Consider the following 57,671-nt stretch of genomic DNA (forward strand, 5'->3'; position numbering starts at 1 on the left):
ATTTATGATTGGTACCGAAAGGCTGTTGCCAAAGGTTTGATCCCTCATCATCAGAAGACTCTCCAGAAACTACATCTACTCCAAGGGTCAATGGAAGACCTAATGCTTTTGAAGTAATATCAAATGCAGCTAAATAACCTAAACCTTTATTTCCTTCTCTAGTCTGGACGTATGCAGAAGCATTCAGAGTGAATGATGCAGATTTAAAAGTTGGTAAAATACCAATAGTGGTTTCATTAGAATACTCTATTTCCGATGGGAATCTTGTTGGTGCAGGTCCACCTTGACCGCCTATATAACCACCTAAAGTTCTGTTAGAGATCATTGCATCAAGAGTTAAATCTCCTGCTGGCAGTGTTAACCAAGCATACTGCAAACTTTTGTACCCTGTTCTGATTCCAGCAATGTTTATCGAATCTAATTTATTGGTATGTCTAGTTTGAGCTAAGGCTACACCCACATCTAATTTAACATCTCCAAAAGAGAACTTATTAACAAAAGCATCATGTGCTCTTCCTGAAGCCGCCCAGCCTAGTGCACCAAACCATCTTTGATCTTTATAACTGATTGCTTGACGTCCTACTTTTAAAGAGTACATATCTCCAGCCTTGTATTCAGCATAAGCCTCGTAAACTCCAAAAGTTGGCTCAGGAGCTCCTGGTGCACCATCCCCTAATAAGTCATATGCTTGAGGCATTTGACCCCAAAAATGAATCAACTGAGGAGTAAAGACGATTTTCAGATCTTCGCTCTTATAACTAAAGTATAGTCTTGATCTCTGCTGAGTAGCTAAACCTATTCTAGTTCCTGGTACATCCAACTTCTCTGACAAGCCTGTGTTTGCACCATTGTACAATTCGGTACGTGGTCTTATCTCTCCAGTGATAGACATCTGTGCGAATGAAGCTACCGATGCACACAAAAGAACTAATGTTAATAAGTGTTTTTTCATGATGATAGTTTTATCTGTTTAGTAATAACTACGTAATCGAATAACTTGATACGTATTTGTTTCAGTATTTATACTTACAAATGTAGAAGCGACTTGCCAAGCATGGTATGACTAACATCATAAATCAATATTTTTTTACACCATGTATAAAACTGCTTTTTAACATATAAAATTATTAAACTATTGAATTTCTGATACTTAACAAAATCAATAGAACTACGTAGAAAATAAAAAATTACGTAATAAACCAAATAAATACTTACTATCCGTTGCTAATAAGCAAAATACGTAGAAATTAAATTGAAAGATAAAAAGGCTTATTTAGGATAAAAAACAGTAAACAAACACATTAAGCAACCTCAGAATCAATAGACGACCTAATTAAGTACAATCAAAATAAATACGTACTTTTACTTTAATTACTTAGAACAGCATACGTAATTAATCAAAACAAAACATCATGAAATCAACACATCTCTTTTTAAACATGTTTGTTTTATTTCTAACCATATCTAAAGTTTCCTTTGCACAAGATGGCATAGGTATTGGAACCTCGTCAGTGGAAAAAACAGCAGTACTAGATATAGTCTCTCAAACAAAGAACAAGGGAGTTCTATTACCTCGGTTGAGTCATAAACAAATGTGGTCAATAATATCTCCTGCTGAAGGGCTACTAATATATAATACAGATGAAAAAGCCGTTTGCAGTTATCAAAACGGTAGATGGTCATCTTTAGGAAGTCCAACTGGAACAATAATCATGTGGTCTGGAACTAACATACCTGCCGGATGGGCTCTATGTGATGGAAGATGGTATAATCCAAAAGATCATTCAGATATCGGAAACTCAAAAAATGGAGATAGAAACATCCTACCCCCCAATTTAAAAGGTAAATTTATAGTTGGATATTCTTCTAATGATGTTGATTACAACAATCCAGGCAATCTTAGTTCTCGTACAACTGCAAAAATTACTGGTAAATCTGGTGGAGAAAAATCACACATTTTAACTACTAATGAAATGCCGTCACATAAACACAGCATCAATAGTGTAAGTCATCAGCATTCAATTAACTTATCTGGTGGCAGCCATAGCCATTCCGTAAAACAAAGTCATGGAGCTAGATTTACAAGTGACGGAAGCGGAACTATTTCCGGATCTCTTCCAGACGGAGTTAATGGACCTGGATTGGTCTATTCACAAGGAATAGACACATCAATAGATTACGAAGAAGGTTATAACTATTCAACTCGAACTTTAAACAATCAAGTTAACTCAAGTACTCACTCACATTCAGGAACAACAAATAATAATACGCACACTCACTCAATAGGCAATTCTGGTAATGGATCTGCTCATGAAAACAGACCCCCATATTACACTCTTGCTTATTTAATGAAGTTATAAATTTTGAATAGTTCACAAACTATTATGCAGCATACTATAATGTTAGTAGTAATTCCTTTGTTCATTCATTGGCCAACCCCATCACATTGAACCCCATATCAAGTTTGATTCTTTTTCCATCTTTAAACTCAATGGAATAATACTCTTCTTCTGCACTTTTATCATAGCTCACTCTTCCAAAGTTTTCCAAACCTCCATTATCTGCTACGTACATCATCAAATCCATCGGTAGATAGTCATAGCTATTCATATAGTAACGTGTGTAAGACCAATCTCCGTCCTTTGAATAAACTACTTTTCCTTTTTGATAATCCACATAGTCTGTCTTAAAAACAACTTGAAACTGATAATGCCCTGGTTCATCTGCTGCTTTTCCTTCATAGACATACCAATTTTCAAGTCTTGAATCAATATCCTTCATGATCTTATCTGTCATTATACCCTCGATATGCATTGCACCATAGTCCATCCGTTTAAAATCTTGAGTCAAACAAAACAACTCTCCTGACTTAAGAGTCACTTTATAATATGGATCGGAGTATGAGGTAACCATGTACTCTAAATTCCTGAAGTTTTTCTCAAAATCAATCCCCAATAAAGAACTCCTTAGTTCATCAGTTAAAGAGGAGCTGCCCCGCACTTGTTGACGCATATCGACCCAAGAACCTGTAGAATCATAATCTATCCTCACTTTTGACCTTATACCAGGAATCAACTCTCCCTTACCATAAGCCCAATAAAAATTCCATGGCTTGTAATCAATCTTACTCATCTCAAAAGACGGTAGCCTTTTTTCTATATCAGTTTTAATTTTATCAACCTCTGCTTGATCTTGTGCGATAACAGCAGGAGCCGACCCAACGTAAAATATTAATACCAATCCAAAATAAAACAGTTGTACAGGGCGAGTAACTCGCCAGATATTAGTCTTTATCATCATCCATTACTTTAATAATCAATTAATCAATAACTGAATAATACATAATCTAATAGGGTGGAGAACAGAAAGGAAAAGGAGATAAGAAGGGAAAATTGATAATCACATATATTTCAACAATTTACCTATAACAATATACAGGTTTTGAAGCATAATTCTAGAAAATAGAAACCTAAAAATCAGAATCTATAACAAAAGCATAAAGTCGTAATTTCTACGTTTTTGGCTTTTGCTTGTCTTACTACAAGGTAAACTGACATCAATCCAATTTCAATTCTAAAACTCTTAATAGCTATTCAGTTATACTTCGGAGTAAAACAATTAACACCTATTGGTTTAAAAAGAAAAACCTCGCAAACTTTTCTTCAGCCTGCGAGGTTTAACAAAATATAATTCCAATGTTTTTAGCTATCCAAGAAGAAATTGTGTTCTGAAATTTCTTTTTTAAGAAGATCTAAATCTACAATTCCCAACTTTTTACCTTGTGCTCTAAGCAGGTTTTCTTTTTTCAAACTAGATATTACTCGTATCACCTGTTCTTCAGTTGTACCTGCAAATCCGGCTATGTCCTTTCTAGACAATTGAATATCAAAAAAGTCTCCTGGTTGACCGAATTTCCTACGTATATATAGAAATGCGTCTATTACCTTCTCTCGAACAGTCATCTGAGCAAATTTCTTAACCTTAGTCTCAGATTTATTTAACTCTTCTGCATAGAACATCATCATATCATAAGTAACATCCGGCACATGATGCATCATATCGTTGAGTACATCATTAGTGAAGTTACATAAAACAGTATCTTCAAGTGCCACCGCACTAATAGGTGAGAATTTACCAGTACCAAAACCTCTATGACCAATAATCTCTCCATCATGACCAAACCTTACGATCTGTTCTCGTCCATGAAGGCCTGTCTTGGAAACCTTAACCTTTCCTTTATAAACAAAGTACAAACCATGCACTGGCGCACCTTCAATAATGAACTGTTGCCCTTTTTTACAAAAGATAGTGTGTTTTTGCTCTACGAACGGCATTGCAGCAGTTGCATTGGCATTTTTCTTGATCAGGCAGCTGTCGTTGGTACATGTAAGACAATCCGCTTTTTGCATAATTTTTCCTGTTAGATATCAGTAATATTCAAATCCTTTAACGCCGCAAATTATGGTGCGATAGCAGGTACAATAACAAATCTAAGGTAGTAGTTGGTGATTTTCTTTAAAAAAAGAAATAAATAAAAGCTGTTATAGACTTCATCTAAGTCCAGCCAACAAATTGATTAGTTGCAAATTACAAACTTAAACCCTTTAACAAAGTCAAAATCGCTCATTTGCCTCTTTAAACCTATGAATATCCTTGATCAGAAATTCACTTTTGATTTAAGCAGCAATGGTAATTGAATGTGTCATGAAATATTAACACCTTTTGTCATTATTAAATATGCATTATTACACAAAAGCTATCCAGATGATTTAAATCATGTTTTTAGTTAATTTTTTCTAAATAAATATTAGAAAGAGAGGTGATTTCTAGCACATTTGTCGCACAATTATAATTTCTCAGTTCCCGAATTTTGAATTCCGTATCTAAAAAAGCCCTACAAAATTTTAGAGTAGCCACTTATGACCGCTGACTCACATACATGGTCTGGAATAATACCCGTAGTAGCTATTCTCATTTGATAGTTCTCCATTAAAGTATTACCGGTCAAAACTAAAGCAGTGTCAATTCCAAACTTGTTACCTCCCAATATGTCGGTATTCAACGTATCTCCCACCATTAAAATTCTCTGCTTTCCTAGCTCTTGTGCCTTCGCCGTATGTTGGTATGCGAATATGAACATATTTGTATCTGGCTTACCAAATTTGATAAACTTCTTACCCGTGATTTTTTCAATCATCTCTGCTATACTCCCAATGGCTATAGAGACCTCTTTAGCGTTTACAGGATAGGATCTATCAGTATTTGCTATTATCACAGGGATATTTCTTAGTCGAACAAGATTCAGTAGTTTATTTATATCCTTGAACCAATCAAAACCTTCATCATCCAAAAACACAAGCGCATTGATATCATCAATATGATTAATATCTACATCTGCTATAGAAACCGCATGTAAGCCGGTTTCTTCAAGATAATGAGCTGACTCTTTAGTTCCAAGATAAGCTACCTTACCTCCTTTTACTTTAGTTTTCAGATAATCCCTTGCCATCATTCCTGACGAAATAATTTTATCTTCGGTAACTAGGGGCAAGCCTTTAACCAAATAAGATTCAGCCAATTTAGCAGGGCCTTTTGAAGCATCGTTGGTAAGAATATAAAACTCAATATCATTTGCGACCAGATAATCGAACGTTTTTTCTATATCTGGAATCAAACCGCTTGAGTTTTTAAGTACTCCAAATGCATCAAAAAACACTACATCATACTGATCTACTACTTCTCTAAAATCCTTAATCATTTTTTATAAATCTAAAGCCTTCAACAACTTCTCTCCATCAAAGTTATCAATTTGAGGAAAGTATATTTCGTAAGCTTCTTTTTGCAGTTTAGTCGCATATATCTCGTGAAAAAAATATCGACCATCTTTAATGACATAATTGAGAATAAAAAACCTGTAAGCCTCCTTAATGAATAGTATTTCATTTCTAGTTAATGGAAATATCTTATGATATTCTTTCAAAAAAAGAATAAATCGATCCTCATTTACTGGGTCTATTAAATAACTAAACTCTTTCTTATCTCCTATTGTAGAACAAACTCGGCTAAAAAAATAGAAGTCTAATATTCTTGAGCTCATTCTGAACCAATCGTAATCCCAACGACTGAAAAAATTACCTGACTTATCAATTGAAAAATTCCCTATATTCCAATCTACAAATACAGGGATGGCTGTCCATGGCTCTGCACCAAGCTCGTCATAGTTCCTGTAGAAGATCTCAATTTGATTTTTTATTGTATCAATATTACCTCGGTGTTCATACTGCCCTACATCAGAGCTACATATCTCGATTAAATGGTCTAGGTCTTTTCTTAATGTCTTAGACCAAGTGGGCAAAATATTTACCATGCGAGTACAAGCTTTATGAAACTTGGCTACTTCTTGACCAAGCTTGATTATCTGATCTTCACTCAAAATTGGAGGCAACATTTGTCCAATTTTGATTGGATTGTAAAACACTACCCAGGCATCCAACACATCATCTTGATATCTATGTGTGAACAGTTCGTTCCCTTTAGTGAGAGACCTTGAAATAAAAGAATCATAGGGAGAAGGAAGGTTAATCGCTAGGCCATTTACTAGAGCATGATCCTCTAGGAAATTTTCATAAAACCCAAAGTAACTTAGCTTGCCTATCACTACTGTATCTGTATCTAATACAAGTTTATAAACATGATTAGTAGACACTCGTGCACTGATATCATTGATAGAGACAACTTTACGCGTGCTATCATAGCTTTCCCAAGCCTCGAGCACAATTTCATTGAAATTTAATTGCTTTGACATAAACTAAATTTAACCGAAAAAAGATGCCAATAAACCAATCTTCGATCATGTTTTTCATCAGCAAATCAATTCTTCTACATAGCGTTGAGTTTTTATATTTGCGATCTAAATAAAGATTAGAAATGGGAAGAGCATTTGAATTTCGTAAAGCAAGAAAGCTAAAAAGATGGGGTGCTATGTCTAAGACATTCACTCGAATAGGAAAAGAGATAGTAATAGCGGTAAAAGAAGGAGGTCCAAACCCAGACAGCAACTCTCGTCTTAGAGCAGTAATTCAAAACGCTAAGGCTGCTAACATGCCTAAAGACAATGTCGAGCGTGCCATCAAAAAAGCTTCTGATAAAAATCAAGGAGATTTCAAAGAGACTCTATTCGAAGGCTACGCTCCTCATGGAATTGCAATATTGGTAGAGACCGCTACTGATAATAACAATCGGACTGTCGCTAATATTAGAAGCTACTTCAATAAGTGCAATGGAAACTTAGGTACTTCTGGTTCAGTGGAGTTTATGTTTGACCACACCTGTAATTTCAGACTAAATAAAGAAGGTCTTGATCCTGAAGAGTTGGAATTAGAACTAATCGATTTTGGCGCTGAAGAGGTTTTCGATGATGAAGATGGTATTATGGTCTATGGAGGTTTTGCTGATTTTGGATCTCTTCAGAAGTATTTTGAAGAAAATAATATTGAAATCCTGTCATCAGGATTTGATAGAATACCTCAGTCAACCACAGAGCTTTCTGAAGAGCAGCAGGAGGATGTTAACAAGCTTCTTGAAAAAATAGAGGACGATGACGATGTGCAAAATGTATTCCATAACATGGCCTAATTTGTCGCTATGACTTTCAAAAAGCCTCTTTCGGGTGACCGGAAGAGGCTTTTTTGTAAGATCAAAAAACATTAAATTAAACATCCACCAATAACCAGGTACATTTTGTTTTTACGTCTTTGCTTAGGCTTATTTTCATACTTGCTTTTCAATATAAGTACCTCGATAGGTAAAGGTATTGTCATTGACTCTGATGAAAAGCAGAATATTGGCCATTCTGTATTGACTACTGTGGATACACATGGAAATTACAAGGTAGAAGATGTGATTCAAATGTACAGAAGGAATAAATTCCAAGAATCAAACCATCCAGTCTTTAACTTTAGCGCTCAGGACTCTGTCATTTGGATAGGGATTGAATTAGAAAGCAAAACTTTTGATCATACTTATTTAAGTTTTGGTGACTACTCCAACGTATGGAAAGCTTCAGGTTATATTATTGACTCTTTGGATAATTTTCATCAATTTCTTGAGTTTGATCACCTAAAATCAAGACCTACTATCGGGAAGACGTTGCCATATCAAACTCTTGCAGTGAGAATAGATTCTTTATCAACCTCTCCACTTATACTACTACGAATTAGTTCTCAATCTTCAAGAAACTACCAATATATAATAGCAGGACTTGCCAACATGATAGATTTTCTTCACACAAGAGAATTACTACCAGTAGGATTTATTGTATTGATGCTCTGCATGTTTGTTTACAATAGTTTCTTACTCATATCTACACGCGACATCATTTACATACCTTATTTAATTTATGTTCTATATATAGGTTTTGCCCTTCCTTTTCACAGTGGATTCGTACTATTTCAAAATAAATGGATGTGGGACTACATCATGGCTTGGAGCAGTATTGGTTATTGGTCTGCCACAGCATTCGCATTTCTTTATTTGGAAATGAAAAAAACTGCTAAATGGTTTTATAGACTAATCACTACACTCACCTTAATTATTGGACTATTTTATCCATTTCTTTTATTGACAGGCTTGTCTGCTCCTTCAGCTCTTAGTGACTCGCTATACACACTATCTTTTCTTTACAATCTCATTCTATTGTTGGCGGCTATATATGTGTGGACTAAAGGCTATTTCAATGCTAGATTCTACGTACTTGGATGGTTCTTCGTCGTGTCTAGTATGTTTGTCTACATCTTTTGGACGAATGGCCTACTTACTCATCAACTATCTGAGTTTGCGGTATATGGTGGATTTTCCTTTGAAGCCATGTTGTTTGCTTTCGCTTTAGGAAATAGAATGAACCGCCTGAAAAAAGAAAAAATAGCCATTCAACAAGAGAATACTAACCTAGTGATCGCCCAAAACAAAACTCTAGCTAAACAAGCTTTCATGAATTCTCATTTGCTAAGAGCTCCTTTGACAAGGCTTTTGGGTCTTATCAACCTTTTAAAAAAAGAAGGAATCCACTACGAAGAAGTAAATAAAATCACTGATCTTTTAGATAAATCCGCAATCGAAATGGACAATATCACTAAAGACATTAGTTCTTTACTTGAAGAACAAGGATACTTTGATCAATATCAGTCTGAATTCAATCAAATACGTCAAGAAATCGAAAAGAATAGCGAAACCTCTAACTCTAAATAAACAAAGCGCACTGACTAAATTCTTAATTTCAAAAACTACAATAAATAGTTTTAGCTAATTTTTTTAGTATTTTTGAATACTAAAAAGAACTGGCATGCTATACCAAAAGGGACGAGGGGCACAAATCAACACTTCGAATCATTTTCTAAATACAGCATTCGAAAAGGATATAGAATACGACGAATACTTGAGAAGTCAAGGTAAAAAACATAAAAAAATCACTACTAAAGTTATTCGTACTTATCCTAAAACAATTGTGAATCGTGTTCCTAGTGAGGACCTAAATTTTGACTACTCTATCAACCCTTACCAAGGCTGCGAGCATGGTTGCGTATATTGTTACGCACGAAACTCACATGAGTACTGGGGATACAGTGCTGGAACAGACTTTGAGTCTAAAATTCTTATCAAAGCAAATGCTGTTTCTCTGCTGGAAAGAAAGCTTGAATCGAGAAACTGGAAACCAGCCCCCATCATGCTCTCTGGAAACACTGACTGCTACCAACCACTAGAACGGAAATGGGAACTTACTAGAAACTTACTTAAGGTTTTTCTCCAAACTCGAAACCCAGTAGGCATTATCACTAAAAATGCTATGATTTTAAGAGATTTAGATATTCTTAAACCTCTAGCTGAACGTAACTTGATTAGAGTTATTATTTCGCTTACTAGTCTTAGTGAAAAAACTCGTTCTACACTTGAGCCTAGAACATCTGCCGTTCCTGCTCGTCTGAATGCGATAAGAAAACTGTCTGAAGAAGGAATTCCTACAGGTATCATGATGGCTCCCATTATTCCTTCCATTAACAGCCATGAAATCAATGCAATAGCAAAAAAAGCTCAAGACAATGGAGCTCTTTCAATGTATTACACTGTACTAAGGCTTAATGGAGTTCTACCGGAAATCTTCACGAATTGGCTAGACCATCACTATCCAGACCGAAAAAACAAAGTATTGAATCAAGTCAAGGAATTGCATGACGGAAACCTAAATGACAGCAGAATAGGCACTCGAATGACTGGAGATGGCGAGCTATCTCAGCAAATCAAAAAACTAATAAACTCAGCCAGAAAGAAGCACAACCTAAATCAGCTTTTCCCAGAATGGAACCTCAATGACTTTAGAAAACCAAGCGTAAGGCAATTGGGATTGTTTTAAGATCAAATAACTATTCACCATCCGAAATTTTGTTCTTTAGATGGTAAAATCTTCTATATACGTATAACTCTTGCTACTTTTTTACCAATCTATACTATTCAACCAGTATCTTCCAAAACCGAGTAGTTCCTGAATTACGTATTTTTAACACATAAACACCTTTATTCTTAGGTTTCTCAATCCTAATACTTTTTAAAAAGCTATTTCCCGAAGAAAATATCTTACCAGAAATAGATCTAATCTGATAACTAAATGTAGACGAGTTACTATTTTTAAAAATCCAATACCCTCCTATTTCATCTAATGCAAGAAAATCATTTTCTCCTTTTATTCTGGCTACTATATTAGAATTTTGTTCCTCTGGAGGTATAAGTTCATCAACGGGAATTTCAATAGTGAAACATTCTGTAGTTTCTTGACATTCATTCTGAGACAAAATTGCTGCATAATCTCCCGAAACCTGTGGTTTAAATATCGTACCCTTAACTCCTAAAATATTACTTGTTGAGCAATCTATCCACTGAATGTCAGTTGATAAGGCTGATATTATTTCAATACTATTATTACTGAAAGAAGTAGTGTAACTTATCTCTTCAATGGTAAGATCTAAATTCACTAAACTATCACAACCATCCACATCTTCAAACAATTCAGAATATTGACCTGACTCCGTCAACTCTTGACTTCCCATTATGAATGACTCCCCTTTACATATTGTATATGAAACTTCTTCTTCAATCTTAGAGTCTGTTGTCCCTACTTTAAAAGTTATTGGCGCAATAGATTCACATCCTGTTTGTTTACTTAAAACCTCCACGGTATATATACCTTCTAAATCTGGATAGAATGGATTTCCTGCATAACCTTCCTCCTCTTCCACTTCAGTACCCCTGTACCAAGAATATTCATATTCCGTAGAATTAGGATCGTCAATTTCCAACATAACTTCTCCAGGTCGACCACAAGACTTAACATCTTTGATTTCAGCAATGTTTATCTCTGGAAGGGTAATTGCTGTTAATATTGATCCCATTCTAAAGTCTTCACAACCTGAAATTTTATCAACCATCGTAACATTATATAGTCCTTGATCTAAGTGACTTTGCATAAAATCATTCCCGATTGGGACAACTTGAGTGGAACCAAAGTACCACTCTGGATCAAACCTATCAGGGTTATCTTTTGAATTAATCAACTCTCCTTCCCATTCAATATAGGCTATCGCATTCAATGCACCATTTGAAACAGTACAATGTGTCAAATCAGAAATCTTCTCTATAGCGATTTCAATATTCACTTCAGTTCGTTCAATCACCAATTCAAAGACTGAAGATATGCAACCCGACTCTTTTTCTATCAATTGATATTGATATACTCCAGAAGGAACTTCCTTATGTAATAATCCTTCAAAAAGAAGGTTATCCAAGTTATTTTCGCTAAAAAAACGAGAGGTATACCCTTTTAAGTCATTAGTCTCAACTCCATCCACTATAATGGACTGAATATGTATTTCTCCATTTGCAGAAACATCATCGAAACATCGACGATCATTCTTTAAATTCAATTTCCCTATTGATATGGTGGGACATGAATCTGCGTAAAGATTTGAACTATACATCCCAATACAGATACATAGGACAGGAATTAGATATTTCATAAATAATTATCAAATTAAACTCGAGTACAAAAATAAAACAATGATAGAACCTAAAACTTTATAGGTGCATAGAAGACTAATCTAAGAGTAAGAATATTATCATTTTTACTATCCTTTCCCCACTGGCTGATATTATCCAAATAGTCTGTTGTCGTATTCAGCCAACCTATTTGTGCTCCAATAGAGTATTGCGTCGTTGTCACATATCTAACTCCGAAATGTGTCGGCAACATGAAAGATATGTTTCCATATTCTTCATTGAGAGCTCTTGTTTCTGTTTGATCAGATAAATTTTCTCCTGATTCATCCTTTGGTTGAAATCTTGCAAAACCAATTCCCTGAGAAAAGTAGACTTTCAATCTTTCCCAATCAACTAAGTAATATTGTAAGTCATAGTTGAAAGCAAGCAAACTGGAAGTAAATGAAGAGTTAGGAGTAGAATTAGGATCATCTTGAAAGACATAATCTAGCTCGTGACCACTAACAGAACCTAATGTAAGAGTCAAGTTGCCATGAAGCCTTTTATCTCGATTGAGTTTAAGCCCTATTGACCCCATAAGAGAACTTGCTCCATAACCACTTCCTAAATCTCCTTTGTACTTGGCTCCCCCTAAACCTATCATTAATTCCTTCTTCTTAGGTTGACGAACATAAGCGGAGTCTTGTGCCACCAAAGACACTGATACCAAAAGTAAAATGATTAAAATACTATACTTCATGACAAAAAAATAGCCATTCTATCAGATAGAATGGCTACTAATATAAATATTGTCCTTGCTATTATAGGTCACTCATATCAAATGATTCCATAAATGCTGTCGTAAACTGACCAGATTTAAAAATCTCATCTTCCATTAATTTGATATGAAATGGAATTGTCGTTTTCACTCCTTCAATTACGAACTCTTCCAATGCTCTTTTCATTCTAATCAATGCTTCTTCTCTTGTCTGAGCAGAAACAATCAGTTTAGCAATCATTGAGTCATAATTAGGAGGAATAGTATAACCTGCATATACATGACTATCTACTCTTACACCATGACCACCAGGAAGGTGAAGGTTTGTAATCTTCCCTGGAGAAGGTCTAAAATCTTTTGCTACATCCTCAGCATTGATTCTACACTCTATGGCATGAAGCTTTGGGAAATAGTTTTTACCAGATATCTCAATACCAGCAGCCACCTTTATTTGCTCCTTGATCAGATCAAAATCTGTTACTTCTTCCGTGATAGGATGCTCTACCTGAATACGAGTATTCATTTCCATAAAGTAGAAATCACCATGCTTATCTAGTAAGAATTCAACTGTACCTGCGCCTTCATAACCGATAGCTTCCGCACCTTTAATCGCAGCTACACCCATTCTCTCACGAAGTTCCTGAGTCATAACTGAAGCTGGACATGGAGTTTCTTCAGTCAATTTTTGGTGCCTTCTCTGTACAGAACAATCTCTTTCAGAAAGATGACAAGCTCTACCTCTACTATCTCCTACTATCTGTATTTCTACGTGTCTTGGCTCTTCCACGAATTTCTCAAGGTACATACCATCGTTGCCAAAGGCTGCTTTGGACTCAATTCGAGCGTCATTCCATGCTTTCTCAAATTCTTCCTCCTTTTCGATTTTTCGCATACCGCGTCCACCACCACCAGCAGTCGCTTTGATAATGACTGGGTATCCAACTTCCTTAGCCAATGCAATACCTTCTTGTAATGAATCTAACAATCCATCAGAACCAGGAATAGTAGGAACACCAGCTTTCTTCATAGTATCCTTAGCTGTAGCCTTATCCCCCATTTTGTTAATCATCTCTGCACTAGCACCGATGAATTTGATATCGTACTCCTCACATACTTTAGAGAATTCGGCATTCTCAGAAAGAAATCCATATCCTGGATGAATAGCGTCTGCATTAGTAATTTCTGCTGCTGAAACTATTTTCTTGATATCTAAGTAAGATTGAGAACTCGGAGCGGGGCCAATACATACAGCCTCATCAGCAAACCTCACATGTAAACTGTCAGCATCGGCTGTAGAATAAACCGCTACAGTTTTGATGCCCATTTCCTTACAAGTTCTGATTACTCTAAGAGCAATCTCTCCCCTGTTGGCAATTAATATCTTTTTAAACACTACGCTTTGAGTTTATGTATTAAGAAGGATCTACTAGGAATAATGGCTGATCATACTCAACAGGCGCAGCATTTTCTGCCAAAATCTTCACTATAGTACCTGAAACTTCAGATTCAATTTCATTGAAAAGTTTCATAGCTTCTATAATACATACTGTGTCCCCAGCGCTAATTTTATCTCCTACATTCACAAAGTTTGGTGACTCTGGATTAGCTGCTTTGTAGAAAGTACCGATCATTGGAGACTTTACTTCGATATAGTTATTTCCAGCTGGAGCAGGAGATTCTACTGCTGCTGGAGCAGGTGCTGGTGCTGCAGCTGGCACTGGAGCTGCTACGGGTGCAGGTGCTGCGACCACAGGAGCTGCAACTGTCTCTACTATTTGAGCTTCGTTACTTCTCTTCACCTTAATCTTGAACTCTTCAGTTTCGATATTCACCTCTTCTAGTCCTGAATCTGCTAGGAAATCAATTAGGTCTCTGATTTCTTTTACTTTCATGAGATATGATATTTATTGTAATTCTTAACTATTGATTGGGATAAATGGACGGCAAATGTAAAGCTTTAAGCCTAATAACATTCTTATCTCTCCCTCAGTTTATTTCTTGACTCTTTCTACGTAAGCCCCTGTTTTACTCTCAATCTTCAATGTATCACCTTCATTGACGAAAAGTGGAACTTGAATCTCAGCACCAGTCTCTACAGTAGCAGGCTTGGATGCATTAGTCGCTGTATCGCCTTTTAACCCTGGTTCAGTGTAAGTGACATCAAGGATTACATGAATAGGAAGCTCTACCCCTAATATTACTTCTTCCTCAGCGTGAAAGATCACCTCAACATTCTGTCCTTCTTTCAAAAATTTAGGCGCATCAATCAAAGTTTCCTCTACCCCTATTTGCTCATAAGTCTCATTATGCATGAAGTTGTACCCTAAATCATCTTTGTACAAATACTGATACTTATGTCTCTCAATACGAGCAGTCTGAATTTTGTGTCCAGCAGAGAAAGTATTATCTACTACTTTGCCAGTCTTCACGTTTTTCAATTTTGTTCTTACAAAGGCAGGACCTTTTCCTGGCTTTACGTGTTGGAAGTCTATGATAAAGTACAAACCATGATTGTACTCAATACACATTCCGTTTTTGATATCTGCAGTAGTTGCCATTATCTGAATAATTAATAATGCTATGAATTATTTCGGGTCGTAAGCCCATTTTAAATAAAGAGATCCCCAAGTGAAACCACCTCCGAAAGCAGCCAAAATTAAATTGTCTCCTTTCTTCAATTGACTTTCATAATCCCACAAACAAAGAGGAAGTGTCCCCGCTGTAGTGTTACCATATTTTTCAATATTCATCATGACCTTGTCGTCGCTCACTTCCATTCTACGAGCGGTAGCATCTATGATTCTTTTATTGGCCTGATGAGGTACTAACCAAGCAATATCTTCACCTTTAAGATTGTTTTTCTCCATGATTTCGGCAGAAACATCTGCCATATTGGTCACAGCAAATTTAAAAACTGTCGACCCTTCTTGGAATGCATAGTGTTTTTTAGCTTGAACAGACTCAACTGTGGCAGGAACTCTGCTACCTCCTCCAGGCATACCTAAGAAATTGACGCCAGTTCCATCAGTTTTCAAAATAGAGTCAACAACACCCACATTTTCTTCTGTTGGTTCAAGTAGTACAGCTCCACCACCGTCTCCGAATATGATACAGGTAGTTCTATCTTCATAGTTGATAATTGATGACATCTTATCAGCACCTATCACAATGACTTTTTTGTACTTTCCTGTTTCGATAAACTGAGCAGCCGTAGATAATGCATATAAGAACCCTGAACAAGCTGCTCCCATATCAAAACTCCAAGCGTTTTTTGCACCTATTTCCTCTCCTACAATATTAGCAGTAGCAGGAAAAGGGAAATCAGGAGTAATAGTGGCACAGATTATCAAATCTATATCCATAGGATCAGTTCCAGTCTTCTCAAGCAGGCCTTTACAAGCTTCAACACCTATCACAGATGTTCCTTGTTCTACTCCTTTTAAAATTCTTCTTTCTTTGATTCCTGTACGAGTAGTGATCCACTCATCAGAGGTATCCACCATCGTTTCAAGCTCGGCGTTAGTCAATACATAGTCTGGTACATAACCATGAACGCCTGTGATCGCAGCTTTAATATTTGTCATTTGGGGCTAAATTTGACTGTATATCCATAGATATAGCTTAGGTCATTCAATTGGTCGGCAAGATAGTGAAAATCTTATCAATTGAAATCCAAGCTGATTGAAGTGTAGTAGGTATAAACAGAGAAAGTCTGCTTTTTAGGCAGACTATGGTAATTATTCTCTTGAGCTCAAAGTATATTAAGCTAGAACTTCTTTCTCTATCACAACTTTACCTTTGTAGTAAAGTTTGCCTTCGTGCCAGTATGCTCTGTGAGGTAAGTGTGCCTCTCCAGTAGTAGCACAAACTACATAGTTCTTTGCTTCAGACTTGTAGTGAGTTCTTCTCTTATCCCTTCTTTGCTTCGACGTCTTACGCTTAGGATGTGCCATCTTCTTATTATTTTACTTTAGTTCTTTTTAATATTTTTCAATGCCGCCCATCTAGGGTCGATATCTTCTTCTTTACTCTCTTCCTCTTCTTCTTCTGATTCACCTACGGTGTATACCCATTCCAATTCATCATCCTCTTCGATATCATCTTCTTCGAACTTAGGATGAAGTTTTTTCATTGGAACAGCCAAAGAAATATACTCATAGAGCGGTTGCTGAATATTGATGCTTTGCTGTCCACTTGGTATTACCCAAATATCCTCTTCGCTATCATCAAATTCTTCCCCATACTTTATGAGAAGAGTTTCCGTACTATCAATAACATAGTCAAAAGGTTCGTTGCTACGATCACATATTAATTCCAAAGAGGCATTAATATCAAACGTAAGCTCCATCAAAGTTTCTTTTTTCAACAAAGAAACTTTGCACTCACCTTTACCATTGTCGACTAGGCTATCTTCAAAACTTTCAAAGAGCTCATCATTAATTTCAAATTCATATTCATGAACCCCAATCTTGAGTCCGTAAATATCAATCTTAAATCGCTTATTTTCTTTCATTTTAGCTATGTCTAGAAAATAGGGACGCAAATTTAGATATATATTACTGATAATTAAAAGGTATTTACAAAATTTGATCCCTAAATCATTAAACCTTTGTCACTTATCATATGGAACAGCTTCTAATAGCAAAATTCGGTAAACTATTTCAAAAAGACCTTATTGATGAGATTCTTGATTGTATCAAGTTTAAGGAGGTGGATTCAGGTGAAGTGATCATTGACTATGGAAAATATGTAAAGAGCATTCCTCTAGTATTGGATGGTTCAATAAAGGTTATTCGTGAGGATAATAAAGGTCATGAGTTATTTCTTTATTATCTAGGTGGTGGGGATACTTGTGCTATGTCTCTCACTTGCTGTCTCAAACATAAAAAAAGTGAAATACGAGCAGTAGCTGAAACTAATGTGATGGTAGGTATGATCCCTCTAGAACAAATGGACAATTGGATGAAATTCTCTTCTTGGAGGCAGTTTGTATTCAATTCATATAACGAAAGGTTTGAGGAAATGCTTTCAGCTTTAGACTCTGTAGCGTTTATGAAACTTGACGAACGCTTGATGAATTACTTACTTGACATCAAGCAAAATACTGGTTCGTTTGTAATTTCACGTACTCATCAAGATATAGCAAAAGACCTAGGTACTTCCAGAGTTGTAATATCGAGACTCTTGAAAAAGCTAGAAGAAAACGGACAAATAGAGTTACATCGAAACAAAATCGAAGTGATGTAAATGTAATCATCACAAAAATTCCTTTTTACCTTATTTAATTCTACGCTTTAGTCTATCAGAATAACTCCCTCCTTTAGCTAAGTAACAATCGTTACAATAGATACTTATCGCTTCAGCTACCTTTGCGAGGTGTCTTAAATTGTAATGAAAGGTTTATTCCCAATCTTATCAGCTCTAAAAGGGTACTCTAAAAGTACATTTAAAAATGATATGACCGCTGGTCTGGCAGTCGGAGTATTACTTGTACCACAAGGAATGGCATATGCTATGTTAGCTGGATTACCACCAGTTTACGGTCTTTATTCGGCAATCTTCCCTCAATTAGTATACTCCATCTTTGGATCATCAAGACAGTTGGCCGTAGGACCTGTAGCAATGGATTCACTTTTGGTGGCTACATCTATATCGACCTTAGCTCACATAGGCTCTGAACATTATATAGAGCTTGCTCTATTATTAGCTTTTATAATAGGGAGTACTCAAGTTTTAATGGGCATTTTCAAATTAGGCTTTCTTGTTAATTTTCTTTCTAAACCAGTGATAAGTGGATTTACATCTGCAGCGGCATTAATAATTGCAGCCAGTCAATTAAAAAATATTCTTGGCTTCAACATTCCACGATCTCGTTTTATTCAGGATATCTTCATTGACACTATTCGAGAAATAGAGCACTTTCATTGGCTAACATTTATATTGGGAATTCTAGCAATCTCAGTCTTGATTTTATTTAAGAGGTATTTCCCTAAAATCCCTGCTGGAATCACTGTCGTAGCCTTATCAACCTTACTTGTCTACATATTGACACTTACAGAACAAGGTTTCTCAGTTGTTGGAGAAATTCCTAAAGGGTTACCCAAATTTCAATTTCATTCTTTACAAATAGAAGTTGTTTATGAGATCATTCCTATAGGGATAGTAATAGCCATAATTGGATTTTTAGAAGCCTATTCAGTTGGTACTAGGATCCAGATGAAACATAGTAAAGAGTATTCTATCAAGCCCAATCAAGAACTATTAGCATTGGGGCTTTCAAATATCGTAGGATCATTTCTGGGTAGTTTCCCTACTTCTGGAGGATTTGGAAGGACAGCTGTCAATGATCAATCAGGGGCAAAAACTCCTATTGCTAGCTGGATTGCTGCATCAATTGTTCTGTCAACTCTATTATTTTTAACTCCCTTATTCTATTATTTACCTAAGGCTACACTGGCTTCATTGATCATTGTTGCAGTACTCGGTTTGGTTGATTTGAAACTGCCAACTAGATTATGGAAAGCTGACAAAGCCGACTTTGTAATGCTTCTTGTAACTTTTTCAGTCACATTGTTCTTTGGAATAGAAAAAGGTGTGATCATTGGAGTGGGACTATCGTTGACTACCCTTATTTATAAAACTTCTGAGCCTCATACTGCTTGGCTAGGCAAAGTCAGTGGGACTAAACACTATAGAAACCTCTTGAGATACGATAACGCGGAGGATCATCCTAATATTTCTATACTAAGAATTGATGCTAGACTCTATTTTGCCAATATCAATGCGGTAGTAAAAATAATAAAAGAAGCTTCAATTTCTAAACCAACGTTAAAAATATTCATAATTGATGCACAAGGCATAAGTGATATTGACGCAACTGCTCTAGATGGTTTGTCGGAAATTCATTCTCATCTTAATTCAAAAGGGATTACTCTAAAAATAACTAGTGTTATTGGACCTGTAAGAGATAAATTATTCAAGTCAGGTATGATAGAATTACTAGGAGAAAGTAACTTTGCGCCGTCGATAGATGAAGCTCTTGGGAATAAGGAAAATTCTAAGCTAAGATTTCAAACTCAGGATTGATTCTACCGTAAACTGACTAAAACTTTTCTCATGAGACTTTTATCATTTATTGCTCTCGTTCCCTTTTTACTGTCCAGTAATTTTCAAAAAGATTCAGGTAAAAAAGCTGCTAAACAAGAAAAAAAGCTTAGAGCATATGAGGCCTCTGTCGATATGGCCGACAAAGCTGAATTTGAATTTATAGCCAACTTTGCAAATCCAATGTCAGGGAACAACATACCATTGACTGGTCCTACTTATGATCTTATTGTAAAAGGGGACTCTGTCAAAGTTTTCCTACCATATTTTGGAGTATCTAGAATAGCACCTGATTATGGTTCATCAGACAGAGGTATCAAATACGAAGGGCTACTTAGGAATTATTCTGTAGGCAATAATCCTAAAAGGAAACAGGTTGTAATTACTTTCCAATCTGATAGTAAAAATCAAGAAGTATACCGATACACCCTATTCATGGGAGCTGGAGATGATGCGTCTCTTACAATCAGTAGCACTCATCGTGATCCTATTTCTTTTACCGGAGTGAGATCCGTAATAGAATTGGATGATGAAAAAAAATAATCGAGCTTCATACCAATTACCCATAACCCTCTCACCTTAAGTCGATAATAACCTTCCACTCGTCGATAGATTTGTGATTTAACGTTTTGTTATTGTTGGTTTGTAATAGATTATAAACCCAAGCCAACATGAAATCGACCTATATAATATTCACCCTGACACTTTTTTGTTTGACTAGTTTTGGCCAGACTTATTCTGGCAAGTTTCAGATAGATCCAGCAATACGTGACTTTAAAAACTTCACAGTCACTGCAGAACCCGTAAAAAACGTGGCCGACAATCACATCAATGTGAGAGCTATTAATCTAGAGGATGAAATATTCTCTTCTACCGCCCAGTTTGCCTCACCTGAAATCATTGAGACGGTGTTAAAAAATTTCAGAGGTGAGTTATCGATTATTTCTGTTTACGAAGGGCAGTTAGAGATTTATAACAAATTACTTCCTTTTTATTTAGTAGGATACAGAGGAGTAGACGGAAGCGAAAAACACTTCTTGTTAGAAAAATATACTGATAAATCTGAGGACGCACTAATGGTTAATGTGGACACATATCAATGGTCTAAGACTAACACTGTGCAAATCGAGAATTATTGAGTGTTTGGTAATATTTAGTTGTTGGTCAGTAGCACTTGCTACTGACCTTGTTTATTTAGAATGTTACCTTGAATGTAACAGCATATTTTCCTTCATAACTTTCAGGAATATTCACTAATACCCCATCTTGTGACAATTCCCATTCTACATTTCCAAAACCAAGTAACTCCACATTTTTTATTTCCTTTTCAAGTAAACCTTTAGATTCCGCAAAACTTTTTATCCAGAGCTGACCTTCAGGTCTGGCCATAGAAATAGCATACAAATTTTCACCCTTAGTAGTAAAACGTATATCCTCTACTACAGCGTCTTTATTTTTTCTTTCACTTAAATGACCTTCTACGATATCTTGAGGACCTTCTCCGTAGATTTTCCAAGTTCTTGTTCCATATATAGCTTCTCCATTAACTTTTAACCACTCTCCCATTTCTAATAGCCTTTCCTGTACACCTTGAGGAATCTCACCGTTTGCTCGAGGTGTGATATTGAGCAAGACGGCTCCATTCTTACTGACTACATCAACTAAGAAATCTATAAGGCGATCCGTAGACTTGTATTGTGGATCTGAAACATCGCACCATGCTCCCCAATCAATCGAATCGTCAGTCAACCATACAAAGTCTTTCTTTTCGCTCATTCTGGATCGTTCTAAATCTAGCACAGCACTTCCTTCAGCCATATCTGTAAACTTGTATGTACATACTACTTCTTTGCCCCATTTCTCTGCGCTGTTGTAGTAATTGGCTAAAAACTGCTGACGATACTTTTCTTCGATAATGTCCATTTTGTTATCAAACCAAATTATATCTGGTTCATACTTAGCCATCAATTCGTCTAATCGAGCTAACCAATCCTTATGAAATTCCTCTTTAGGGGGATTAGGATAGTCTCCTGTAGCCATTACAAACGACCCTTCTGGTACATATGGTCCATAAAGCCCTTCATACTCTGGATCTCCTGCATCTACTTTTTTGTTCCAAGTCGGATACCAAGCATACAACCAATGTCTATGATAGGTCGCTATGAATTTAAGTCCTTTAGCTTTTACAGCTTTTTCCAGCTCACCGACTATATCACGTTTTGGACCCATTTTTACTGAATTCCATTCTGTGATCTCACTATCCCACATAGCAAATCCATCGGCATGTTCTGCAACCGGCCCTGCAAACTGAGCTCCTGCTTTCACGAATAGATCCACCCACTCTTCAGCATTAAATTTTTCCGCAGTGAACATCGGAATGAAGTCTTTGTAGCCAAACTCATCAAGGGGTCCATAAGTCTCTTCATGATACTTTCTAATCGGGTGCCCTTTTTTATACATGTGTGTAGAATACCATTCGGTCTTATGTGCAGGTACAGAATATGGTCCCCAGTGGAAATAGATACCAAACTTCATGTCCTTGTACCATTCAGGAACTTCGTATTTCTGAAGTGATTCCCAATTGGGCTCATATCGGGATACTTTTTTATTATTTCCCGTATGACTACAGCCTCCTAGCCACCATAAAGTACATAGTATTATTAAGATTCTAGCTTTCATTTTTGCGACTTTTAATTTGTTAACACGACAAAGGTCTACACATAAGACTCAATACTCCATTGGTATATTTTAAGAATAAAAGGGGGATTTAGAATCCACTGAAATCAATGGCAATTCCTTAAAAAATCATTGATTAACGCACCCTGAGATCGGTTTCCTGTAGACGGGTCTATGCTAAGTCTATACTATTCGCCCTTTTGGTATTCATACTTATCAAACCTTGCATACTGATTACTTGATTCTCCTGAACCAGTAGCATAGAGTCCGGAATAGACCCCATTGAATTTCATAGTTACTTCGTCTGATAGAATCGTGTAGTCGAGCTCTCCGCCGATCGGCTTCAATTTGTCTACAGACTCTCCAAAATAAAACTGCACTTTACTCTTATTAACTCTTGCGTGTAAAATCACCTCTGCTTTTTTATAAGGAACACTTACTTCTTCGGTTTTTACGGGTTCGTCTTTTACCCCTATTTTGGAAGTCACAGTCAGAGTAATTCCATCCTTACCTTTAAGTAACTGAAAATGACTGGTAGATCTACGATATATCACCAATCCTGCTTTTTCGTTTTCCTTACCAGTTTTGAAAGAAAGCTCAGTTGTGACCTGATAGACATGATCAGTAACTCTCATACCAACAAAAGATGGATTGGTAAATTCATTCAAGACTTCCGGTCTGAGTTGAAGCTGTAAACCATCTCCTGTACTATACCATTTGCTCTTGGGTGTTCTGAGCATATTCCAATCGAGCCCCAAATCTTCATCTTCAAAGTTGTATTTCAAACTCTTCTCAGGTACGGGGCTCCAAGGAAGGTTCGGTCGCTTCTGTTCCAATTGCAAACTACCTACACCCGGGTTGTAGATCGGGGTAATGTCATTTTCGGGGTTTCGCATCATACTCACTTCAGCCAAGAAAGTCTCTCGAGCCAACATTATGAAACCGTCAACAGGTCGCTTACCCAACATTACAGAGTACCAGTTTCCATTCTCATCCTGTACCAAATCGGCATGTCCCGTCTGATCAATGGGATGAAACGGAGCCAAATGTCTGTGTGTCATGACCGGATTACTATCATTGGGTTTATAAGGACCTCTCAGATTTTTGCTATTGAAGACGGTCACCGAATGAAAAGAATTAGTTCCTCCCTCGCCTATCAGTAGTAGATACTGACCCTCTACTTTGTAAATATGAGGTCCTTCTGGCCATCTTGCATTTGAAGCATATCCAAGAGTCAATTGCGTCTTAGCCCCTATCAACTTACCTGACTTCAGATCAATCTCTTGAAGCCAAATACCGCCCTTGCCTTTCCACTCCTTACGATCTCCTCCAAGTAGCCCAGTACCTATATAGTAACACCTCCCGTCATCATCCCAAAACAATGAAGGATCGATTCCACGAGCTCCTTTTCCATTTTCATTCTTTACCCAAATCGGATCAGACCATGGTCCTGCTGGATCTTCAGCGGTCACGTAAAAATTTCCATTACAGCCAATGCAAGTTGTGATAACATAAAACAGCCCATCCCTGTATCGAATCGTGGGGGCAAATATGCCATTGGAGTCTTTGACTCCTTTTCCCATATCCAGCTGATCAGATCGATGGATGGCATGACCTATTTTTTCCCAATTTACCAGATCCTTACTCCGATGAATCGGAAGGGCCGGATACCACTCAAAAGATGAATTGACTATATAGAAATATTCTCCTACTCGACAGATAGACGGGTCTGGATAGAAACCTGGGAGAATAGGGTTTCTAAATCTGTCAGGCTGAGCTTTCGCTTCTGAGGAATAAATTAATAGGACAACAATAAGTGTGAACAGTGATCTTACCATAGCAATTGACTTAATTATCTAGTTGCTAATTTGGTACTAATCTTATTGTCTGACTGGTGAAAATCCCTGACTATTCTACATTTGAACAAATCACCCCCTAAAAAAATCAACAAAAGGACGGAACCTGAGTACGTCCTTCTGTTCTGTCTGAGCAATTAAGCTCTCTTCTTCTCTTCTGTCATTATTATATGCTTCTTCTCTGGAACATATAATAAGTGATAAACTGCCTCACTTTTTTGTTCAAGGATTACTTCTTCTCTCTGATAGATCTGAGATAATGCCTCAGCATTATGAGCTATTACTGTCAAAAGCTCTAAGCCTTCTCTAACATCTATCTCAAATTCTCCTTCTAGCATCTGTACTAGTTTCTCTACTTTATCGAATTTCTTATCAATACAAATCTGAAAACTAACTGCAGATGTCTGCATCAAATTTGTCTTGATATTTAATTGATCCAAAGCATTGAAAATGATGCTTAGCTTTTTCTCATCGATAAACGTAAAGTCGGTGACTTTAAATGAGATAAACACCTGTTTGATCTTCACAATAAACGAAGCAGGGTGCTGCTTGGCATGTCCTCTGCCGATTACTGTCCCATCGTTTTCAGGTGCAGTAAATGGCCTTACAAAGAGCTTGATTTTATTTTGAGCCAGAGGCTTGATTGTTCTAGGGTGAATGATAGATGCACCATAATAGGTCATTTCAGCAGCATCCATATATGTCAACTCTGGAATAATAGTAGCTTCTGGCATCTTACGTGGGTCTGCTGTCATTACTCCTGGTACATCTTTCCATACGGTAACAGATTCAGCTTGTAGACAGGTAGCAAATATTGCCGCACTAAAGTCCGAACCCTCTCTGCCTAATGTAGTAGTCTTTCCTTGACCGTTTGAACCAATAAAACCTTGAGAAATCACAATACCGTCTTTGGTATGCTGAGGGATTCCGCTTTTGATGTTTCTTTTAGTCAATTCCCAGTCTACCCTAGAATCTGTGAAGTGATTGTCTGTTCTGACCATTCGTCGTGCATCAATCCACGCAGTTTTCTTCACATTGTCATTCAAGTAATGCTTGATAATACGAGTAGAAAGCAATTCCCCCTGACTTACCATTTCACTATAGACCTCAGAGTATCCGTTTCCTTCAGCGCCTTTTAGATAGTCTGCTATGGTTTCGAAGATTGATTCTATTCTTTCGAAAAGCTCATGTCCTTCAGGAAGAAGACCTTGTGCAATACTGATATGAAAATCTTTGATATCATTCAATTTAGTTTGCCAGTCACCTTTGTTGAAAAACAATTCAACGACTTCTTCGAGAGCATTTGTAGTTTTACCCATAGCAGATACTACTACTACCAACTCTTCATCACAAAACCTCTTGATTACGCTTGCTACGTTCTTTACTGACTCTGCATCTTTAACTGACGCACCTCCAAATTTGAATACCTTCATGCTAATGCTAGTTATTGTCTTACCAAAAGAAAGCCACGGCTCTCATCATTGGGGCGCAAAATTAAGCTTAAAAGAGGTAATTAGCTAATAGTCAGTAAACCCTAGCTTTGGATATATAAAAAACTGAAGGGTTATGTGCTTGTTTGACATCTACAAACTTCGATATTTCTCTCGCGTCTTGACTTTCTGAAGTTCTCTTTGAATTACTTCTTGAGCTAGTATAGTAGCGAGTTCTTCTGGCGGGGCTGTGGTAAGAATGGACTTGAATTTGTCTTCCCCTATATCAATTTTATAAAATGCATTGAGGAGTCGATTGAGATCTTTATCGAGAAGGTGTCGGATAATTCTGGTCAGGAGATAAGTAAGGTCAGTCAAGAAAACAGCCTCTGCTAGTTCAGACTCATCCAACTGAAAGTGTGCTGAAATGAGCTGGCTACAGCTGACTGTTTCCCTATCCATTTTATTTTTCTTCAGAAGTTTCAGCCTCAGCTTCTTCTTCCTTCTGCTCTTCGAATACTTCTGGATAACCAGCACTCAATAAGTTGTACCAGTTCACCAACTTCTTGATGTCAGATACATAAACCTGATCTTCGTCGTAGGTAGGAAGTACACTCTTCAAAAATGATTTCAGCTCTTCAGGATCAGAACTTCCGGTCAATCCTGTATCACCTTCATATTCTGCATGGATAGCTTTCATTACATCTTCCAATGGTTTGGAACCTTCAGAGTCTGTAGTGTAGATAGAAATCTCACCTAGCACAGATACTTTAGCATTCATGTTGACAACCATTTTCTTCTTCTTGTCATCCATTGTTTCAAGAATCATACCTCCTCTAGTCGGTGATACAATACTGAAAAGTCCACCCTTGCCTGATACCGTTGCTATCTCATTAAAATTCATATTGCGTGCTTTTTATTCAGGCTGCTAAAATAATGAATAAACGAAGAGATCAATAAGACTTCTCCAATATCTCGACTGCCACCTCTGGTGTGATATCACCATGTTCTCCTAGCTTGACCATTCCTTGTTGTGTCAGACTCTCTGCTGCTTTTTGAGCAAACCCTTCGTAATCTTCTGTGTACTCGCTCAGCTTAGTATCGATGCCTAGCGAGTGATAAAACTCTTCTATGGCGGTAATAGCATGACTAGCTTTCTCTTCTATATTTCCTGTTTTTACATCCAGTACTCTTTCTGCAAACTGTGCTAGTTTTTCTTTCTTCTCTTCGAATTTATATTGGTATGCTCTCGGTAATACAATGGCTAAAGTACGTGCGTGATCTACTCCATAATGGGCTGTAATCTCATGCGCGATCATGTGAACACTCCAATCTGTCGGCACTCCTTTTTGGATCAAACCATTGAGAGCCATCGTGCAAGCCCACATGAAGTTAGCTGCAGCATCATAGTCTGATGGGTCTGCAGTGATCTTAGGCGCTACCTCTATTAAGCTACTCATGATTCCTTCTGAAAATCTATCTTGTACTAATGCTCCAATTGGGTAGGTCATATACTGCTCTAATACATGAGTGAAGGCATCTGCTACTCCATTGGCAATTTGTCTTTGAGGTATGCTTTTGACTACGGTAGGGTCACAGATAGAGAATTGAGGAAATAATCCTGGTCCGCCCATCGCAAGTTTCTTATTGATTTCTTTTCTACTCACAACTGCACCACTGTTCATCTCACTGCCTGTAGCTGGTAGTGTCAATACTGTACCGAAAGGAAGTCCTTTATTGGTTCTAATTCTCTTAGCTAGAATTTCCCATGGATCATCTCCTTCATATAATGCTGCAGAACTTAAGAATTTGGTTCCGTCAATTACCGACCCTCCTCCTACTGCGAGCATGAAATCAATTTTCTCTTCTTTGATGACTTTAAGTGCTTTCATCAAAGTCTCGAACTCAGGATTGGCTTCAATGCCTCCAAACTCAACTACATCGTATCCGTCCAGTGCTTCTTTGACTTGATCGTAGACGCCATTTTTCTTGATGCTTCCTCCTCCGTAAAGCATCAATACTTTTTGATCTTTTGAAATGAGTGAAGAAAGTTTAGTGATTTGGTTTTTACCAAAAACTAGGTTTACAGGGTTGTATAGTTCGAAATTTTTCATCTATATGAAATTGAATATCTTAAAATTTAACTGGTTGAAATGGGAGATCATCCCTTTTGATAGAATACATCCCTTATACAAGATTCGACGAGAGAAGGTTACTTTGATTTCTCAATTAAGTTTTGATCCAAGTTCTTAGTGGCTTTAGCTCCCAGTTTTTTCATTTTTTCGGCTCTGGTCACCAAATTACCTGTACCGTCATATAGTTTCTTGGCAGCTTCTTGATAGGTTTTTTGGGTAGTATTTAATTGTACTCCCACTTTCTTGATATCCTCTACGAAGGCTACAAATTTATCATACATCTTACCTCCTTCACTGGCTATTTCGATGGCATTTCTATTCTGATATTCTTGCTTCCAAATACTGGAAATAGTTCTCAGTGTAGCGATCAAAGTAGCTGGACTTACTATGACGATATTCTTTGCGTAGGCATCATTGAATAGTTCTGGATCTCTTTGGACTGCTAGGGAGAAAGCTGGCTCTACTGGTACAAACATCAATACAAAATCAAGTCCTTCTACTCCGTATAAGTGTTGGTAGTTCTTTTCGCTTAGTCCTTTAATATGAGTTCTTAGTGATAAAAGGTGTGTTTTAAGCTCTGCTTCCTTTTCCTTTTCATCTTCTAGATTGATAAATCTCTCATAAGCAATCAATGACACCTTAGAATCTACTATTATATTCTTGTGATCTGGAAGTTTGACTACGACGTCTGGCTGAAACCTTTGTCCGTCTTCATTGGTCAATGACTCTTGGATAAAATACTCTCTTCCTTTCTCTAGACCTGACTTCTCAAGGATACTTTCTAATATGAATTCTCCCCAGTTACCTTGAGCTTTAGTATCTCCTTTGAGAGCTTTGACTAGGTTTTCTGCTTCTTTGGTGATTCGTTGGTTAAGCTCTTTGAAGCCGACTATTTGCTCCTTGAGAGCAGAATTCCTAGCGATACTTTCTTTATTGGTTTCTTCGACTCTCTTTTCGAAGTTGATGATTTTTTCCCCTAGGGGTTTCAACAGATCATGTATCTGTACCTTGTTTTGATCTGTAAACTTCTTAGACTTTTCTTCAAAGATTTCATTAGCTAGGTTCTTAAATTCGTGAGTAAACTTCTCTCGAATTCCATCCAATTCTTCTTTTTGTTCAGTGAGCTTCTTTTGAAGGTTTTCGAAGTTAGCTTGAAGCCGTGTCTTGTCACTGTTCAAGATAATAACCTGCTCACGCTCTTTTTTAAGGTCTTGATTGATTTTAGATACATCATTATTGAGTGCGGTGGTTCGCTCTTTCTCTGATCGTAGTTGAAACTCCAACTCATTAACTGCTTGCTGGCCTATTCCTGCATTCTTTTCAACATTCAATTTTGCAATCAAAAACCCAGCGCCTCCGCCTATAGCCACGCCTACTAAAAGAAAAATTATCTGATACATCTCCATGTAGCAAATCTAGGGAGACGTGACTTTCTATTACTAATTCGAGTCCAAGAAACTCTCCAAATCGTCGAGCTTGCTGGTCCAAAACTTTTGATAGAGATTCATCCAGTCTTGCACGTGTCGTAGACTTTCTGCTTTGGCATAGCAATAACTCTCCCGTCCTTTCTTTTCTATCTTCAGCAGATCAGCGTCTTGAAGGATTTTGATATGCTTAGTAATAGCTTGTCTGGAAGCGGGAAACTTGTCACTGATTTCGTTGATCGTAAGGCTAGCTGATACTATGGCCAAGAGATAAATAATCTCCCGACGCGTAGGATCAGCTATGGCCTTGAATAATTTGTCTAAATCTGGTTTATTGGGCATGGATCGAAGATAAGTATTCATCCAATGATGCAAAACATTTGTTCCAGCCTTCATTGAAGCTCGCGAAAAAGTTAGGTGCAGCATCAGCGTAGTTTTCTATTCCCCAGTGCTTGAGATCTAGCACGGTAGTATCTCCATCTTGGGTCAAGATCCAAGATACGCTAGTCTCTGTAGTCGTCCCTCCTACAATCCAAGTATAGTCCAGTTGATTGGGTTTGGATACTTCTTTTACCTCTCCTGTGACGGTGCACTTAGGATCTTGAAAAGTGTAGTTATATCCTACCTCGGCTTTGAAATCGGCTTTCAAAAACCATTCGGATATTTTCTCTTGATCTGAAATAGCTTCCCATACTTTCTCTATTGGATGGTTAAACTTCTTGTTGAGTGTGATAGTGTTTTCCATTTTTTTATCGATTTTGTTTTAAATGCAACCTTATAGTTGCTAAAGTAGATCAAGAACAATAATTAAGCAACCTTTTGATTGCATTTAATATCCTAGAACCATGAGAATTTGTGACAGAACGCCTTTTTATTGATTGAGAACCTATAAACATAGACTCAGGACCGCCAGAAAATGGCTGAGAACCACTGATCAATGAATGAGGACCACTTAGAAATCATTCAGTACCATTAAAAAATGACAGGGAACCACTTAGAAGTCATTCAGTACCACTAAAAAATGACTGAGAACGGCTCTAAAATCATTCAGGACGGGTGTAAAATGACTGGGAACCACTCAAAAATGATTCAGAACCAACAAAAAATGGGATAGAACCAGTTAGATGTCACTAATCACTGGTTCTTAGTGAGGTTTGGTTGGAAAAATACCTTTTAAAAGGAGTGATAACCCGTTTAGGTTAAAAAAAGAGTCTCTTACTTATGAAGAATATCATTCCTACTAAGAATACTATGATGGAAATCTTGTTGATTCCGTGCATCATCTTAAGGTTGAAGTCCGGCTTTTTGGCTCCTTCTTCTTTTTTCCTGAAGTAGTATCCAAATACTTCGCCTAGTGAGAAAAAATCTTTCATAATCTTTTATTCAAGTTATAATTTCAAATGACTACCTCCTCGGTCAAGTCAGGGGTTTGATTAGTCAGATTCTTTGTTCTTGGTTACTTTTAACCACTTTAAATTTCAGCTTCAGCCACCTCTGCTGGTTCTACCCACTGACCGTCTTCTCTGATAATCTCTATTAGTTCATCTACTGCATTTTCAGAAGGAACAGCTTTCTTGACTACTTCTTGGCCTTTGTAAAGTGTAATTTTTCCTTTACCTGATCCGACGTAGCCATAATCGGCATCCGCCATTTCTCCAGGACCATTGACGATACATCCCATTATCCCGATTTTCACTCCTTTGAGATGATCTGTTCTCTTGCGTATCATCGCTGTCGTCTCCTGTAGATCAAATAATGTTCTACCACATGAGGGACAAGAGATATACTCTGTTTTGGTCATGCGGGTTCGGGCAGCTTGCAAGATTCCGAAGGCAGTGTCGTTTTCTACCTTTTTATCTCCATTCCCTGTTAGGATGACTCCATCTCCTAGCCCATCTATCAATAAACCTCCAACGTCCGTGGCTGATTGTAGTTGAAATTCTGAAATATCAGATTCATCTATCTTTCGATCCAAAATGACTGGTAGCTTGACTTCATGAACGATCAACTCGAAGATAAATCTTCTCATTTCCGCCATAGCGTGATCATTTGTCGTGGTCAATATCAAGGTGACATTGGACAATATCTTCAACTTTTCGACGATAGACAGATCTGCACTATCGACTTTCAAAAAGGAAGTTTTAGCAATATCAATGCTATCTATCTGATCGGTATTAAATAGAGGAAACTGACTATCGGTAGCATCAAGGTCTTTAAAAGTATCAAAATCGATAATCTCTTTCAAGCCATTGGGGAGCATGAAATCTACTGGACTAGTACCTGTATAGATGAAGTCTACCCCTAGGTCGTTCATTCTCCATTTATCTGGCTCAGGCAGGTAAAAATGTCCTACGTTTTTCAAGTCTTTGACTTCTACTTTTTGATCAGAGAAGTCAGCAATGACTCTTGGTACATTTTGCCCTCCTACGATATCGGTCTCGATAGTTTCTCTTCTGTGATAATTGAATGGGTCAACAGGTGACTGATCCAAAGGAGTGATATTATTATGGCCTGCTCTACTGCTATATCTATTAATCAAAGATGCTGCTACTGGGGCTTCGAACTCTGGCTCTTCGGTCAATGACACCCGCACTGTATCTCCTAATCCATCCTCTAATAGTGCTCCGATTCCTACAGCAGATTTGATTCGTCCATCTTCACCTTCTCCTGCCTCAGTTACTCCTAGATGAAACGGGTATGCTGGAAGGCCTTCTTCTTCCAGTTTATTGACGAGCAGTCTATAGGCTTGTACCATTACTCTGGTATTGGATGCCTTCATCGAGATGACTATATCATGGTAGTCCATCTCTACGCAGATTCTTAGGAACTCTAATGCTGACTCTACCATACCTAGTGGTGTGTCTCCAAATCGACTCATGATTCGGTCTGATAGAGAGCCATGGTTCGTACCTATCCTCATCGCTGTGCCATTCTCCTTGCAAATAGTAACTAATGGCGCAAATTTTTCTTTGATCCGTGCTAGTTCTTCCTGATAGGTCTCATCTGTATACTCGATGTTTTCAAACTTCTTTTTATCAGCGTAGTTCCCAGGGTTGACACGAACTTTTTCTACGATAGTAGCGGCGAGTTCAGCGGCATTGGGCGTGAAGTGAATGTCTGCTACTAGTGGCACATTAATTCCAGCAGCTCTAAGCTCGTTCTTGATGTTTTCTAAGTTGGCAGCTTCCTTTAGACTGGGGGCTGTGATTCTTACATATTCACATCCTGAGTCTACCATCCTCTTCGTTTGTTCTACGGATCCTTGAGTATCCATAGTATCGATGGTGGTCATGGATTGAACTCTTATAGGTTGATTTCCTCCTAATGGAATTCCTCCAATATTGACTTCGATTGCTTGTCTTCTAGAATACTCCGTCAGGGAGTTGCAGTATTTCTTAGATGCCACTTGGTCTGTGTTTGAAATTGAACGGGTAAATCTAATCCTGATTAGATCAAAAACCATCTTTGATTACACCTTACTGTCTGAATTTGCCTGTGTAGACAATTCAGACTTTTAGTGTTACCTCTACTTTCTATTTAAAAACCCCTTTTATCAGGCTTGGATAAAAGGGGTTTAAACGTTAATCGGTTTTTTGAAATAAAAACCTGTTGGTAAGATTTATAGGTCTCCAAGCTGTGGTCTAATGACAATTTCTTCTACAACCGAATTTTTAGATAGGCTGTGTGCTCCCCATACGGCATCAGCTACGTCTGAGGCTTTCATAAATCTCTCTTCTGGAATATCTATTCCGCTCCAGCTGTTGGTCAATGTGGCTCCAGGCAATACTGACACCACTCTGATTCCAAATGGTTTTAGTTCTTCGCGCAGTACTTTGGACATTCCATACATTGCAAATTTGGAAATGCTATAAGAACCGCCATTAGGATATGCAGTGATACTGGCTATTGAACACATATTGAAGATATCGCCTGATTTTCTATCCTTCATTTTATCTATGACTCCACGGGTCAAGTGGTAGGCGCTGTACAGGTTAGTTTGAATCATCAATTCTAAATTCCCTTCAGGCTCGGAGGTAAGTTCTCCAGGAAGAAAAACTCCAGTATTGTTGACCAAAATATCGATACGATCTACTGTTTGGTTAATGGTCTTGATGAAAGCATCTGTGTCTGTTCTCAGTGAAAGGTCTGCTCTCATAATATGTACAGTCACATCTGCGTCTTCTTCTATTTCGGCTTTAAGTTCTTCTAACTCATCCCAACTTCTTGAACAAGTAATAATATCGAAACCTTCTTGAGCTAATTTTTGGATAATTGCCTTTCCTATACCTTTGGTACCTCCTGTAATGACTGCCGTTTTATTCATTTTCTGCTTTATGTTGTTGTAACAAATTTGCATTTTAAAGAGCAGACTAACAAAACGGGAGTTGTTCTATCACGCAAGGACTAGAATTGTTATTATTGAAGACAAATTGAAGACATGAATAGCATAGGCCGTTTTGTTTTGTTCATCCGATCGATGTTTCTCAGACGAGAGTCCTTCGTGACTTACGTCAGATTGACTATAGACGAATGTATCAAGATCGGAGTCAACTCCATTTTCTTAGTTTCGATCGTTTCAACGTTTATTGGTGCAGTTACGACTCTTCAGACTGCCTATAACTTGGTCAGTCCTTTTATTCCTGACTATGTCATTGCCTTGGTGGTGAGAGATATGACTGTATTGGAACTGGCTCCGACCGTCATGGCGATCGTATATGCTGGAAAAGTAGGGTCGAATATCGCTGGGGAGCTTGGCACCATGCGTATTACGGAGCAAATCGATGCGCTGGAAGTAATGGGAATCAATTCTGCTTCTTATTTGGTTTTACCTAAAATATTGGCTTCAATCATCACCTATCCTATGCTAGTTGTGCTTTCAGCTTTTCTTTCACTAGTTGGAGGTTACATAGCTGGAACACTGACTGGAGTGATTTCAGCTGTGGATTATGTCTATGGTATTCGAGCAGAGTTCTTAGAATACAATATCACTTTCGCATTAGCTAAATCTTACACTTTCGCCTTTATAGTGGCTGCACTTTCGGCTTACAAAGGCTTCTACACTAAAGGCGGTGCACTCGAGGTGGGTATCGCGAGTACCAGTGCGGTGACCAATAGCTGTATTGGTATCCTTTGTGCTGACTTTGTTTTAACTAAACTGTTATTGTAAGATGATAGAAGTAAAAGGACTCTGGAAATCGTTTAGTGGCAAGGACATTATCAAAGGTATAGATGCTACTTTCGAACAAGGTAAGTGCAACATGATTATTGGGGCTTCGGGTACTGGTAAAAGTGTACTGTTAAAAAACATAGTGGGACTGGTCGAACCTGACAAAGGTTCTATTCTCTACGGTGGTCGAGACTTCACAGCTGCGGATAAAAACTTAAAGACTGAGATTCGCCGAGAAATAGGGATGTTGTTTCAGGGTGGTGCTTTGTTTGATTCAATGACCGTGGAGCAAAACATCATGTTCCCTCTGGATATACTGACAGATATGCCCAAGGATGAAAAGTTTGATAGAGTCAATGAGTGTCTCAAAAGAGTCGACTTGGTCAATTCCAATCACAAAATGCCTTCGGAGCTCAGTGGTGGAATGAAAAAAAGGGTAGGTATAGCTAGAGCTATCGTTAATAATTCAAAGTACCTATTCTGCGATGAGCCTAACTCTGGACTTGACCCTCAGACGTCAATTATCATTGACAATTTGATTAAGGAAATCACAGTAGATCTGGACATCACTACGGTCGTAGTATCGCATGATATGAACTCAGTGATGGAAATCGGGGATAATATCGTTTTTGTTTACCAAGGACATAAGCTTTGGGAAGGCAACAATAAGACGATCTTTGATACTGATGTACCGGAGCTTGAAGATTTCATTTTTGCCAATAACCTAATGCGTATAGTAAAAAAGAATAGAGAGCAACTATAATAGTTTAATTCCCACAGCTATGAATAGCATGGGTCTTTAGTAGAATCTAATAGTACCCGTTTGAATCTATTAGAAACACAATTAACCATCTTCCTAAGGAAGTATACATCTTCGCTAATATGTCCTTTCACTGTCAAGATGACTTTAAATTGCCAGCTGATAACCTATTAGATTGAATGTTAAGAATAAATCTACGGCTTTTCTTCACATTTGAAGTCATCCTTTGGAAGACTTCAAATGATAGATTTTAATGGAAGAAACTATAACATTGATCAAAAGCCTCCTGAGACTTCTATCTTTTGTCCTGTAACCCAAAAAGCATTGTCTGAAGTTAAAAAAACTGCTAACTGCGCTATATCATCAGTTTTTCCAATCGCCCCCATTGGAGTTTGACTTTGCACAAATGATTTCACTTCATCATTCATTGGGTTCCCATCTGTCACGGTAGGACCTGGCAAAATAGAATTTACTCTTATTTTTTTAGACCCAAGTTCTTGAGCTAACGTGGATGTAAAAGCATCTGTTGCACCCTTGGTAGCAGAGTATAGTGACGTCATAGGTGTAGGCTTAACACTCGCCACAGACCCTATATTGATAATAGATCCTTCACCATTATTTTCAAAATGTGGAATAGCTTGTTGGGTTGTTAGAAAAGTCCCAAGAACATTGGTATTGAACTGTAAGTGAAACTCATCCTCAGTTACGGTCTCTATCGGTTCGAATTTATAAACCCCAGCATTATTCACTAGAGTAGTAATATTTCCAAATACTTCTTTTGACTTTGCGAAAAGGTTTTCAACGTTCTCTCTACTTGATACGTTGGCCTGAATCGCTACAGCCTCACCGACGGACTCTTTTATTTGAGATACTACCTTATCAGCACCAGCTTGATCATGGTTATAATTCACTATTACCTTAGCCCCTTCACTCGCTACACTGAGTGCTATTTTTGCCCCTATTCCTTTCGACGCTCCTGTTATTAAAACAACCTTATTCTTTAATGTTTGCATGACTACATTGTTAGTTTATTATTCGAATAACAAATGTAGAGGAGCGTTTTTTCGAAAAGTTTGCCATTTAGCAAGAAATCACTTTTGAGCTCTTATTCTGCTTAATGTATATTCAGAGATACCTAGATGCATAGCGATGTGCCTTTGGGAAACTTTCTGATTGATTGCAGGATGTCTCTTGACAAACTTATGATATCGTGTGACTGCATCATCTACCAACATTTCATTCTTCAAGCTAAACTTAGCTATAAGAGCTTTCTCTTTTAGATGATAAATGATTTTGGGAAAATTTTCAATGTTGTCTTCCAATATTCTATATGACCTTGAATTGATTGTCAATACTTTACTATCCATTAGAGCAACAATACTTTCTGTGGAAGGAGATTTGTGAAAGAAGCTGTCTAGATCAATCAAAAAGTGACCTGAATCGACAAAATACTTGATATACTCGCTTCCATCTACTTTAAAACTGGAGACTTTAAATATTCCTTCTTCTACAAACCCCAGCTTGGTACATACTCTGCCTAGTTCATTGTAGCTTTCTTTTTTGGAAAAACACTCTGGTTTTAAATGCTCTTCTAGTAATAATTCATCGGCGCCTGATAATGGTAGAATGGATTTGAAAAGCTTTGTAAGATTGTTCATTCTAGAGATACTATCTTTTGTAAGTAATGTGGAGAAGATATTTGGTGTCAATATACGATATCTCGTAGTACGTGTTTTTGTCTACTGAGCTGACTCTTTGTTTTTCTTTAGACAAATTAGTAAGGTTTGTTTTCATTTTCTATAAAAAGAACTAATGCAGTTATTGTTAAATGCACAATACAAATCAAGCCTGCTGACATTAGATATTAGCAATGAGAAATACCCCTTAGATATTGATTTTATTCGTCCGTCGAAGCAAACTAGGACATAGTTTCAAAGAAATTTACAGCGTCGAATTGACGTGATTCTTTTCTTTATACCTTTCTACAGTTTCAAGAAGATCCTTCTTTTATACATCTGCCTTAATGGTAAGAATAGTATAATCAAAAATGCTATTGCAAAAGACATCGAACTCCACTTCTCATGATAAATGAACGAATTAAAAAATTCAAAGCCTAGGTATCGCATTGACTTTTCACCCACTATTGGTAAATCAAAAATGGGAACTAACATATTGCTTAAAGCAAAAGCTATTATTGCATTCCCCCCATATACTATGAATGGCTGTAGGTAAATCCTTGTCTTTGGTAATTTTTCTAATACTAGCTTGATCATAACAAATAATAGTAATGAAAAACCTCCACTTAATAGTACAAAACTGCTACTCCAAATTTTCTTGATACTAGGGGCAACACTTGTATAATCCAGAGTCACTCCTATTATCAAAAGACACCCTCCTAAAATTATAAGATTACCCGAAGTATAAAAGCTGGTATATCGAGTATATATCAAACCAATAATTAACCCTATAACGACATTAACACTTGCTGGAAAAGTAGCTAAAATCCCTTCAGGGTCATAGGTTACTTTATCATCTGTTACTCCATATTTCCATAAATGATTAATTCCAAATATCTGCTGATCTACCATACTTGGCCATGAATAAGCTGGACTATCTCCAGTCACTCCTATCCCTGGCACAGGGATATAATACAATAAGACATAGTATGCAGCAAGGATCAAGACTGAAACAATAGACAGCCATATTATTGGTTGATTTACCTGTTTTGATTGCAAAACAATCCAGAAGCAGGTCACTATCATATAACTAAGTGCTATACGCTGAAGAATACCTGGTATCCTAATATTTTCAAGATCATAATATGGAAACCCATTTATTACTATCCCTATTATAAATAGAGCTAATGTTCTTTTGAATACTTTTAATATTAACTGAAAGATACTATCTGGGTTTCTTCTGTTAAAAGACAGAGCAATAGACATACCTACACAGAACAAGAAGGATGGAAATATCATATCTGAAAGAGGATAACCTTGCCATTCTGCATGATTTGTCCATTCAAATCTATGTCCCCAACTTCCAGGAGTAATCACCAAAATCATCCCAAAAACACTCACCCCTCTTAGAACGTCTAATTCTACTAATCGTTTTTTTGTTTCACCCATATCAACCTTAGATTAATCACAATCAATTTCCAACCAAGAAGATAAAACCAAATATTGGAAATATAGAGGAGAGGGGTAATCTGGAAAACAAGGCTCACTCTTAATACTATGTTGATGGGGAAACTAGTTCTAGGAAGCCTATTTGATGAAACATCTACGGTTTGGTTGATGCAATTAGTCTTATATATCAATAGTTTGTTCCAGTAAATCAGAAAAATGATTTACTGGAACTACTTATTATGGCTATACTTCTACATGAACACTATACTTGTCAAAGTGTCTTCTGAACGTGGTTCTCGATCCCTCTTCTAAAATGGTGCGTAAGAATCTTTCGCTCCTTCTGGCACACTCCATCGTTCACGAGCAGTGACGTTTTCTGGTGCGTTAACTGATGGCTCAGAATCACCAAAACTTCCGTAGCTACTTGCTCCTCCGCGAGGAATTTGCATGCGGTCACCGTATAACCATACTACCAAGTTGCTTCTTTGTCCACTTGTGATCGGGTGTGTAGCATGTGGTACACTTCCTCGGTGGATTATTGCTTTTCCTGGTTCGAAAACAGTTTGTACCGTTTTACCAGTTGTATTGTCATGAAAATCAACTTGTGAACCTGTAAACTTCTCATCAGGTAAGTTAATATTGATATTCAAGGTAGCCGCTGAAGCATCAGTATGCGCGTGCAAATCTTTATCCTTATCAGGATTGTACTGAATAGAAAAACCAAATGTTTGGTTGTCATAGCCATAAGTCCCCAATAACAAACGAGCTACTGGACGCATGTAGCGATCCATGATATCGTTGTAAAATGCTTGAAAGTTAGGTGCTGCTAAGTGCCCCTCTGATCGTGGATCAAGCATAACTCCAAAACGATTCAATTGAATACCGTATGGTGGACGAGCAGGGATCTGAGAATTCGCTACCGCTTCTAAATATTTGCGGAATTCTGCTAAACGTTCAAGATCAAAAAACTGCACCGAATATACGCCTGGGATAATCTCTTCCCATAGATCTGCCACTGCATTTTCTTTCTCTGGGTTTTCCCATGCTTCGTTAATAGCTTTTCGTAGTCGTGGATCTAATAACGAGTCATCAGGAACCAATAGGCTGTCCTTGTTTTCGATTTCCCATTCTGCCCATGCGTCTTCGAGCAATGTTCGATTGGTGTTCCAAAAACGCGAAACAGATGGTTCTCGATTTAACATTGCTTCACGAGAAGGTAAAGTAAGTGCGCGAGCTTGTGCTAATGCATTGTTATCTGTAGTCATCATTTTTCTCTGTTTTATTATGATGTAAAGATAGAGTGAGTCAACACCTGCCTTTTGGTAAGAAAAATGTGAATTTTAGTAAAAAACGAGGCTTGATTTGTTTACAGACATTAGAGGGCGAACGGAGAATAGGTCTTTCTGGTATTTTTAGATTCTTTTTAGCAATGAAGGTCGTTAAAGCAATCTTTCTAATTTCTATTTCGTTTTATCAATCGTTATTAAGACAAATAGCAGTAAACTTTTCTAGTAAAAAACTATGCCACATTTTGTAATAGAGTGCTCTGAAAACGTACTCAAACTAAATTCTCCAGAGATAATTATGGAAAGGGTTTATGATATAGCTAACTCAACTGAGTTGTTTCATCCGGATGAAATAAAAGTTAGAATTAACCCATATCAACATTACAACACTGGAAATACAAAAGATGATTTCATCCATGTATTTGCGAATATAATGGAGGGTAGAACTACATCTCAAAAAAGTAATCTATCAAAAACAATAGTTACGAATTTAAACTTGCTTTTTCCTGTTGTTCCAATTATCTCAATGAACATACGAGATTTCGAGAAATCCACATACGTCAATAAACAAATGATTTAACAAGCTAGAATGTAAATATTTACTTCAATAAAAACTTAGTCTAGGTCTATGACTGACAATGAGATTATTAATAAAATTGGTATTGATTATCTATTTAATTCGTGACAGCTAGTAAACCATTGCGTATTGTAAAACAAGATAAAAAACGCCCTTACTGTGAATATTCATGGAGTGTATCTAATCTAACTTTTAGTTGAAGAATAACTATTAAAAATTAGTAAAGCTATAATCAGATTTAGAGGCCATGGAAGCCATGCGGATAACTGATAAACAGGCATGAATGATACGCTAGTTAGCAATGGTATCAAAAGCATCGTTCTTTGGGTAATAGCAGTGAAAGTGAGTGCATAACTCAGGTATGACCATAGTCTATGATTGTATAAATCACTACTCTTAATAGCAAGTAGTGATTTTACAGTAGTAAATAACCACGCTATAGCCAATAAAGTGAATCCATATGACGTAATCCATCCTCCCATAGAGAATGGCGCTATCATAATTCCACAGAGGCTGCTAATTCCTACGCTTATAAAATAAGTGTATCCAAATAGTTTATGGATCAACCTGTTTTTTTCTCTGATACGATTTACAAATTGAAATGGACCTGTAGAAATAGCAACAAGTCCTAATAAGACATGAGCTCTAAAAACAGACAAATACCAAACATTAGAGGCTATGTCTTTGCTTCTTAAAATACCAGATTGATTTTCATAGAGGTAATGTGCTGACATTACCAGCATAGTTATGGCTCCAATAACCAAAAATATAATGAGGGCTTTTTTCTTCATCAGGTAAACATGGGCGACTTAATCCAGAATATTTAGCTGATGGGATGAGTAGCAATACAATGATTTGAATGACAATATCCACGATGTGAATGACATGATTATGTGATGAACACAGACTTAAGCTTTTTTAGGTTGACTTTAAAATAGATGACTTTACATCTTGTATATACCTCCTAGAAACAGGTACTATAGAAAGGCCATCAGTCAGCGTCAGTTTTAGACCTTGGGCATTCCCAGAAACATCAATTACCTTATCTAAATTGACCACGAAAGACCGGTGGCATCTAAGTAGATTGGAGGTCTTTAACTGATTTTCAAATGCAGTGAGAGATATTCTATAGGTCGACTTTGACAATTTACCCTCATTAAAAAAATACAAATCCGTATAGTTCCCTACCGCTGATGCATACATAAAGCATCGATCTTCAAAAGAAAATATCTCTTCTTTTAAGTCTGTAATAATTGAGTATACATTATTCTTTAGGAGCAGTTCATTTTTATTTTTTCTCTCTTCAATAGAAAGTGCCACACCTTTGTTGGCTACATCCCTCCTCTTGTAATCAATCAAAACAAAAAAGGAAAAAGGGATAGTACCCAAAACAAAAGTCCGGTTAATAATCCACCAATAGTTGGACCAATTAAAGCTCAATGAGTTAATAAAGTTGGTATAAAGTCCATTTAGTGTGGAGATAACTAATAAAATAACTGAACAGTAAATCATTTGATGTTTCACCTTCCAGCATTCGTCGTTAAATACTTGAGGTAAGAAAAACGGTAGAATATTCAAGAAAACGATTAGGACGCTGGTAGATATTAAACCGTAGAAAAGTAAAGACTCAATACTATTTTTACCACTGGAGATATTTATTTCAAATGGCTCGAAGAATATCAGAAAAAAAGCAATGAATAAGCCAAAAAGTAGAGAAACGATAAGGTTCCTCCTATTAGGGGTCGGTGCTGGATATTCATTGTTTAGAATCATTGATTTATCTTATTCTGACAAGTAACACTTGTTCTAGAGAACAATATAATTAAATCATACTGTTGTCCTTTGAGTAAAAAGCATCCCTAAATTATTCATAAGAATTTTAATATCTGACAGCTTCAATTCTTCTATAATGTGAGTATTCCAAGTCTATTCCATAATGTGTGTCAATTAATTAAAATAAAACAAACCAAAAAATATGAAAGGAATTTGAGAGCGCTTAGACTGAATAGAATAATCAAACCACAACCTAATTTCACCCATTCTACAATACATCTTCATAGTACTCAGTATGTAAAAGTGATTTGAATTTCTTTAGTTTTAGATTCAAACATTTTGATTGGATCATGAAAAATGCTGTTCGCTTTGTATTCATATTCTTGATAGTAATTCTGTCTTCATTTTTTTCTTTCGGTCAGTTCAATGAGAAACTAGCCACCGAAATAGCCTATCTCAATAAGCGATTTAAACTGGATGGTATTGATAGAAGTGAAGCATTAAATACTTTAGACGCTATTTCTTCCAACATACTGGAAACGAAAGTTCTACAATTATTTCCGGGTGAGACTTGGAAGTATTCTCATACAGTAACCAATACCGGACGTCAATATAGGTCTGGTAGCGCAATGAAAAAACTAGACTTCTCAGCGAATGGTAATGCATTCTTCACGAAAGGAAAAGGAGACAATGTAAAGACGACCTACTGTAAATGGTCCTATACAGCCACTGAACAGCTCAGGCTGTATCACTATGATTCGCAAGAAAGAGCTAAGAAAACGCGAACAGATTATTTGAGTATTCACTCTTTATCAAAAGACAGATTAGTCATCCCAAAAATCATCAAGAGCAAAGAATACCCCGGCAAATCTGCTATATTGTTTCAAGTGTATTTTAGATAATTGGATCAAAAAAAGCGTATCCGAAATTCCGAATACGCTTCTCTTAACTTCCAATTCAAGAAATCATAAAATAGTTTCTTTCCATTAATTTAGAACTGCTTTACTCTTCTTAGCACAGCAACTTTTCTTGGAACATTTCTTTGGGTTTAATTCTTCTAACGTGTAATCTTTAACATCAATAGAGGCTACAGTTTCTGAATTTATCTTAGCCATTTTTTCGCAAGCTTTTTTACAGTCTGGTTTACACTTTATGACAAATTCTGCCCGATGAGAGTTATCTCCATGTCCTCCTGTACGATAGACTTGACCTAAAATCGGAGCGATTACTAAACCAACTAGACATGTTAACTTGATCAAAATATTCATCGATGGTCCCGAAGTATCCTTAAATGGATCTCCTACTGTGTCACCTGTAACCGCTGCCTTATGAGCTTCAGAACCTTTATAGGTCATCTCACCATTGATATTGACACCCGCTTCGAATGATTTTTTTGCGTTATCCCATGCTCCTCCGGCATTATTTTGGAATATGGCCCAGAGTACGCCTGATACAGCTACCCCTGCCATATATGATCCAAGTGCCTCAGGTCCCATTAAGAATCCAATTATTATAGGAGTTATAATAGTAATAGCGCCTGGAAGCATCATTTCTCTCAATGCTGCCTTAGTAGAGATTTCTACGCATTTGCCATATTGAGGAGTACTCGTTCCTTCCATGATGCCAGGAATTTCCCTGAACTGTCGCCTTACCTCCATGACCATATCCATCGCAGCCTTACCGACAGACTTCATCGCAAGTGCTGAGAAAACTACTGGAATCATCCCTCCAATAAATAAGGCTGCTAATACATCAGCCTTGAATATATTGATTCCATCGATTCCTGTGAAAGTCACATAAGCTGCAAATAATGCTAAGGCAGTCAATGCTGCTGAAGCAATTGCAAAGCCTTTACCTATCGCTGCTGTAGTATTTCCTACAGAGTCAAGAATATCTGTTCTTTCTCTTACTTCTTCAGGTAACTCACTCATCTCTGCTACTCCACCTGCATTATCCGCTATCGGACCAAATGCATCTATAGCCAATTGCATAGCTGTTGTGGCCATCATTGCCGAAGCTGCAATCGCTACTCCATAAAATCCAGCTAGTGCATACGATCCCCAAATCGCTACAGCGAACAGTAAAACAGATGAGAATGTAGAAATCATCCCTGTGGCTAGACCTGCTATAATATTAGTAGCCGCACCTGTAGAAGAATTAGTAACTATGTCCAACACCGGTTTTTTACCAAGAGCTGTATAGTATTCGGTAAAATATGATATCAAATAACCAACAGACAAGCCTACCAGTGTAGCATAGAATACATGCCTACTTGGGATGTCTTTAGCAGCTTCTCCAAAGAAGGCCATCCCTGTAATCGTTTCTGGTAATAACCAGTCTACTAAAAACCAGCCAGCTACTGCCGATATCAAGATTGACGATATATTACCAATGTTTAGTGCTTTTTGTACCTCAGCTTCTTTGGCTGAATTGTCTTTGACTGAAATCAAGAACGTACCTATTATAGAAGCAATTATACCTACTCCTGCTATCATAATGGGTAGTAAAATAGGTCCCATACCTCCAAAAGACTCTATAACTACTCCTGCCTCTGCCATGTCTTTGATAATATAATTACCTAATACCATTGATGCGAGTACAGTTGCTACATATGACCCGAAAAGATCAGCTCCCATACCTGCCACATCTCCGACATTGTCACCTACATTATCAGCAATCGTTGCAGGGTTTCTGGGATCGTCTTCTGGAATACCGGCTTCCACTTTTCCTACTAAATCAGCACCTACGTCTGCAGCTTTGGTATAAATACCACCACCTACTCTGGCAAACAAAGCTATTGATTCAGCTCCTAAAGAAAATCCTGCAAGTGCCTCCAAGACCATCGTCATATTGTCATAAAAGCTTCCAGTGTCTCCCATGAACATTTTGATGAAGACCAAAAAGAAAAGGCTTAAGCCTAATACAGCTAACCCTGCCACTCCTAGTCCCATTACAGTACCTCCACCAAAGGACACTTTTAGAGCATTGGGGAGACTAGTTCTAGCTGCCTCTGTAGTTCTGGCATTAGCTTCTGTAGCGATACGCATCCCGATATTGCCCGCAACTGCTGAAAATATGGCACCTACTACAAATGCTGGAACAATCATCCAACTGGTAGTATCTACTAAAGTAGAAATTCCAAATAAGGCTATGGAAGCGACTACTACAAAAATGGCTAGCAGTCTGTATTCTGCACTGAGAAAAGCAAGCGCTCCCTCTTTTATATTAAGAGAGATTTCTTTCATTCTCTCGTTTCCAGCACTTTGTTTTTTGACCCATGCCATTTTGATCAGCATGAAAATAAGTCCTAGGATGGCCAACGCTATTGGCACATAAATCAAGTTACTCATGTATGATTGAATTTTTGTTTGAATGTTAAGTCAGTTTTGAGAGTGTCCAAATCTCTCTTCGGTTTAAACAAAGATATATGATGACTTGGAATAAAAAAATGAGCATAAACAGTGGATGAGATGCAATTTTTTAGTTCACTTTACCAAAAGTTAAATAGTGACCCCACCTAAATTATTACGCTTTTTATAATGCTTATCATTATTTGACTATCTTGTACAATCCTTTCCGAGACAACATTAATTATCAAAAATCTATCATTCGTGATGAGTAAGTTTTTCTTCAATGTTACAGTGCTTAGTATTTCACTAGGAGCACTTCATATTTACTACCTTGGACATAAGGATGTACTGACTTTAGAAAGAGCTGTTGCGCCAATTGAACATTTGACAAATGCGCATCATGCGATTGAAAAAGAACGGTTTCAAGAAGGGTATAAAGAAATCGAAAAAGCCATATTCGGCATGAAGATAATCGAAAAAAATGCAGATTCTACGGCTATGAAGTTTGTTGATGAAGCTATTGAAGATCTCAAATTGGTCGAAATAGAAATCAAGAATGACTCCGTAATAATGGATGATCTTAACCATGCTTTCTTTAATGCTTTGAACTCAATCGCTTATGCCAATTTAAGAATTTCAGAAAATAGACTTGAGCATGGTCAAAAGTTTAAAGCAATGAACCTTTTAAGTATTTCATTCCGAGAAATGCTATCCTCTCTAGAGTATGCTACGACTAGTACTCAAAAAAAACATGAAGAAAAAGCTGTGGCTGATGTAAGAAAATTTTTAAAGGACCTCAAGCAAGCAGATTATATTCATGATATCGATCTTCAATATCATCTTGAGTATGACACCATCAACGACCATGTAGAGGAAACCTTTGAGCCGATGGAGGTTACTCATTGATTCTAAATATTAATACGTCATTGACTTATGGCTAAAACTCTATATTTGCGCTGATCAAAATTTGCGTAATTGAAGTCAATCATAAGTTTTTTCTTGAGGTTCGTACCTCGTAAGTATTTACAGCTATTCAGTCATATAGGACTGCAGGTTCTGAAAGTATGGTATCGTGGTAATAAAGTTGAGTGTACAGTCTGTCAAAGTACATTTTCAGAATTCTTACCTTATGGAAGATTAGTTTCAAGATCCAATGCACTTTGTCCCAATTGCCTTGCTCTAGAACGACATCGTTTGCTTTGGCTGTTCTTAAATCAAAAGACCAGCTTCTTCGAACAAAAGTTAGACGTTCTACATATTGCTCCTGAATTATGCTTTATGGATAGGTTCGAAAAAGTTCATGGTGATAGATATATCACCGCAGACATCGAATCACCATTAGCCAAAGTCAAATTGGACGTGCATGATATTCCATATCCAGAAGCTAATTTCGACGTAGTTTTTTGTAACCATGTCATGGAGCATGTAACAGATGACTATAAGGCAATGTCTGAGATTTTCAGAGTTTTAAAGCCAGGAGGCTTCGCAATATTACAAATACCTCTGTTTCACCCATTGAAGGATGAAACCTATGAAGACCCTACGATCACAGACCCTAGAGAACGAGAGACAGCTTTTGGTCAAGATGATCATGTGAGAATGTACGGTAAAGACTATGCTGACCGAATTAGATCAGTGGGTTTTGAAGTAGAAGAGAGCAAATACGTAGAGGAGTTTTCACCTGAGGAACAAAAAAGATACGCCTTACCAACTGACGAAATTATTTTCTATTGTAAGAAGAAATGAGGTTATCGATCCAAAAAAGCACGGGATATCCTCGGCAGTTTATCTAAGTCCACTCTAACGGTTAGACAATTAAATCCAAAGTAATTAGGTTATTTCTAACTATTTAAAAGAGGCTACCTAATGAAAGGTAGCCTCTTTTATTTTTTAACTAACTTAAACCTTTAAACTACATATTACATTCCAATAACTTTTAAAGGTTTTGAACTTTATCAATGAGTTTCCTATAGACTTGATAAATTATCATTAGTTACTTTTCTAATAGCCTTGTTGCCTGTGTCTGTAACGAAAAGGTCTCCTGTATTATCTATGTATAGATTCCTAGGGTTTTTAAATTTAGCAATAAGACCATCTCCGTTTACCCAACCCAGACTCGATCGAAGAGCTCCCTCGACAGTGTTTACTTCTCCAGCATAAATACTTACTTCTCCGGTCTGTGTCACTTTTCGAATGAGACTATTTCCATGTTCTGCTACAAATATGTTCCCTGCATGATCTACTGCGATTCCTGATGGCGAGTTAAATTTAGCATTCGAACCTACACCATTTTCTAACCCTCTGGTAGACCCTGCCAAAGTAGAAGTTAACCCTGAAGCATCTATTTTTCGAATTCGATTATTTCCTAAATCAGCGATAAACAAATTACCCGAACCATCTATTGCTACAGCTGTCGGCTTATTAAATGAAGAAGAAAAATCTCCATCTGCCGAACCAGGCATTCCATCTCCTGAACCTCCTATAGTTGCTACTCTTCCTGCAGAAGTAATTGCACGAATGGAATGATTACCTTGATCTGTAACATAGAAATTACCAGAACCATCCATTACTATATCTGTAGGTTGATTAAATCTAGCTACTGTCAGTGCACCTTCTACATACCCTGAAGTGCCAGTCAATGATCCAGCATAAACGCTAACCTCCCCTGTGGGTGTAATTTTTCGTATTGCATGATTACCCTGATCACATACATATAAATTACCAGCCGCGTCGATAGTCATTCCATTAGGGCTTCTAAATCTAGCACTTGTTCCAGTTCCGCCTGAATTACCTGGTTGGCCAACCATCCCTGCAAAAACAGAAATATTGCCATCCGTATCCATCTTTCTAATCACGTGATCTGACCAATCTGAAATATAAACTACTCCTGCTGCATCTTTTACCATTGCTCGAGGGCCGTTTAATGGAGTACCAAAACCTCCTCCTATAAAAGCGCTTACTGTAATTCCTGATGGCTCGAAGATATCATTTACATTAATAGTTACATCTATAAATTCTTTAAACTCGCCATCGGTCACTTCTACTCTTACAGAATGTGTTTTATCAGTCTCATAGTCTAGTGTTTTTGATTGATGAACTTTAATAGTTCCGTCTGATGAAACTTGAAATAGAATGACTCCTGCACCTGAAGGTAAAAACTTATATGTAAGACTCGTACCCTCTGGGTCTGTAGCTGTGACCTGACCTACTGTAGTTCCAGAAGCAACATCTTCATCTATAAAAAAAGTAAAAACACCATCGAAAGTTGGCGCCTCATTTACATCTGTTATATTTACTGTAATCGTTGCCATACTGGTCAATGTTCCATCACTTACTTCTAAGTCTATAGAGTAGCTATCCTTTATCTCATGATTGAAGGATGTCGAAGCTATAAGTTTACCGTCTGATGCGACGTCTAAGTCATGGTGTAGAGGCTTTCCAGGCCAGCTAAATGTAAGCTCATCTCCTTCTGCATCAGAAGCTACTATTTGACCTATCAAAGCATCAATAGAATTGTTTTCTGCTATATCAAAACTCTGGTCGGATACTTTCGGAGCTGTATTTTTACTGACACTTATTACTTGAAGAGTAATGATAGCTGAAGCGGTATCCTTATCATCGGTCACTTCTACTGTTATTTTATGTGAAGCTGAAACTCCTGCATCCAATGATTTACCATCTGCTAAACTAAGTTTACCGTCAGTACTTATTTCGAAGAGATCATTATCATTGGTTTTGATACCAAATGAAAGCACATCAAGACTGTCTACATCAGAGGCAACAACTGTTGCTAGTATATCTGTGTCTGTTGCTGCTTCCGAAACGTTGAAAGACTGAGCCTTGATAGTAGGCACACTATTTTGTACTTGTTTGAGGTTTTCTTCGGGTTCTGTGTCCTCGTTGTCTGCACACGAAAAAATTATTACTGATAGAATCAATAATACTAATCCTGATAATTTAAGTTTTTTCATTATTCCTTGAAATTGTTGTTATTATACAAGATTAGAAAAACTCTACTACGACAGTTCAAATGGTTTTGTGAATGGCAAATTGAGTTTGTGAAAGGAAATATTTTTGTCGTGATGATATAAGTCAGGAAAACTGAATAGTTTTTTTTTTAGACACTACCAACGGAATTTGGTAAGTAAACTTAATTGACTGTTGTCTTTTACTTAAAACTCATGGATTGAAGGAAGTTTAACTACGACCTTAGTCCCAATTGGTGTTTGACTTTTGTATAAATCAGAAATATCATATCCAATTTCAGCATCACTCTGTGTTTTCAAAATACTCAGCCTTTGTTCTATGGCTTCTAATGCGTATGATTTCTGATGATTTCTTCCTTGTCTTTGTTGGATCTCTTTTACTTTCTCACGTCCAACACCATTATCAATAATGGTACAGGTTAATATACCTGTATACTCAAAATGAATACTTAGATGCTTACTACCCGATTTATGAAATAGTCCGTGAACCAAAGAGTTTTCAATAAATGGCTGAATAATGAGGGACGGAAGTTGAAGCCCTTCTACGTTCTCGTGATAGATTTCATAAGTAAAGTCATTCCCAAACCGTAACTTTTCTAATCTGAGATATATATCTAAAAAATCCAATTCCTCATCCATTCGAATGAAATCCTTATTTGAGTAATTCAATACATCTCGAACTAGCTGCGCAAATAATGTTATGTAATCATAGGAAGCATCAATATCCTGTTTTAGCACTAGATCTTGTATCGAATTGAGCGAATTAAAAATAAAGTGTGAGTTCATTTGCGACCTTAGTGATTTGAGTTGTAGAAAGGCCAATTCGTTTTTTTTTGATTCTTCAAGCCTCTTATTAACTGTCCTCAATAGAGCTTCATTCTTTTGATTTAGATTTTTAAATATTAAAGTGAATAAAAAAACAGCTAGAAAAACGAATAATGTATTAATGTGTCCAAAATCAGAGCTTTGATATATATCTAAGAAATAGTTCGGAACATAAAACAGTGCTACGGAGACTAAGAAAGTAATGTAGTGAGTGACACTTTTGTCAAACAGAAGGATTGCAAGTACAGGTAAAGCGATGTATTCATATTCTCCAGCATGTCCCTTAAATGTGAAATTAGCGTTAATAAAAATCGCTCCTAGAATAAGTGAAAAGAAGAAATACCTTGCAGCAGTTAACTTGGACTTGAATTGTAGATAAATAGTTATAAACGAACAGAATATAGCAACAATAGACACACTCAGGCGCTGTGGTGTCAGGTATGAAGAAACAAATAAAAGTTCAACAAGAGCCACGAAAATAGAGGTCAATATTGTAAATATTGACATAAAGTTTAAAAGTCTGCACCTCTTGTTTTCGAGTAAAGAATACTCTTCTGAAATACCAATATTGAGAATTCTACTAAGCATTTTGCTTTAAAGAGACTGGATATCTAAATCCTTCAATTTGGATCTTGAAATTTTAGTTTCAAGTAAGCCATTCCCCAATATAGCAGTTTGTTTAGAACGGTTGATGTTAGTAAGGTGATCTCTATTGATTATCCACGCTCTATGTATTCGAATAAATTGCTCGTTAAGTGATAGTATCCCTTCAAAGTACTTCAGATTTTTACTAGTAGTAATACTTTCTTTAGCACTCATGTGAATTTTACTGTATGCCCCATCTGCCTCTACAGCTAAAATATCCTCAATATTGACAACTTTCCGATTGCCGAGTTGAGGAACAACTAACTGCTTGAATTTCTTTTCTTGAATAGAATTCAATAACATTTTATATCTAGACAAATCCTTTTCTATGGAAAGCCTTTCTTCTACTTTTTCAATTGCTTTATTAAGCATTTTTCTATCTACAGGTTTGACTAAATAATCTGTAGCGTTTAGTTCAAATGCCTTGATTGCATACTGATCAAATGCCGTAACAAATATGATATCAAAGTCAATTTCATCAATAAAACTAGCTATTTCATACCCTGCATAATTAGGCATTTGAATATCCAAAAAAACAATGTCTGGATTACATTCTTTTATCTCCTGTACACCCTCGATTAGATTATCACAATTCGCTACAATCTCTATGCTAGGGTACCTTTTCAGTAAATTAAAAAGAACATTTCTAGCTCTTTCTTCATCATCTATGATGATGGTTTTGAGTTTGATCATGTGTTTTTCTGCAATGAAAACTTTATAAAAGTTAACAATCTAGGGCATTAGTCTTCAAAGTAGAAAACAATTTTATGATTGACGATTTGAGTTTGTGAACTATATATTACCAGTTTTTCTAAGCTGATATGATTAAGCTATTTACTCCTTTATCAATTGTAACTATAGACTAAAACATATCTTGAAAAGCACTAATTGAACCAACTGACAAGTAGTTAGGCATTGTCATTTATTTTCGATTTGATCAAGTATTCGTTTTCTTTTTGCGGAGAACTTTGGATCATCATCTCTCCAATAAACCCAGCCAAAAAGAGTTGCATACCTATGATTATAGCTACCAACGCAAGAAAGAACAACGGCTGATCAACAATATCTCTGGCCATTTGCATTGTTTGTAACTCATAGATTTTTTTACCGATCAAGAAAAATGTTATTACTGTCCCGAATAAAAAAGAAATAGTTCCCAGAGAACCAAAGAAGTGCATTGGTCTCTTTCTAAATTTAGAGACGAATGATATGGATAATAGATCTAAGAATCCGAAGATAAATCGCTCTAGACCAAACTTTGTAGTACCATACTTTCGAGCTTGATGCTGTACTATTTGTTCTCCTATCTTATCATATCCTTTTCCTTTAGCTAAAAACGGAATATACCTATGCATCTCACCATAGACATCAATAGCTTTAATCACTTCATTCTTATAGGCCTTTAGACCACAGTTGAAGTCATTTAAGTAAATACCTGAGAACTTTCTAGCGACTAGATTAAAAAACTTAGAAGGTATAGTCTTCATGATCGGATCAAAACGCTTTTTCTTCCAACCTGAGACTAAATCATAATTTTCATTAATTATTTTGTTGTACAACCCTGGAATCTCATCTGGACTATCCTGCAAATCCGCATCCATTGTAATGACAACATTCCCTGTAGCATTTTTAAATCCTACATTGAGAGCAGCAGACTTTCCGTAGTTTCTATTGAACTGAATACCCACGACTTCTGAATGATCCTTTGCTAGACTTGAAATTACTTGCCAAGAATTATCCGAGCTACCATCATCAATAAATAGAACTTCATATTTGTATTGGTTTTCATCACATACTTTCTTAATCCAAGCATGCAACTCCCCCAATGACTCATCTTCATTAAATAATGGTACTACAATGGATATATCTAGTTCGTTGGCCATTTTATTCTTCGAAATCAGGTCTTGATTTTTTAATAAAGAACGCTCCTATAGCTCCTAAGAATATTGCTCTAATTAGCAATATATAGCTGTTTGAGATAAGAGAATAATAAGAAAAACTCATCTTAAGACTTGTCTCCAGTTCATCTAAACTTTTGTCAATTTCCTTTTCCTCCAAATTTAACATTCTAAATGCTTGTTCTGAGCTTTTAAGCCCTTCAGTCAGCATAATTTCTTTAATCTTAGGATCGATATAGTTACAGATAGAAATATGGGCTACCTCAGCGATGTACCCAGATATGAAGAATAATATAGAGGCATAAACGAAAGCGCCGAAATAAGACAGATAACCTTCATAATGCAAATTTCTTTCATGACGCCCGAGTCGAATCAAAACGGAAAAGGCAACAATAACACCAACGAATCCTGATACTCCCATATATAGCTCTCTACCGATCATAATGAGTATGAAGGATATTATCGCTCCGATTCCACCTGCTAAGGCTCCGTGTTTTAGTCCTGTTATATTTAGTTCGTTGTTCATTACTTTTTTGAGAGTGGCCGAAAATAAGAAGAATCTATGATTATCTCTCTGTTTTCTTCATTACAAGAGAGATTACTGTAGTTAGAAAAAAGCCTAACAATACCCGTTTTAGGAAGCTATCCAATACTAGATCCTTAGCGTCATTGTTTTCGATTTTCATTACTTGTTCGTTAAACATTTCTTGCCCTAACTCTTCAACAGTCTTATCCTTATTCGATACAAGATCATCTATTCTTACTTGAATGAAATTTTCTACAAGACTTGAATCTATGAATTCCAAAAAAACAAAAGTAAATGCTGATGTAAGGGTTGCTATTAAAACATATAATATAACTCCTAATGACATTCCTTGTCCGAAAGAAAGCAGGCTACCATTTCGATAATCTCGAAACTCTCTTATTCCAAAATATAAGAATATCGGAAGGATAAATATGTTTATGATATACATCTCCACAAGCGGATTAGCTCCACTGAAATAGTATATCATGAAAATAAACATATATATACCAGATCCTATCAGTCCAAATTTGATGGAAGTATTAAACAGTGAATTCATTTTTAGAATATCTGAGACTTAGTACCATTGAATACTGCAGTAACCTTTCCCGTTAGTTCCTTTCCCCAGAAAGTAGAATTTCTAGATTTAGACAGATTGGTACTGTCATCAAGTTTCCACTTCTTTTTGGGATCAAAGAGTGTAAGATTAACAGAATTACCTTCTTCGATTGTCGCTGATTCTATCTTTAGAATAGATCTAGGAGCTGTGGTTATCTTCTCAATCCAGATGTTTAGATCTAGCTTTGATCCAAGAGATAATAATCCTGGAAGGATAGTCTGGAGTCCCATAATACCAAAATCTGCCTTGTCAAATTCTAATTTTTTACACTCTTCATCATGTGGTGTATGCGCCGATACAATTAAATCTATTACCCCTTCTTCCAGTCCTTTGATCAATGCTTTTCTATCTTTTTCTGTTCTAAGAGGAGGATTGATTTTATAGTTAGGATCATATGTCACTACATCTTCATCAGTATGCAATAAATGGTGAATACTTACATCACACGTTACATTCAACCCTGCATTCTTAGCTTTCTTAATAAGCTTGATACTTTCTTTGGAAGAGATATTAGAGAAGTGAATTTTACCACCTGCGTATTTTAGTAGGTCAAGATCTCTTTTGATACTAATATGCTCAGCAAGAGCAGGCATTCCTCTAAGACCTAGGTTGGTACTGACAATACCCTCATGCATCGTACAAAACCTTGTCAACATTCGGTCTTCTGGAAGATTTATCAATAAACCGTCTACCTTCTGAAGATATATCAGAGATTTCAGAAGAATATCAGTATGCCAAATTGGTTTTTCACCATCTGAAAATGCTACTGCACCTGCTTCGTGCAAATCTAGCATTTCAGTAAAGTCCTCTCCTTTGGTATCAATAGTGACTGCTGCTATTGGAAATAAATCCGTAGTATGATACGCACTTCTTGACTTGATATATTCAATATGACTCTTAGTCTGAATTACTGGAGTGGTATTCGGTAAAGTAGCTACGCCTGTGAATCCAGAGGCCGCTGCCAATTGACAACCTGAATCAATATCTTCTTTATGTTCTAATCCTGGATCATTAAAATTGGCTTGCATATCGAACCAACCTTGAGATAGATACTGTCCTTTGCAATCTAGAACTCGATCTGCTTTATGCTCTTCCTTATCGATCTTAGCGATAACTCCGTCCTTGACAAATACATTGAGGGTTTTGTTATGATGCGGTGAGCTTGGGTCGAGAATCTTTACTTCTCTTAAGAGGATACTCATTTACAGAAATCTGATTAATAATGTCTCAACGGTTAAAAATACCAAGCACAAAATTAATGCATATTTCCATAAATCCTGATGGAGGTACTTTTCTTTAAGATCACGACCAAATTCGCTTTCATCACTGAATTCGAATAATTCGATATTGTTTTGTGATCCTGCCAATGCCTTTAGCTGGTCTTCGGTATAGGGTATTAAGTCAGACTCTACCTTGGGATGATTAAATGCCAGTTTAGAGACTGACTTTTGTTGATTTTTCAACTCATATATTCCCGTTTTGATCAAATCTGTAGGAACTTCCAAGATTAGTCTATTACTAGCTGTTCTCTGACTAGGAACTAATTGAGCATTATGGTTGACTAGCTTGTAGAGTTCTTTTTTGTTAATTGAGTCTAATGTCATGCTGATAATGTCTTGATCCGTTGAGTAAGCCAAAGATTGGTTTACTAAACTACTTCGCTCCGCAATTCGGTGCATCAAGGGTACAAAAAGTGCGTTCTCTGTAAGTGTAGAATGACTATTTGATATAGGTGCACTAAATGCATATAAACTTCCTTTATTCTCAAATAGACTCAAAAACGGAGTACCTAACTGACTACTTAAAATTACATCCGTAGAATTGAAATAGGACAGTAGAATTTTACAAGAAGGCATCTTATTTCGTTTATCTACTTTTTCGAAAATATTAACAAAGAATGGATGATCAATGTCTGGTGTTTTTACCGTTCCCTCTTGCGGTTCATCTAGTTGGTCGTATCCTATTCCCAAGGGCACTAGGTATTCTAACGAAGTAGACTTTTCATTAGGGATGAAGACTATTGTTTTACCTTCGGCATACATAGACGCTACTACGCCGGATAGTCCTTTGTCAATATTTTGAAGTTCGTTAAGTATTACTAGATCACTATTTTTAATGGACTCATAGTTGACTTTATTCGACGAAAATCCAGAATAGTTAAAAAGTTCATTGGATGAGAAGACTTTTTCAAACCTACTTGACTCTGATCCATCTTTTACCTCTGAAATATTAATCCCATTAAGTGTATTGATGATAAAATGGTATTGATTATCAAAAGTGATCGGATAGTCTTCGATGCTTAATTGACATACATTGGTAGGTTCAAGTTTTTTGTCGAGTTCAAATTCGATAGTAACCGTTTCTCCTGCGTCTATGTCAATTGAAGCTCCCGAGGAGATATTTTGATTTATAAAAAGCTTGATATGTAAATCTATGATAGAATTACTTCCGTGGTTAGTCAATGAAGCGATGACTTGATTTCGCTGTCCTGGGATGACGAAAGGAGAACGCAAATAGACACTATCAACGCTTACATTATTATATTGATCAAACCGAACTGGTAATAGATAGTATTTGCTTAAACTATCCGTAATTTCAAGATTCCTCTTCGTACTCAATTGGTAATCAGAGACAATGAACACATCTTTTTGATCAATTTCTGAGTCCTTGATTTTTTTCATTATTTGCTCAAAACTCCTATCCTGATTTGTCTCTGACAAATCATACATCAGTTCAGTGATTTGTTCTTTGGAGCGATAATGATTTGATTTTGGTGCAAATTCATTCGTTATAAGTCTGAATTTGGCTGCATCTGGGTAGAGTTCTAGTAGCTGACTAACTAAGAGCACACTTTGAGTGATACCTGTTTTATCTCCAACCTTATTGGACATGCTGGGGGAATTGTCTAGATAGATATCTACGTGTGTGCCACTAATGCCTTCTTCATTACTCGGAATGAATGGTTGAGCAAAAGTCAAAACTGCAAAAGCTATAAATAGCATTCTAGCTGCCATGATAAGAAGGTGCTTCAACCGCTGATTGGATGCATTTTTTTTCTGGACTGACTTTAGAAAACGAACATTGGAGAAAATTACCAACTTAGGTTTCCTGAAATTGAACAGGTGAATAATGACTGGAATAGTCATTAATAAAAGTGCCCAAAGAAAAGAGGGGTACATGAACTGCATAGGAGCAAATCTATGTTAATAATGCCCTTTTGAGGTAGTTGTTGATTTAAAAAAATCAGATAATAAATATCGTTAGAGTTAATTTGGCCTTTAGAAGCGAAAGGCAGGTTGATAGTGAGATATAAATCTCAATCGTAATAGTGTGCTTTTTTTGCGCAATTTGATTTCAAAATATGACAAGAATAGGTCTCATTTCGGATACTCATGGATATCTCGATCCTAAGGTTTTTGATTACTTCAAGGACGTTGATCAAATTTGGCATGCTGGAGATGTGGGTAATGAATCTCTGATCGAAGAATTAGGAGCTTTTAAACCAATATTGGGGGTGTACGGCAATATAGATGGTCATAAAGTAAGAGAAATTTTCCCTGAAGATCAGAAGTTTGACTGTGAAGGAGTCAAAGTTTGGATGACACACATCGGTGGAAAACCTCCTCGCTACAATCCTCGTGTGAAGCCGCTAATCGAACGATGGCGTCCTGACTTATTCATCTGTGGACATTCGCATATTCTAGCTGTATTAC

General features: G+C 36.9%; 55 protein-coding genes (2 of these 55 running past the window's edge). 15 read left to right on the forward strand and 40 right to left on the reverse strand.

The genetic code is table 11. The features are described 5' to 3' along the window. A protein-coding gene (locus tag DKG80_RS15160) for an alginate export family protein (RefSeq protein WP_162555913.1) crosses the window boundary here: on the reverse strand, nucleotides 1–952 show its 5' portion. The gene continues 350 nt to the left of window position 1, outside the view; 952 of the gene's 1,302 nt are visible here — the first part of the coding sequence; it begins with the start codon at nucleotides 950–952; the stop codon falls past the left edge of the window. A 460-nt stretch (nucleotides 953–1,412) separates the two neighbouring features. Between DKG80_RS15160 and DKG80_RS15165 the strand changes: the two genes are divergently transcribed. Continuing rightward, nucleotides 1,413–2,360 carry a tail fiber protein gene (locus DKG80_RS15165; protein ID WP_109832210.1) on the forward strand — a complete coding sequence of 316 codons (948 nt, stop codon included), beginning with the start codon at nucleotides 1,413–1,415 and terminating at the stop codon, nucleotides 2,358–2,360. A gap of 61 nt (nucleotides 2,361–2,421) precedes the next feature. Here the strand turns inward: DKG80_RS15165 and DKG80_RS15170 are convergent, their stop codons facing one another. The 4 genes from DKG80_RS15170 to DKG80_RS15185 form a co-directional block, all read right to left on the reverse strand. Beyond that, on the reverse strand, nucleotides 2,422–3,297 hold the full coding sequence (locus DKG80_RS15170; RefSeq protein ID WP_162555914.1) for a hypothetical protein: 876 nt from the start codon (nucleotides 3,295–3,297) through the stop codon (nucleotides 2,422–2,424). A 404-nt stretch (nucleotides 3,298–3,701) separates the two neighbouring features. Continuing rightward, a complete protein-coding gene (locus DKG80_RS15175; protein WP_109832212.1) occupies nucleotides 3,702–4,409 on the reverse strand; it encodes a Crp/Fnr family transcriptional regulator in 708 nt (235 codons plus the stop codon). 485 nt (nucleotides 4,410–4,894) lie between these two features. Beyond that, entirely contained in the window at nucleotides 4,895–5,758 is an 864-nt protein-coding gene (locus DKG80_RS15180) for a TIGR01459 family HAD-type hydrolase (protein WP_109832213.1), read from the reverse strand. 3 nt (nucleotides 5,759–5,761) lie between these two features. After that, entirely contained in the window at nucleotides 5,762–6,805 is a 1,044-nt protein-coding gene (locus DKG80_RS15185; RefSeq protein WP_109832214.1) for a hypothetical protein, read from the reverse strand. Nucleotides 6,806–6,927: 122 nt separating this feature from the next. Here DKG80_RS15185 and DKG80_RS15190 point away from each other — a divergent pair, with 122 nt between their 5' ends. The 3 genes from DKG80_RS15190 to DKG80_RS15200 all read left to right on the forward strand — a co-directional run bounded on the left by DKG80_RS15190 (nucleotide 6,928) and on the right by DKG80_RS15200 (nucleotide 10,405). Beyond that, complete coding sequence (locus DKG80_RS15190) at nucleotides 6,928–7,635, forward strand: YebC/PmpR family DNA-binding transcriptional regulator (RefSeq protein ID WP_109832215.1); 708 nt, start codon at nucleotides 6,928–6,930, stop codon at nucleotides 7,633–7,635. A 141-nt stretch (nucleotides 7,636–7,776) separates the two neighbouring features. Next, nucleotides 7,777–9,246, forward strand: coding sequence for a 7TM diverse intracellular signaling domain-containing protein (locus DKG80_RS15195; RefSeq protein WP_109832216.1), 1,470 nt, complete (start codon nucleotides 7,777–7,779; stop codon nucleotides 9,244–9,246). Nucleotides 9,247–9,340: 94 nt separating this feature from the next. Continuing rightward, the gene (locus DKG80_RS15200; protein ID WP_109832217.1) at nucleotides 9,341–10,405 is read left to right on the forward strand and encodes a PA0069 family radical SAM protein; all 1,065 of its coding nucleotides are present in this window, start codon (nucleotides 9,341–9,343) and stop codon (nucleotides 10,403–10,405) included. A 94-nt stretch (nucleotides 10,406–10,499) separates the two neighbouring features. On the opposite strand, the gene DKG80_RS15205 is transcribed toward DKG80_RS15200, so the two are convergent. The 8 genes from DKG80_RS15205 to DKG80_RS15240 all read right to left on the reverse strand — a co-directional run bounded on the left by DKG80_RS15205 (nucleotide 10,500) and on the right by DKG80_RS15240 (nucleotide 17,312). Beyond that, on the reverse strand, nucleotides 10,500–12,062 hold the full coding sequence (locus DKG80_RS15205; protein WP_109832218.1) for a T9SS type A sorting domain-containing protein: 1,563 nt from the start codon (nucleotides 12,060–12,062) through the stop codon (nucleotides 10,500–10,502). 50 nt (nucleotides 12,063–12,112) lie between these two features. Next, entirely contained in the window at nucleotides 12,113–12,781 is a 669-nt protein-coding gene (locus tag DKG80_RS15210; protein ID WP_109832219.1) for a hypothetical protein, read from the reverse strand. Between the two features lie 61 nt (nucleotides 12,782–12,842). Then, nucleotides 12,843–14,192 (reverse strand): acetyl-CoA carboxylase biotin carboxylase subunit, encoded by a 1,350-nt coding sequence (accC, locus tag DKG80_RS15215; RefSeq protein WP_109832220.1) that lies wholly within the window; start codon nucleotides 14,190–14,192, stop codon nucleotides 12,843–12,845. Nucleotides 14,193–14,211: 19 nt separating this feature from the next. Beyond that, complete coding sequence (gene accB, locus DKG80_RS15220; RefSeq protein ID WP_109832221.1) at nucleotides 14,212–14,691, reverse strand: acetyl-CoA carboxylase biotin carboxyl carrier protein; 480 nt, start codon at nucleotides 14,689–14,691, stop codon at nucleotides 14,212–14,214. A gap of 99 nt (nucleotides 14,692–14,790) precedes the next feature. Further along, nucleotides 14,791–15,357, reverse strand: coding sequence for an elongation factor P (gene efp / locus DKG80_RS15225; RefSeq protein ID WP_109832222.1), 567 nt, complete (start codon nucleotides 15,355–15,357; stop codon nucleotides 14,791–14,793). Between the two features lie 27 nt (nucleotides 15,358–15,384). Then, complete coding sequence (locus tag DKG80_RS15230; RefSeq protein ID WP_109832223.1) at nucleotides 15,385–16,383, reverse strand: beta-ketoacyl-ACP synthase III; 999 nt, start codon at nucleotides 16,381–16,383, stop codon at nucleotides 15,385–15,387. A 177-nt stretch (nucleotides 16,384–16,560) separates the two neighbouring features. Then, on the reverse strand, nucleotides 16,561–16,752 hold the full coding sequence (gene rpmF, locus DKG80_RS15235) for a 50S ribosomal protein L32 (RefSeq protein ID WP_109832224.1): 192 nt from the start codon (nucleotides 16,750–16,752) through the stop codon (nucleotides 16,561–16,563). A 17-nt stretch (nucleotides 16,753–16,769) separates the two neighbouring features. Beyond that, nucleotides 16,770–17,312 (reverse strand): YceD family protein, encoded by a 543-nt coding sequence (locus tag DKG80_RS15240; protein ID WP_109832225.1) that lies wholly within the window; start codon nucleotides 17,310–17,312, stop codon nucleotides 16,770–16,772. A gap of 110 nt (nucleotides 17,313–17,422) precedes the next feature. Here DKG80_RS15240 and DKG80_RS15245 point away from each other — a divergent pair, with 110 nt between their 5' ends. The 4 genes from DKG80_RS15245 to DKG80_RS15260 all read left to right on the forward strand — a co-directional run bounded on the left by DKG80_RS15245 (nucleotide 17,423) and on the right by DKG80_RS15260 (nucleotide 21,042). Further along, entirely contained in the window at nucleotides 17,423–18,046 is a 624-nt protein-coding gene (locus DKG80_RS15245; RefSeq protein WP_109832226.1) for a Crp/Fnr family transcriptional regulator, read from the forward strand. A 144-nt stretch (nucleotides 18,047–18,190) separates the two neighbouring features. After that, nucleotides 18,191–19,885 (forward strand): SulP family inorganic anion transporter, encoded by a 1,695-nt coding sequence (locus DKG80_RS15250; protein WP_109832227.1) that lies wholly within the window; start codon nucleotides 18,191–18,193, stop codon nucleotides 19,883–19,885. Nucleotides 19,886–19,915: 30 nt separating this feature from the next. Continuing rightward, nucleotides 19,916–20,446 carry a DUF4251 domain-containing protein gene (locus DKG80_RS15255; protein WP_109832228.1) on the forward strand — a complete coding sequence of 177 codons (531 nt, stop codon included), beginning with the start codon at nucleotides 19,916–19,918 and terminating at the stop codon, nucleotides 20,444–20,446. Nucleotides 20,447–20,574: 128 nt separating this feature from the next. Beyond that, the gene (locus DKG80_RS15260) at nucleotides 20,575–21,042 is read left to right on the forward strand and encodes a hypothetical protein (RefSeq protein WP_109832229.1); all 468 of its coding nucleotides are present in this window, start codon (nucleotides 20,575–20,577) and stop codon (nucleotides 21,040–21,042) included. 55 nt (nucleotides 21,043–21,097) lie between these two features. Here the strand turns inward: DKG80_RS15260 and DKG80_RS15265 are convergent, their stop codons facing one another. The 12 genes from DKG80_RS15265 to DKG80_RS15315 all read right to left on the reverse strand — a co-directional run bounded on the left by DKG80_RS15265 (nucleotide 21,098) and on the right by DKG80_RS15315 (nucleotide 33,748). Next, nucleotides 21,098–22,582: an alpha-L-fucosidase gene (locus tag DKG80_RS15265; RefSeq protein ID WP_109832230.1), complete on the reverse strand. Its 1,485-nt coding sequence runs from the start codon at nucleotides 22,580–22,582 to the stop codon at nucleotides 21,098–21,100. A 185-nt stretch (nucleotides 22,583–22,767) separates the two neighbouring features. Then, nucleotides 22,768–24,417 (reverse strand): glycoside hydrolase family 43 protein, encoded by a 1,650-nt coding sequence (locus DKG80_RS15270; protein WP_109832231.1) that lies wholly within the window; start codon nucleotides 24,415–24,417, stop codon nucleotides 22,768–22,770. A gap of 155 nt (nucleotides 24,418–24,572) precedes the next feature. Further along, nucleotides 24,573–25,868, reverse strand: a complete 1,296-nt coding sequence (locus tag DKG80_RS15275) for an aspartate kinase (protein WP_109832232.1) — start codon at nucleotides 25,866–25,868, stop codon at nucleotides 24,573–24,575. Between the two features lie 150 nt (nucleotides 25,869–26,018). Then, a complete protein-coding gene (locus tag DKG80_RS15280) occupies nucleotides 26,019–26,327 on the reverse strand; it encodes a hypothetical protein (protein WP_109832233.1) in 309 nt (102 codons plus the stop codon). Nucleotide 26,328: 1 nt separating this feature from the next. Beyond that, complete coding sequence (locus DKG80_RS15285; RefSeq protein ID WP_109832234.1) at nucleotides 26,329–26,769, reverse strand: DUF5606 family protein; 441 nt, start codon at nucleotides 26,767–26,769, stop codon at nucleotides 26,329–26,331. Nucleotides 26,770–26,818: 49 nt separating this feature from the next. After that, nucleotides 26,819–27,979, reverse strand: a complete 1,161-nt coding sequence (locus DKG80_RS15290; RefSeq protein ID WP_109832235.1) for an iron-containing alcohol dehydrogenase — start codon at nucleotides 27,977–27,979, stop codon at nucleotides 26,819–26,821. A 98-nt stretch (nucleotides 27,980–28,077) separates the two neighbouring features. Continuing rightward, on the reverse strand, nucleotides 28,078–29,400 hold the full coding sequence (rmuC, locus tag DKG80_RS15295) for a DNA recombination protein RmuC (RefSeq protein WP_221409141.1): 1,323 nt from the start codon (nucleotides 29,398–29,400) through the stop codon (nucleotides 28,078–28,080). Between the two features lie 39 nt (nucleotides 29,401–29,439). Beyond that, nucleotides 29,440–29,766 carry an ArsR/SmtB family transcription factor gene (locus DKG80_RS15300; protein WP_109832237.1) on the reverse strand — a complete coding sequence of 109 codons (327 nt, stop codon included), beginning with the start codon at nucleotides 29,764–29,766 and terminating at the stop codon, nucleotides 29,440–29,442. Beyond that, nucleotides 29,756–30,169 (reverse strand): SRPBCC family protein, encoded by a 414-nt coding sequence (locus tag DKG80_RS15305; protein WP_109832238.1) that lies wholly within the window; start codon nucleotides 30,167–30,169, stop codon nucleotides 29,756–29,758. Before DKG80_RS15305 ends, DKG80_RS15300 begins: the two co-directional genes overlap by 11 nt. Nucleotides 30,170–30,623: 454 nt before the next feature. Further along, complete coding sequence (locus DKG80_RS21235) at nucleotides 30,624–30,797, reverse strand: DUF6728 family protein (protein ID WP_185140173.1); 174 nt, start codon at nucleotides 30,795–30,797, stop codon at nucleotides 30,624–30,626. A 98-nt stretch (nucleotides 30,798–30,895) separates the two neighbouring features. Continuing rightward, nucleotides 30,896–32,887 carry a (E)-4-hydroxy-3-methylbut-2-enyl-diphosphate synthase gene (ispG, locus tag DKG80_RS15310; protein WP_109832239.1) on the reverse strand — a complete coding sequence of 664 codons (1,992 nt, stop codon included), beginning with the start codon at nucleotides 32,885–32,887 and terminating at the stop codon, nucleotides 30,896–30,898. 156 nt (nucleotides 32,888–33,043) lie between these two features. Next, nucleotides 33,044–33,748 (reverse strand): SDR family oxidoreductase, encoded by a 705-nt coding sequence (locus DKG80_RS15315; protein ID WP_109832240.1) that lies wholly within the window; start codon nucleotides 33,746–33,748, stop codon nucleotides 33,044–33,046. Between the two features lie 114 nt (nucleotides 33,749–33,862). Between DKG80_RS15315 and DKG80_RS15320 the strand changes: the two genes are divergently transcribed. Then, on the forward strand, nucleotides 33,863–34,591 hold the full coding sequence (locus tag DKG80_RS15320) for an MlaE family ABC transporter permease (RefSeq protein ID WP_109832241.1): 729 nt from the start codon (nucleotides 33,863–33,865) through the stop codon (nucleotides 34,589–34,591). A gap of 1 nt (nucleotide 34,592) precedes the next feature. Next, nucleotides 34,593–35,354: an ABC transporter ATP-binding protein gene (locus DKG80_RS15325; RefSeq protein ID WP_109832242.1), complete on the forward strand. Its 762-nt coding sequence runs from the start codon at nucleotides 34,593–34,595 to the stop codon at nucleotides 35,352–35,354. A 272-nt stretch (nucleotides 35,355–35,626) separates the two neighbouring features. Here DKG80_RS15325 and DKG80_RS15330 read toward each other — a convergent pair whose 3' ends face one another. The 4 genes from DKG80_RS15330 to DKG80_RS15345 form a co-directional block, all read right to left on the reverse strand. Beyond that, complete coding sequence (locus tag DKG80_RS15330) at nucleotides 35,627–36,364, reverse strand: SDR family NAD(P)-dependent oxidoreductase (RefSeq protein WP_109832243.1); 738 nt, start codon at nucleotides 36,362–36,364, stop codon at nucleotides 35,627–35,629. Between the two features lie 78 nt (nucleotides 36,365–36,442). Beyond that, the gene (locus DKG80_RS15335) at nucleotides 36,443–37,009 is read right to left on the reverse strand and encodes a Crp/Fnr family transcriptional regulator (protein ID WP_109832244.1); all 567 of its coding nucleotides are present in this window, start codon (nucleotides 37,007–37,009) and stop codon (nucleotides 36,443–36,445) included. 324 nt (nucleotides 37,010–37,333) lie between these two features. Continuing rightward, nucleotides 37,334–38,476 carry an acyltransferase family protein gene (locus DKG80_RS15340; protein ID WP_109832245.1) on the reverse strand — a complete coding sequence of 381 codons (1,143 nt, stop codon included), beginning with the start codon at nucleotides 38,474–38,476 and terminating at the stop codon, nucleotides 37,334–37,336. A gap of 308 nt (nucleotides 38,477–38,784) precedes the next feature. Then, complete coding sequence (locus DKG80_RS15345) at nucleotides 38,785–39,744, reverse strand: 2OG-Fe(II) oxygenase (RefSeq protein WP_109832246.1); 960 nt, start codon at nucleotides 39,742–39,744, stop codon at nucleotides 38,785–38,787. Between the two features lie 253 nt (nucleotides 39,745–39,997). On the opposite strand from DKG80_RS15345, the gene DKG80_RS15350 reads away from it, so the two are divergent. After that, nucleotides 39,998–40,342, forward strand: coding sequence for a 5-carboxymethyl-2-hydroxymuconate Delta-isomerase (locus DKG80_RS15350; RefSeq protein ID WP_109832247.1), 345 nt, complete (start codon nucleotides 39,998–40,000; stop codon nucleotides 40,340–40,342). A 182-nt stretch (nucleotides 40,343–40,524) separates the two neighbouring features. Here DKG80_RS15350 and DKG80_RS15355 read toward each other — a convergent pair whose 3' ends face one another. Beyond that, nucleotides 40,525–41,073 (reverse strand): DUF2306 domain-containing protein, encoded by a 549-nt coding sequence (locus tag DKG80_RS15355; RefSeq protein WP_162555915.1) that lies wholly within the window; start codon nucleotides 41,071–41,073, stop codon nucleotides 40,525–40,527. A 184-nt stretch (nucleotides 41,074–41,257) separates the two neighbouring features. Then, a complete protein-coding gene (locus tag DKG80_RS15360) occupies nucleotides 41,258–42,112 on the reverse strand; it encodes a LytR/AlgR family response regulator transcription factor (RefSeq protein ID WP_109832249.1) in 855 nt (284 codons plus the stop codon). Nucleotides 42,113–42,462: 350 nt separating this feature from the next. Between DKG80_RS15360 and DKG80_RS15365 the strand changes: the two genes are divergently transcribed. Further along, nucleotides 42,463–43,014, forward strand: a complete 552-nt coding sequence (locus tag DKG80_RS15365) for a hypothetical protein (protein ID WP_109832250.1) — start codon at nucleotides 42,463–42,465, stop codon at nucleotides 43,012–43,014. A gap of 84 nt (nucleotides 43,015–43,098) precedes the next feature. Here DKG80_RS15365 and DKG80_RS15370 read toward each other — a convergent pair whose 3' ends face one another. Continuing rightward, nucleotides 43,099–45,462 carry a sodium-translocating pyrophosphatase gene (locus DKG80_RS15370; protein WP_109832251.1) on the reverse strand — a complete coding sequence of 788 codons (2,364 nt, stop codon included), beginning with the start codon at nucleotides 45,460–45,462 and terminating at the stop codon, nucleotides 43,099–43,101. A gap of 264 nt (nucleotides 45,463–45,726) precedes the next feature. Between DKG80_RS15370 and DKG80_RS15375 the strand changes: the two genes are divergently transcribed. Both DKG80_RS15375 and DKG80_RS15380 read left to right on the forward strand, forming a co-directional pair. Next, nucleotides 45,727–46,368, forward strand: a complete 642-nt coding sequence (locus DKG80_RS15375) for a hypothetical protein (RefSeq protein WP_109832252.1) — start codon at nucleotides 45,727–45,729, stop codon at nucleotides 46,366–46,368. Nucleotides 46,369–46,437: 69 nt separating this feature from the next. Then, nucleotides 46,438–47,208, forward strand: a complete 771-nt coding sequence (locus DKG80_RS15380) for a class I SAM-dependent methyltransferase (RefSeq protein ID WP_109832253.1) — start codon at nucleotides 46,438–46,440, stop codon at nucleotides 47,206–47,208. Between the two features lie 221 nt (nucleotides 47,209–47,429). On the opposite strand, the gene DKG80_RS15385 is transcribed toward DKG80_RS15380, so the two are convergent. From DKG80_RS15385 to DKG80_RS15420, 8 genes are all read right to left on the reverse strand, one after another. Then, a complete protein-coding gene (locus DKG80_RS15385; protein ID WP_109832254.1) occupies nucleotides 47,430–49,433 on the reverse strand; it encodes an NHL domain-containing protein in 2,004 nt (667 codons plus the stop codon). A gap of 201 nt (nucleotides 49,434–49,634) precedes the next feature. Continuing rightward, nucleotides 49,635–50,780 carry a sensor histidine kinase gene (locus DKG80_RS15390; protein ID WP_162555916.1) on the reverse strand — a complete coding sequence of 382 codons (1,146 nt, stop codon included), beginning with the start codon at nucleotides 50,778–50,780 and terminating at the stop codon, nucleotides 49,635–49,637. An 87-nt stretch (nucleotides 50,781–50,867) separates the two neighbouring features. Beyond that, complete coding sequence (locus DKG80_RS15395) at nucleotides 50,868–51,611, reverse strand: LytR/AlgR family response regulator transcription factor (protein ID WP_109832256.1); 744 nt, start codon at nucleotides 51,609–51,611, stop codon at nucleotides 50,868–50,870. A gap of 215 nt (nucleotides 51,612–51,826) precedes the next feature. Beyond that, the gene (locus tag DKG80_RS15400; protein ID WP_109832257.1) at nucleotides 51,827–52,801 is read right to left on the reverse strand and encodes a glycosyltransferase family 2 protein; all 975 of its coding nucleotides are present in this window, start codon (nucleotides 52,799–52,801) and stop codon (nucleotides 51,827–51,829) included. Nucleotide 52,802: 1 nt separating this feature from the next. Next, nucleotides 52,803–53,342, reverse strand: coding sequence for a DUF4199 domain-containing protein (locus DKG80_RS15405; protein ID WP_109832258.1), 540 nt, complete (start codon nucleotides 53,340–53,342; stop codon nucleotides 52,803–52,805). 40 nt (nucleotides 53,343–53,382) lie between these two features. Then, a complete protein-coding gene (locus DKG80_RS15410) occupies nucleotides 53,383–53,898 on the reverse strand; it encodes a DUF4199 domain-containing protein (protein WP_109832259.1) in 516 nt (171 codons plus the stop codon). A 2-nt stretch (nucleotides 53,899–53,900) separates the two neighbouring features. Further along, nucleotides 53,901–55,160: a dihydroorotase gene (locus DKG80_RS15415; RefSeq protein ID WP_109832260.1), complete on the reverse strand. Its 1,260-nt coding sequence runs from the start codon at nucleotides 55,158–55,160 to the stop codon at nucleotides 53,901–53,903. After that, entirely contained in the window at nucleotides 55,161–57,146 is a 1,986-nt protein-coding gene (locus DKG80_RS15420; RefSeq protein ID WP_109832261.1) for a BatA domain-containing protein, read from the reverse strand. It lies immediately after the preceding gene. 173 nt (nucleotides 57,147–57,319) lie between these two features. On the opposite strand from DKG80_RS15420, the gene DKG80_RS15425 reads away from it, so the two are divergent. Beyond that, a protein-coding gene (locus tag DKG80_RS15425) for a metallophosphoesterase family protein (RefSeq protein ID WP_109832262.1) crosses the window boundary here: on the forward strand, nucleotides 57,320–57,671 show its 5' portion. Its footprint extends 158 nt past the window's final position; only the first 352 of its 510 coding nucleotides appear in the window; its start codon is at nucleotides 57,320–57,322; its stop codon lies beyond the right edge, outside the window.

The sequence above is a fragment of the Reichenbachiella versicolor genome (genome assembly GCF_003171675.1).
GTDB classification, from domain to species: domain Bacteria; phylum Bacteroidota; class Bacteroidia; order Cytophagales; family Cyclobacteriaceae; genus Reichenbachiella; species Reichenbachiella versicolor.

What these genes read in the sequence shown, in the direction of transcription:
- DKG80_RS15165 (WP_109832210.1), top strand. Translation starts at nt 1,413, where the DNA reads ATGAAATCAACACATCTCTTTTTAAACATGTTTGTTTTATTTCTAACC.
- DKG80_RS15170 (WP_162555914.1), bottom strand. Translation starts at nt 3,297, where the DNA reads ATGATAAAGACTAATATCTGGCGAGTTACTCGCCCTGTACAACTGTTT.
- DKG80_RS15175 (WP_109832212.1), bottom strand. Translation starts at nt 4,409, where the DNA reads ATGCAAAAAGCGGATTGTCTTACATGTACCAACGACAGCTGCCTGATC.
- DKG80_RS15180 (WP_109832213.1), bottom strand. Translation starts at nt 5,758, where the DNA reads ATGATTAAGGATTTTAGAGAAGTAGTAGATCAGTATGATGTAGTGTTT.
- DKG80_RS15185 (WP_109832214.1), bottom strand. Translation starts at nt 6,805, where the DNA reads ATGTCAAAGCAATTAAATTTCAATGAAATTGTGCTCGAGGCTTGGGAA.
- DKG80_RS15190 (WP_109832215.1), top strand. Translation starts at nt 6,928, where the DNA reads ATGGGAAGAGCATTTGAATTTCGTAAAGCAAGAAAGCTAAAAAGATGG.
- DKG80_RS15200 (WP_109832217.1), top strand. Translation starts at nt 9,341, where the DNA reads ATGCTATACCAAAAGGGACGAGGGGCACAAATCAACACTTCGAATCAT.
- DKG80_RS15205 (WP_109832218.1), bottom strand. Translation starts at nt 12,062, where the DNA reads ATGAAATATCTAATTCCTGTCCTATGTATCTGTATTGGGATGTATAGT.
- DKG80_RS15210 (WP_109832219.1), bottom strand. Translation starts at nt 12,781, where the DNA reads ATGAAGTATAGTATTTTAATCATTTTACTTTTGGTATCAGTGTCTTTG.
- accB (WP_109832221.1), bottom strand. Translation starts at nt 14,691, where the DNA reads ATGAAAGTAAAAGAAATCAGAGACCTAATTGATTTCCTAGCAGATTCA.
- efp (WP_109832222.1), bottom strand. Translation starts at nt 15,357, where the DNA reads ATGGCAACTACTGCAGATATCAAAAACGGAATGTGTATTGAGTACAAT.
- DKG80_RS15230 (WP_109832223.1), bottom strand. Translation starts at nt 16,383, where the DNA reads ATGACAAATATTAAAGCTGCGATCACAGGCGTTCATGGTTATGTACCA.
- rpmF (WP_109832224.1), bottom strand. Translation starts at nt 16,752, where the DNA reads ATGGCACATCCTAAGCGTAAGACGTCGAAGCAAAGAAGGGATAAGAGA.
- DKG80_RS15240 (WP_109832225.1), bottom strand. Translation starts at nt 17,312, where the DNA reads ATGAAAGAAAATAAGCGATTTAAGATTGATATTTACGGACTCAAGATT.
- DKG80_RS15245 (WP_109832226.1), top strand. Translation starts at nt 17,423, where the DNA reads ATGGAACAGCTTCTAATAGCAAAATTCGGTAAACTATTTCAAAAAGAC.
- DKG80_RS15250 (WP_109832227.1), top strand. Translation starts at nt 18,191, where the DNA reads ATGAAAGGTTTATTCCCAATCTTATCAGCTCTAAAAGGGTACTCTAAA.
- DKG80_RS15255 (WP_109832228.1), top strand. Translation starts at nt 19,916, where the DNA reads ATGAGACTTTTATCATTTATTGCTCTCGTTCCCTTTTTACTGTCCAGT.
- DKG80_RS15260 (WP_109832229.1), top strand. Translation starts at nt 20,575, where the DNA reads ATGAAATCGACCTATATAATATTCACCCTGACACTTTTTTGTTTGACT.
- DKG80_RS15265 (WP_109832230.1), bottom strand. Translation starts at nt 22,582, where the DNA reads ATGAAAGCTAGAATCTTAATAATACTATGTACTTTATGGTGGCTAGGA.
- DKG80_RS15270 (WP_109832231.1), bottom strand. Translation starts at nt 24,417, where the DNA reads ATGGTAAGATCACTGTTCACACTTATTGTTGTCCTATTAATTTATTCC.
- DKG80_RS15275 (WP_109832232.1), bottom strand. Translation starts at nt 25,868, where the DNA reads ATGAAGGTATTCAAATTTGGAGGTGCGTCAGTTAAAGATGCAGAGTCA.
- DKG80_RS15280 (WP_109832233.1), bottom strand. Translation starts at nt 26,327, where the DNA reads ATGGATAGGGAAACAGTCAGCTGTAGCCAGCTCATTTCAGCACACTTT.
- DKG80_RS15285 (WP_109832234.1), bottom strand. Translation starts at nt 26,769, where the DNA reads ATGAATTTTAATGAGATAGCAACGGTATCAGGCAAGGGTGGACTTTTC.
- DKG80_RS15290 (WP_109832235.1), bottom strand. Translation starts at nt 27,979, where the DNA reads ATGAAAAATTTCGAACTATACAACCCTGTAAACCTAGTTTTTGGTAAA.
- rmuC (WP_221409141.1), bottom strand. Translation starts at nt 29,400, where the DNA reads ATGTATCAGATAATTTTTCTTTTAGTAGGCGTGGCTATAGGCGGAGGC.
- DKG80_RS15300 (WP_109832237.1), bottom strand. Translation starts at nt 29,766, where the DNA reads ATGCCCAATAAACCAGATTTAGACAAATTATTCAAGGCCATAGCTGAT.
- DKG80_RS15305 (WP_109832238.1), bottom strand. Translation starts at nt 30,169, where the DNA reads ATGGAAAACACTATCACACTCAACAAGAAGTTTAACCATCCAATAGAG.
- DKG80_RS21235 (WP_185140173.1), bottom strand. Translation starts at nt 30,797, where the DNA reads ATGAAAGATTTTTTCTCACTAGGCGAAGTATTTGGATACTACTTCAGG.
- ispG (WP_109832239.1), bottom strand. Translation starts at nt 32,887, where the DNA reads ATGGTTTTTGATCTAATCAGGATTAGATTTACCCGTTCAATTTCAAAC.
- DKG80_RS15315 (WP_109832240.1), bottom strand. Translation starts at nt 33,748, where the DNA reads ATGAATAAAACGGCAGTCATTACAGGAGGTACCAAAGGTATAGGAAAG.
- DKG80_RS15320 (WP_109832241.1), top strand. Translation starts at nt 33,863, where the DNA reads ATGAATAGCATAGGCCGTTTTGTTTTGTTCATCCGATCGATGTTTCTC.
- DKG80_RS15325 (WP_109832242.1), top strand. Translation starts at nt 34,593, where the DNA reads ATGATAGAAGTAAAAGGACTCTGGAAATCGTTTAGTGGCAAGGACATT.
- DKG80_RS15330 (WP_109832243.1), bottom strand. Translation starts at nt 36,364, where the DNA reads ATGCAAACATTAAAGAATAAGGTTGTTTTAATAACAGGAGCGTCGAAA.
- DKG80_RS15335 (WP_109832244.1), bottom strand. Translation starts at nt 37,009, where the DNA reads ATGAACAATCTTACAAAGCTTTTCAAATCCATTCTACCATTATCAGGC.
- DKG80_RS15340 (WP_109832245.1), bottom strand. Translation starts at nt 38,476, where the DNA reads ATGGGTGAAACAAAAAAACGATTAGTAGAATTAGACGTTCTAAGAGGG.
- DKG80_RS15345 (WP_109832246.1), bottom strand. Translation starts at nt 39,744, where the DNA reads ATGATGACTACAGATAACAATGCATTAGCACAAGCTCGCGCACTTACT.
- DKG80_RS15350 (WP_109832247.1), top strand. Translation starts at nt 39,998, where the DNA reads ATGCCACATTTTGTAATAGAGTGCTCTGAAAACGTACTCAAACTAAAT.
- DKG80_RS15355 (WP_162555915.1), bottom strand. Translation starts at nt 41,073, where the DNA reads ATGTCAGCACATTACCTCTATGAAAATCAATCTGGTATTTTAAGAAGC.
- DKG80_RS15360 (WP_109832249.1), bottom strand. Translation starts at nt 42,112, where the DNA reads ATGATTCTAAACAATGAATATCCAGCACCGACCCCTAATAGGAGGAAC.
- DKG80_RS15365 (WP_109832250.1), top strand. Translation starts at nt 42,463, where the DNA reads ATGAAAAATGCTGTTCGCTTTGTATTCATATTCTTGATAGTAATTCTG.
- DKG80_RS15370 (WP_109832251.1), bottom strand. Translation starts at nt 45,462, where the DNA reads ATGAGTAACTTGATTTATGTGCCAATAGCGTTGGCCATCCTAGGACTT.
- DKG80_RS15375 (WP_109832252.1), top strand. Translation starts at nt 45,727, where the DNA reads ATGAGTAAGTTTTTCTTCAATGTTACAGTGCTTAGTATTTCACTAGGA.
- DKG80_RS15385 (WP_109832254.1), bottom strand. Translation starts at nt 49,433, where the DNA reads ATGAAAAAACTTAAATTATCAGGATTAGTATTATTGATTCTATCAGTA.
- DKG80_RS15390 (WP_162555916.1), bottom strand. Translation starts at nt 50,780, where the DNA reads ATGTCAATATTTACAATATTGACCTCTATTTTCGTGGCTCTTGTTGAA.
- DKG80_RS15395 (WP_109832256.1), bottom strand. Translation starts at nt 51,611, where the DNA reads ATGATCAAACTCAAAACCATCATCATAGATGATGAAGAAAGAGCTAGA.
- DKG80_RS15400 (WP_109832257.1), bottom strand. Translation starts at nt 52,801, where the DNA reads ATGGCCAACGAACTAGATATATCCATTGTAGTACCATTATTTAATGAA.
- DKG80_RS15405 (WP_109832258.1), bottom strand. Translation starts at nt 53,342, where the DNA reads ATGAACAACGAACTAAATATAACAGGACTAAAACACGGAGCCTTAGCA.
- DKG80_RS15410 (WP_109832259.1), bottom strand. Translation starts at nt 53,898, where the DNA reads ATGAATTCACTGTTTAATACTTCCATCAAATTTGGACTGATAGGATCT.
- DKG80_RS15415 (WP_109832260.1), bottom strand. Translation starts at nt 55,160, where the DNA reads ATGAGTATCCTCTTAAGAGAAGTAAAGATTCTCGACCCAAGCTCACCG.
- DKG80_RS15420 (WP_109832261.1), bottom strand. Translation starts at nt 57,146, where the DNA reads ATGCAGTTCATGTACCCCTCTTTTCTTTGGGCACTTTTATTAATGACT.